The organism is Mycolicibacterium pallens (genome assembly GCF_019456675.1).
GTDB lineage: Bacteria > Actinomycetota > Actinomycetes > Mycobacteriales > Mycobacteriaceae > Mycobacterium > Mycobacterium crocinum.
In genome coordinates this window covers 5,639,233-5,695,971 of sequence record NZ_CP080333.1, presented here as the reverse complement: position 1 = coordinate 5,695,971, position 56,739 = coordinate 5,639,233, and the positions used below count along the sequence as shown (strand labels likewise).

50 protein-coding genes, 1 tRNA gene and 6 pseudogenes (2 of these 57 cut by a window edge) are annotated in these 56,739 nt (G+C 64.5%); 42 read left to right on the top strand and 15 right to left on the bottom strand.

Annotated features, from left to right (window positions below; all coding sequences use genetic code 11):
• The 6 genes from K0O64_RS27890 to K0O64_RS27865 form a co-directional block, all read left to right on the top strand.
• Positions 1-606 carry the end of a sensor histidine kinase gene (locus tag K0O64_RS27890; protein WP_096312518.1) on the top strand. Its footprint begins 897 nt before the window's first position, so 606 of the gene's 1,503 nt are visible here — the last part of the coding sequence; the start codon falls outside the window, past its left edge; its stop codon occupies positions 604-606.
• Positions 603-2,399: a glycosyltransferase family 39 protein gene (locus K0O64_RS27885; RefSeq protein WP_096312517.1), complete on the top strand. Its 1,797-nt coding sequence runs from the start codon at positions 603-605 to the stop codon at positions 2,397-2,399. The genes K0O64_RS27890 and K0O64_RS27885 overlap by 4 nt, the downstream gene beginning before the upstream one ends.
• A gap of 44 nt (positions 2,400-2,443) precedes the next feature.
• On the top strand, positions 2,444-3,688 hold the full coding sequence (locus tag K0O64_RS27880) for a bifunctional glycosyltransferase family 2/GtrA family protein (protein ID WP_096312516.1): 1,245 nt from the start codon (positions 2,444-2,446) through the stop codon (positions 3,686-3,688).
• Complete coding sequence (locus K0O64_RS27875) at positions 3,685-5,595, top strand: ArnT family glycosyltransferase (protein WP_096312515.1); 1,911 nt, start codon at positions 3,685-3,687, stop codon at positions 5,593-5,595. The genes K0O64_RS27880 and K0O64_RS27875 overlap by 4 nt, the downstream gene beginning before the upstream one ends.
• A 319-nt stretch (positions 5,596-5,914) precedes the next feature.
• A complete protein-coding gene (locus K0O64_RS27870; RefSeq protein ID WP_164520156.1) occupies positions 5,915-7,654 on the top strand; it encodes an alkaline phosphatase family protein in 1,740 nt (579 codons plus the stop codon).
• A gap of 29 nt (positions 7,655-7,683) precedes the next feature.
• Complete coding sequence (locus K0O64_RS27865; protein WP_096312513.1) at positions 7,684-9,561, top strand: alkyl/aryl-sulfatase; 1,878 nt, start codon at positions 7,684-7,686, stop codon at positions 9,559-9,561.
• 12 nt (positions 9,562-9,573) lie between these two features.
• Here K0O64_RS27865 and K0O64_RS27860 read toward each other — a convergent pair whose 3' ends face one another.
• The 5 genes from K0O64_RS27860 to K0O64_RS27840 are packed head-to-tail and all read right to left on the bottom strand — an operon-like array spanning position 9,574 to position 14,289.
• Positions 9,574-10,548 carry an NADPH:quinone oxidoreductase family protein gene (locus K0O64_RS27860; RefSeq protein WP_096312512.1) on the bottom strand — a complete coding sequence of 325 codons (975 nt, stop codon included), beginning with the start codon at positions 10,546-10,548 and terminating at the stop codon, positions 9,574-9,576.
• On the bottom strand, positions 10,548-11,171 hold the full coding sequence (locus K0O64_RS27855) for a TetR/AcrR family transcriptional regulator (protein ID WP_071948687.1): 624 nt from the start codon (positions 11,169-11,171) through the stop codon (positions 10,548-10,550). The genes K0O64_RS27860 and K0O64_RS27855 overlap by 1 nt, the downstream gene beginning before the upstream one ends.
• Positions 11,168-12,475, bottom strand: a complete 1,308-nt coding sequence (locus K0O64_RS27850) for an acyl-CoA dehydrogenase family protein (protein WP_096312511.1) — start codon at positions 12,473-12,475, stop codon at positions 11,168-11,170. The genes K0O64_RS27855 and K0O64_RS27850 overlap by 4 nt, the downstream gene beginning before the upstream one ends.
• A 10-nt stretch (positions 12,476-12,485) precedes the next feature.
• A complete protein-coding gene (locus K0O64_RS27845) occupies positions 12,486-13,244 on the bottom strand; it encodes an SDR family NAD(P)-dependent oxidoreductase (RefSeq protein ID WP_071948689.1) in 759 nt (252 codons plus the stop codon).
• Position 13,245: 1 nt separating this feature from the next.
• The gene (locus tag K0O64_RS27840) at positions 13,246-14,289 is read right to left on the bottom strand and encodes a phosphotransferase family protein (RefSeq protein ID WP_071948690.1); all 1,044 of its coding nucleotides are present in this window, start codon (positions 14,287-14,289) and stop codon (positions 13,246-13,248) included.
• 87 nt (positions 14,290-14,376) lie between these two features.
• Between K0O64_RS27840 and K0O64_RS27835 the strand changes: the two genes are divergently transcribed.
• From K0O64_RS27835 to K0O64_RS27820, 4 genes are read left to right on the top strand one after another with little or no spacing between them, the layout of a single operon-like run.
• Positions 14,377-15,528, top strand: a complete 1,152-nt coding sequence (locus K0O64_RS27835) for a CaiB/BaiF CoA transferase family protein (RefSeq protein WP_071948691.1) — start codon at positions 14,377-14,379, stop codon at positions 15,526-15,528.
• A 14-nt stretch (positions 15,529-15,542) separates the two neighbouring features.
• Positions 15,543-16,706: an acyl-CoA dehydrogenase family protein gene (locus K0O64_RS27830; RefSeq protein WP_096312510.1), complete on the top strand. Its 1,164-nt coding sequence runs from the start codon at positions 15,543-15,545 to the stop codon at positions 16,704-16,706.
• 18 nt (positions 16,707-16,724) lie between these two features.
• Positions 16,725-17,330 carry a histidine phosphatase family protein gene (locus tag K0O64_RS27825; RefSeq protein WP_096312509.1) on the top strand — a complete coding sequence of 202 codons (606 nt, stop codon included), beginning with the start codon at positions 16,725-16,727 and terminating at the stop codon, positions 17,328-17,330.
• A 13-nt stretch (positions 17,331-17,343) separates the two neighbouring features.
• Positions 17,344-18,366, top strand: coding sequence for a phosphotransferase family protein (locus K0O64_RS27820; protein WP_096312508.1), 1,023 nt, complete (start codon positions 17,344-17,346; stop codon positions 18,364-18,366).
• Here the strand turns inward: K0O64_RS27820 and K0O64_RS27815 are convergent.
• Entirely contained in the window at positions 18,363-18,737 is a 375-nt protein-coding gene (locus tag K0O64_RS27815; protein ID WP_071948695.1) for a LapA family protein, read from the bottom strand. The genes K0O64_RS27820 and K0O64_RS27815 overlap by 4 nt on opposite strands.
• A 140-nt stretch (positions 18,738-18,877) precedes the next feature.
• On the opposite strand from K0O64_RS27815, the gene K0O64_RS27810 reads away from it, so the two are divergent.
• The 5 genes from K0O64_RS27810 to K0O64_RS27790 are packed head-to-tail and all read left to right on the top strand — an operon-like array spanning position 18,878 to position 22,954.
• Entirely contained in the window at positions 18,878-19,831 is a 954-nt protein-coding gene (locus K0O64_RS27810) for an ABC transporter substrate-binding protein (RefSeq protein WP_071948696.1), read from the top strand.
• Entirely contained in the window at positions 19,832-20,929 is a 1,098-nt protein-coding gene (locus K0O64_RS27805) for an ABC transporter ATP-binding protein (RefSeq protein ID WP_071948697.1), read from the top strand. It begins immediately after the preceding gene.
• Positions 20,926-21,570 (top strand): ABC transporter permease, encoded by a 645-nt coding sequence (locus K0O64_RS27800; RefSeq protein WP_096312507.1) that lies wholly within the window; start codon positions 20,926-20,928, stop codon positions 21,568-21,570. The genes K0O64_RS27805 and K0O64_RS27800 overlap by 4 nt, the downstream gene beginning before the upstream one ends.
• The gene (locus tag K0O64_RS27795) at positions 21,567-22,355 is read left to right on the top strand and encodes an ABC transporter permease (protein ID WP_071948699.1); all 789 of its coding nucleotides are present in this window, start codon (positions 21,567-21,569) and stop codon (positions 22,353-22,355) included. The genes K0O64_RS27800 and K0O64_RS27795 overlap by 4 nt, the downstream gene beginning before the upstream one ends.
• Positions 22,352-22,954 (top strand): putative glycolipid-binding domain-containing protein, encoded by a 603-nt coding sequence (locus tag K0O64_RS27790; RefSeq protein ID WP_071948700.1) that lies wholly within the window; start codon positions 22,352-22,354, stop codon positions 22,952-22,954. Before K0O64_RS27795 ends, K0O64_RS27790 begins: the two co-directional genes overlap by 4 nt.
• Here K0O64_RS27790 and K0O64_RS27785 read toward each other — a convergent pair.
• Positions 22,917-23,861, bottom strand: coding sequence for a prephenate dehydrogenase (locus K0O64_RS27785; protein WP_230986063.1), 945 nt, complete (start codon positions 23,859-23,861; stop codon positions 22,917-22,919). The genes K0O64_RS27790 and K0O64_RS27785 overlap by 38 nt on opposite strands.
• Positions 23,862-23,957: 96 nt before the next feature.
• Between K0O64_RS27785 and K0O64_RS27780 the strand changes: the two genes are divergently transcribed.
• The 9 genes from K0O64_RS27780 to K0O64_RS27740 all read left to right on the top strand — a co-directional run bounded on the left by K0O64_RS27780 (position 23,958) and on the right by K0O64_RS27740 (position 32,112).
• Positions 23,958-24,476 carry a tRNA adenosine deaminase-associated protein gene (locus tag K0O64_RS27780; protein WP_071948702.1) on the top strand — a complete coding sequence of 173 codons (519 nt, stop codon included), beginning with the start codon at positions 23,958-23,960 and terminating at the stop codon, positions 24,474-24,476.
• Complete coding sequence (locus K0O64_RS27775; protein ID WP_071948703.1) at positions 24,473-24,934, top strand: nucleoside deaminase; 462 nt, start codon at positions 24,473-24,475, stop codon at positions 24,932-24,934. Before K0O64_RS27780 ends, K0O64_RS27775 begins: the two co-directional genes overlap by 4 nt.
• Before the next feature lie 28 nt (positions 24,935-24,962).
• Positions 24,963-25,053, top strand: a tRNA-Ser gene (locus K0O64_RS27770).
• 1,302 nt (positions 25,054-26,355) lie between these two features.
• The gene (locus K0O64_RS27765) at positions 26,356-27,099 is read left to right on the top strand and encodes an SDR family NAD(P)-dependent oxidoreductase (protein WP_071948705.1); all 744 of its coding nucleotides are present in this window, start codon (positions 26,356-26,358) and stop codon (positions 27,097-27,099) included.
• A 131-nt stretch (positions 27,100-27,230) separates the two neighbouring features.
• Positions 27,231-28,369 (top strand): IS3 family transposase gene (locus K0O64_RS27760; protein ID WP_096310927.1). Its coding sequence is split into 2 segments (ribosomal slippage): positions 27,231-27,501 and positions 27,501-28,369, totalling 1,140 coding nucleotides; the frame shifts between segments, so codons are not numbered across the junction.
• Positions 28,370-28,681: 312 nt separating this feature from the next.
• Positions 28,682-29,914, top strand: a complete 1,233-nt coding sequence (locus K0O64_RS27755) for an aromatic ring-hydroxylating dioxygenase subunit alpha (protein WP_225933560.1) — start codon at positions 28,682-28,684, stop codon at positions 29,912-29,914.
• Positions 29,911-30,423, top strand: coding sequence for a 3-methyl-2-oxobutanoate hydroxymethyltransferase (locus K0O64_RS27750; protein ID WP_096312503.1), 513 nt, complete (start codon positions 29,911-29,913; stop codon positions 30,421-30,423). The genes K0O64_RS27755 and K0O64_RS27750 overlap by 4 nt, the downstream gene beginning before the upstream one ends.
• A 10-nt stretch (positions 30,424-30,433) precedes the next feature.
• The gene (locus K0O64_RS27745) at positions 30,434-31,255 is read left to right on the top strand and encodes a 3-methyl-2-oxobutanoate hydroxymethyltransferase (RefSeq protein ID WP_096312502.1); all 822 of its coding nucleotides are present in this window, start codon (positions 30,434-30,436) and stop codon (positions 31,253-31,255) included.
• On the top strand, positions 31,252-32,112 hold the full coding sequence (locus tag K0O64_RS27740; protein WP_071948709.1) for an alpha/beta fold hydrolase: 861 nt from the start codon (positions 31,252-31,254) through the stop codon (positions 32,110-32,112). Before K0O64_RS27745 ends, K0O64_RS27740 begins: the two co-directional genes overlap by 4 nt.
• Here the strand turns inward: K0O64_RS27740 and K0O64_RS27735 are convergent.
• Positions 32,098-32,844 (bottom strand): FadR/GntR family transcriptional regulator, encoded by a 747-nt coding sequence (locus K0O64_RS27735; RefSeq protein WP_071948710.1) that lies wholly within the window; start codon positions 32,842-32,844, stop codon positions 32,098-32,100. The two genes, K0O64_RS27740 and K0O64_RS27735, sit on opposite strands and share 15 nt — an antisense overlap.
• 354 nt (positions 32,845-33,198) lie before the next feature.
• On the opposite strand from K0O64_RS27735, the gene K0O64_RS27730 reads away from it, so the two are divergent.
• Positions 33,199-33,522 (top strand): 2Fe-2S iron-sulfur cluster-binding protein, encoded by a 324-nt coding sequence (locus tag K0O64_RS27730; protein WP_071948711.1) that lies wholly within the window; start codon positions 33,199-33,201, stop codon positions 33,520-33,522.
• 44 nt (positions 33,523-33,566) lie between these two features.
• On the top strand, positions 33,567-34,799 hold the full coding sequence (locus K0O64_RS27725) for an NAD(P)/FAD-dependent oxidoreductase (RefSeq protein ID WP_230986062.1): 1,233 nt from the start codon (positions 33,567-33,569) through the stop codon (positions 34,797-34,799).
• Here K0O64_RS27725 and K0O64_RS27720 read toward each other — a convergent pair.
• Positions 34,774-35,697, bottom strand: a complete 924-nt coding sequence (locus K0O64_RS27720) for an ABC transporter substrate-binding protein (protein ID WP_220045875.1) — start codon at positions 35,695-35,697, stop codon at positions 34,774-34,776. The genes K0O64_RS27725 and K0O64_RS27720 overlap by 26 nt on opposite strands.
• Before the next feature lie 163 nt (positions 35,698-35,860).
• On the opposite strand from K0O64_RS27720, the gene K0O64_RS27715 reads away from it, so the two are divergent.
• From K0O64_RS27715 to K0O64_RS27695, 5 genes are all read left to right on the top strand, one after another.
• A complete protein-coding gene (locus tag K0O64_RS27715) occupies positions 35,861-36,985 on the top strand; it encodes a zinc-dependent alcohol dehydrogenase (protein ID WP_071948714.1) in 1,125 nt (374 codons plus the stop codon).
• 2 nt (positions 36,986-36,987) lie between these two features.
• Positions 36,988-37,680 (top strand): 4-carboxy-4-hydroxy-2-oxoadipate aldolase/oxaloacetate decarboxylase, encoded by a 693-nt coding sequence (locus K0O64_RS27710; protein ID WP_071948715.1) that lies wholly within the window; start codon positions 36,988-36,990, stop codon positions 37,678-37,680.
• Positions 37,677-38,741: an amidohydrolase family protein gene (locus K0O64_RS27705; RefSeq protein WP_220045874.1), complete on the top strand. Its 1,065-nt coding sequence runs from the start codon at positions 37,677-37,679 to the stop codon at positions 38,739-38,741. Before K0O64_RS27710 ends, K0O64_RS27705 begins: the two co-directional genes overlap by 4 nt.
• Positions 38,742-38,814: 73 nt before the next feature.
• Positions 38,815-40,026 carry a cytochrome P450 gene (locus tag K0O64_RS27700; protein ID WP_083542804.1) on the top strand — a complete coding sequence of 404 codons (1,212 nt, stop codon included), beginning with the start codon at positions 38,815-38,817 and terminating at the stop codon, positions 40,024-40,026.
• Positions 40,023-41,444 (top strand): aldehyde dehydrogenase family protein, encoded by a 1,422-nt coding sequence (locus K0O64_RS27695; RefSeq protein WP_071948717.1) that lies wholly within the window; start codon positions 40,023-40,025, stop codon positions 41,442-41,444. Before K0O64_RS27700 ends, K0O64_RS27695 begins: the two co-directional genes overlap by 4 nt.
• Positions 41,445-41,615: 171 nt before the next feature.
• On the opposite strand, the pseudogene K0O64_RS27690 reads toward K0O64_RS27695, so the two are convergent.
• A pseudogene (locus K0O64_RS27690) lies at positions 41,616-42,080 on the bottom strand (ATP-binding protein); the annotation flags it as partial.
• A 121-nt stretch (positions 42,081-42,201) separates the two neighbouring features.
• Between K0O64_RS27690 and K0O64_RS27685 the strand changes: the two are divergent.
• From K0O64_RS27685 to K0O64_RS27665, 5 genes and pseudogenes are all read left to right on the top strand, one after another.
• Positions 42,202-43,260, top strand: coding sequence for a site-specific integrase (locus K0O64_RS27685; RefSeq protein WP_225933559.1), 1,059 nt, complete (start codon positions 42,202-42,204; stop codon positions 43,258-43,260).
• A 68-nt stretch (positions 43,261-43,328) separates the two neighbouring features.
• Positions 43,329-44,564 carry an IS256 family transposase gene (locus K0O64_RS27680; RefSeq protein ID WP_071947841.1) on the top strand — a complete coding sequence of 412 codons (1,236 nt, stop codon included), beginning with the start codon at positions 43,329-43,331 and terminating at the stop codon, positions 44,562-44,564.
• A gap of 59 nt (positions 44,565-44,623) precedes the next feature.
• Positions 44,624-44,821 (top strand): annotated as a pseudogene (locus tag K0O64_RS27675) (tyrosine-type recombinase/integrase); the annotation flags it as partial.
• On the top strand, positions 44,818-46,992 hold the full coding sequence (locus tag K0O64_RS27670; protein WP_071947840.1) for a tyrosine-type recombinase/integrase: 2,175 nt from the start codon (positions 44,818-44,820) through the stop codon (positions 46,990-46,992). The pseudogene K0O64_RS27675 and the gene K0O64_RS27670, both read left to right, overlap by 4 nt.
• Positions 46,989-47,432 carry a DUF6262 family protein gene (locus K0O64_RS27665; protein WP_071947839.1) on the top strand — a complete coding sequence of 148 codons (444 nt, stop codon included), beginning with the start codon at positions 46,989-46,991 and terminating at the stop codon, positions 47,430-47,432. Before K0O64_RS27670 ends, K0O64_RS27665 begins: the two co-directional genes overlap by 4 nt.
• Positions 47,433-47,474: 42 nt before the next feature.
• Here the strand turns inward: K0O64_RS27665 and K0O64_RS27660 are convergent.
• A pseudogene (locus K0O64_RS27660) lies at positions 47,475-47,863 on the bottom strand (ATP-binding protein); the annotation flags it as partial.
• Positions 47,860-48,912: pseudogene (locus K0O64_RS27655) on the bottom strand (Mu transposase domain-containing protein); the annotation flags it as partial. The pseudogenes K0O64_RS27660 and K0O64_RS27655, both read right to left, overlap by 4 nt.
• A 143-nt stretch (positions 48,913-49,055) precedes the next feature.
• Between K0O64_RS27655 and istA the strand changes: the two are divergent.
• Both istA and K0O64_RS27645 read left to right on the top strand, forming a co-directional pair.
• Positions 49,056-50,608: pseudogene (istA, locus tag K0O64_RS27650) on the top strand (IS21 family transposase).
• Positions 50,605-51,417, top strand: a complete 813-nt coding sequence (locus K0O64_RS27645) for an ATP-binding protein (protein ID WP_071944021.1) — start codon at positions 50,605-50,607, stop codon at positions 51,415-51,417. The pseudogene istA and the gene K0O64_RS27645 overlap by 4 nt, the downstream one beginning before the upstream one ends.
• Positions 51,418-51,521: 104 nt before the next feature.
• Here the strand turns inward: K0O64_RS27645 and K0O64_RS30000 are convergent.
• The 3 genes and pseudogenes from K0O64_RS30000 to K0O64_RS27635 form a co-directional block, all read right to left on the bottom strand.
• Positions 51,522-51,674, bottom strand: a pseudogene (locus K0O64_RS30000) (IS21 family transposase); the annotation flags it as partial.
• Positions 51,675-52,073: 399 nt separating this feature from the next.
• Positions 52,074-52,577 (bottom strand): hypothetical protein, encoded by a 504-nt coding sequence (locus K0O64_RS27640; protein WP_011777780.1) that lies wholly within the window; start codon positions 52,575-52,577, stop codon positions 52,074-52,076.
• A complete protein-coding gene (locus K0O64_RS27635) occupies positions 52,577-53,377 on the bottom strand; it encodes an IclR family transcriptional regulator (RefSeq protein WP_071948719.1) in 801 nt (266 codons plus the stop codon). The genes K0O64_RS27640 and K0O64_RS27635 overlap by 1 nt, the downstream gene beginning before the upstream one ends.
• A gap of 561 nt (positions 53,378-53,938) precedes the next feature.
• Here K0O64_RS27635 and K0O64_RS27630 point away from each other — a divergent pair.
• The 4 genes in view from K0O64_RS27630 to hcaB are tightly spaced (each overlapping or abutting the next) and all read left to right on the top strand, a layout consistent with a single transcriptional unit that may run on beyond the window.
• On the top strand, positions 53,939-55,390 hold the full coding sequence (locus tag K0O64_RS27630; protein WP_071950245.1) for an aromatic ring-hydroxylating dioxygenase subunit alpha: 1,452 nt from the start codon (positions 53,939-53,941) through the stop codon (positions 55,388-55,390).
• Entirely contained in the window at positions 55,387-55,986 is a 600-nt protein-coding gene (locus tag K0O64_RS27625; protein ID WP_071948720.1) for a 3-phenylpropionate/cinnamic acid dioxygenase subunit beta, read from the top strand. Before K0O64_RS27630 ends, K0O64_RS27625 begins: the two co-directional genes overlap by 4 nt.
• Entirely contained in the window at positions 55,983-56,288 is a 306-nt protein-coding gene (locus tag K0O64_RS27620) for a hypothetical protein (protein ID WP_071948721.1), read from the top strand. Before K0O64_RS27625 ends, K0O64_RS27620 begins: the two co-directional genes overlap by 4 nt.
• A protein-coding gene (hcaB, locus tag K0O64_RS27615) for a 3-(cis-5,6-dihydroxycyclohexa-1,3-dien-1-yl)propanoate dehydrogenase (protein WP_011891556.1) crosses the window boundary here: on the top strand, positions 56,285-56,739 show its 5' portion. 349 nt of this gene lie beyond the right edge of the window; 455 of the gene's 804 nt are visible here — the first part of the coding sequence; it begins with the start codon at positions 56,285-56,287; the stop codon falls past the right edge of the window. Before K0O64_RS27620 ends, hcaB begins: the two co-directional genes overlap by 4 nt.

The window sequence follows — 56,739 nt, the reverse complement described above, 5'->3', positions numbered from 1 at the left end:
ACCGAACTGGCGCAACGTAAACGGGACCAAGTGCCCGATGACGTCGCGCACGCCATGGGCCGGGTGGAGTCCGAGGCCGAACGGATGACCCACCTCGTCGAGGACCTGCTGCTGCTGGCACGCCTGGACTCAGGTCGCCCGTTGGAACGCGAGCCCGTCGACCTGTCGCGGCTGTCGGCCGACGTCGCCAGCGATGCCCACATCGCCGGGCCGGACCACGAGTGGAACCTCGATGTGCCGTCGGATCCGTTGTATGTCACCGGTGACGACGCCCGCCTGCATCAGGTGGTGGCCAACCTGTTGGCCAATGCCCGCACCCACACCCCGCCCGGGACGTCGGTGACGTTGTCGTTGCACGCCGAGCCGGATGCCGCTGTGCTGCGGGTGGTCGACGACGGGCCGGGTATCCCGGCCGGGCTCCAGTCCGAGGTATTCGAGCGCTTCGCGCGCGGGGATACCTCCCGGTCCCGCAAGGGCGGATCCACCGGACTGGGCCTGGCGATCGCCTCGGCCGTCGTGCGGGCCCACGGCGGCAGCATCACGCTGCACAGCGTCCCGGGCCTGACCGAGTTCGCCGTGCGGCTGCCCCGAACGAACGAATCATGATCCGCAGCAAGCACTATGGAGCGCTGGCGCTGCTGTTGGCCGCGACGGCGGTGCTGTACATGTGGAACCTGGGCGCCAGCGGCTGGGCCAACCCGTTCTATTCGGCGGCGGCCCAGGCCGGCGCCGAGAACTGGACGGCCTGGCTGTTCGGGTCCAGTGATGCGGGCAATGCGATCACCGTCGACAAGACACCCGCCGCCCTATGGGTGACGGGTCTGTCGGCGCGAGTGTTCGGTGTCAACTCATGGGCAATCCTGCTGCCCCAGGCGGTGTTCGGTGTCGCGGCGGTCGCGGTGCTCTACGCGGCGGTGCGCCGGGTCAGCGGGCCATGGCCCGGGTTGCTCGCGGGTGCGGTGCTGGCGTTGACCCCGGCGGCGGCGCTGATGTTCCGGTTCAACAATCCCGATGCGCTGCTGGTACTTTCGCTGGTCACCGCCGCCTACGCCACGCTGCGCGCGTTGGACAGTGACGCCGCATGGTGGTGGCTGCCGCTGGCGGGGGTCGCGGTCGGGGTCGGCTTTCTGGCCAAGATGATGCAGGCCTTCCTGGTGTTGCCCGCGCTGGGCGCGGTGTTCCTCATCGCCGCCGACGCGCCGTTGCGGGCGCGGTTCGTCCGGCTGGCGGTGGCGGTGGGTGCGCTGGTGCTCTCCGGCGGTTGGTACCTCCTGCTGGTCGCCTTGTGGCCGGCGACTCTGCGTCCCTATATCGGCGGTTCACAACACAATTCGATCGTCGAACTGGCGCTGGGCTATAACGGCTTGGGCCGCATCACCGGTGAGGAGACCGGCGGGCTGGGCAACATGAACTTCGACGCCGGATGGGCGCGATTGTTCGGCAACGAGATGGGCACGCACATCGCGTGGCTGGTGCCCGCCGCGGTCATCGCGATCGTCGCCGGGCTGGTGCTCACCCGGCGCGCACCGCGTACCGATCTCACCCGAGCCGCGCTGCTGCTGTGGGGCGGCTGGCTGGTGGTCACCGCAGTGGTGTTCAGTTTCGCCAACGGCATCCTGCACCCATACTACACCGTGGCGCTGGCCCCCGCGGTCGCCGGCGGGCTCGCGACCGGTACGGCACTGCTGTGGCGGCATCGCACCGACATTCGCGCCGCGACCACACTGTCGGGGGTGGTGGTCATCACCGGAGTTCTGACGTACCTTCTGCTACACCGTGATTCGCAATGGCTGCCCTGGCTTCGGGTCGCCGTTGTGGTCACCGCGATCGGCTGCGCCCTGCTGCTTCTGGTCGTGGTCCGGCTGCCGCACCGGGTGGGCACGGCCGTGGGTGCGCTGGCAGTGGTCGCCGCACTCGCCGGGCCCGCCGCCTTCTCGATGGCCACCGTCGCCGCGCCGCACAGCGGTGCGATCCCTTCGGTGGGTCCGTCGAGCACGCGGAGCGGGCCGCCGGGAGGAATGTTCGATGCGCCGCGGCCCGGCACGACGCTGACGGCGGCGCTGCGCCAGGACGCCGACCAATTCACGTGGGCCGCTGCTGCTGTCGGATCCAGCAACGCCGCCGGGTATCAGCTCGCGACCGGCTCGCCGGTGATGGCCGTCGGCGGCTTCAACGGCACCGATCCCGCACCGACCCTCGAGCAGTTCCAGGCTTACGTCGCCCAGCGGCGCATCCACTGGTTCATCCGCAGCGACATGCCAGGATTCATGTTCGGCAACCGGACCGGTAGTGACGCCGCCGAACAGATCCAGCACTGGGTGAGCGTCAATTTCACGTCCCGCGACATCGACGGCGTGACGGTCTACGACCTGTCGCAGGGATTCACAGCCGCCGCATAGCAAAGACAAATTGGGCCCTCACCGCGGCCGTCGACCATAAAAGCATGACCATCACCGACCTCCCCGTGGCACGCCGACGCAACGCCGCACTGATCGCCGCAGACCGCGGTGTGCCCGTGCTCGATGTCGTCGTGCCGGTGTACAACGAGCAGGCCGTTCTGGCCGACTCGATCCACCGGCTGCACCGGCACCTGCGGGAGGCGTTCCCGTTCTCGTTCCGCATCACGATCGCCGACAACGCCAGCATCGACGACACCCCCTCGCTCGCCGCCGGGCTGGCCGCCGATCTGCCCGAGGTGCGCACGGTGCGCCTGGAGCAGAAGGGCCGGGGACGGGCGCTGCACGCGGTGTGGTCGACCTCAGATGCGCCGGTGCTGGCCTACATGGACGTTGACCTCTCGACCGACCTGGCTGCGCTGGCGCCGCTGGTGGCACCGCTGGTGTCGGGGCATTCGGATCTGGCGATCGGTACCCGGCTCAGCCGCGGTTCACGGGTCGTGCGCGGCGCCAAGCGGGAGGTGATCTCACGCTGCTACAACCTGATCCTGCGCTCGACGCTGTCTGCCAAGTTCAGTGACGCACAATGCGGGTTCAAGGCGATCCGCTCCGGCGTCGCCGCCGAGCTGCTGCCCTACGTCGAAGACACCGGCTGGTTCTTCGACACCGAGCTGCTGGTTCTGGCCGAACGCAGCGGCCTGCGTATCCACGAAGTGCCCGTCGACTGGATCGACGATCCCGACAGCCGGGTCGACATCGTGGCCACCGCCATCGCCGATCTGAAGGGAATTGCCCGCTTGTTCAAGGGTTTTGGAACCGGGCAGATCCCGGTGCAGGCCATCGGTGCCCAGTTCGGCAACCAGGCCGGCGCACCGAAGTCACTGCTGAACCAAGGTGTGCGGTTCGCGGCGATCGGTATCGCGTCGACGTTGGCCTACCTTCTGCTGTTCCTGCTGCTGCGTCCGATCGGCGCCCAGGGTGCCAACCTGGTTGCGCTCTTGGTGACGGCGATCGCCAACACCGCGGCCAACCGGCGGTTCACGTTCGGGGTTCGCGGTCGCACCGGCGTGGCACGACACCAGTTCGAGGGATTCGTCGTCTTCGGCATCGGGCTGGGGCTGACCAGTGGTGCGCTGGCCCTGCTGCACATGCTGGGTGAGCCGCACCGGGCCGTCGAACTGCTGGTACTGATCGCGGCCAATCTGATGGCCACTGTCGTTCGCTTCGTGCTGTTGCGCGGCTGGGTGTTCCACCCCCGTCGCACCGGCCAGACTGTTGGAGGAAAGTCATGACCATGCTTGCCGAACACACAGAAAGGCCGACGGTCATCGATCCACAGGACGAGCCGCGTGCGCTGCGTCCACGGTGGGTGCGACCGGCACTCGGTCTTCTGCTTGCGGTCACCGCCCTGCTCTACCTGTGGGGCCTGGATGCCGCCGGATGGGCCAACGAGTATTACGCGGCCGCCGTGCAGGCCGGCACACAGAGCTGGAAAGCGTTACTGTTCGGCTCGATCGACGCGGGCAATGCGATCACCGTGGACAAACCGCCGGCCGCACTGTGGGTGATGGCCTTGTCCGGCAGGATCTTTGGATTCAGCACGCTGTCCATGCTGGTGCCCCAGGCGCTCATGGGGGTTGCGTCCGTGGCATTGGTCTACAGCGCTGTACGCCGCGTCAGCGGTTATGGTGCCGGCCTGCTGGCCGGAGCCGTGCTGGCACTGACGCCGGTGGCCGCATTGATGTTCCGGTTCAACAACCCCGACGCACTTCTGGTCTTGCTGATGGTGGTGGCCGCCTACTGCGTGGTCCGCGCGCTGGACGGTAAGTCCACCCGTTGGATAGCGCTGGCCGGTGTCGCCATCGGGTTCGCGTTCCTGACCAAGCTCCTGCAAGCTCTGCTGGTCACCCCCGCCTTCGCGCTGGTGGTGCTGGTCGCGATCCCGGGCAGCGTGTGGCGACGGCTGCGCGACCTGGCGATCGGTCTGATCGCGATGGTGGTGTCCGCCGGCTGGTATTTGGCTCTGGTCAGCCTCTGGCCCAGCGAGTCCCGGCCCTACATCGGGGGATCCACCAACAACAGCCTGCTCCAGCTGGCGCTGGGCTACAACGGCTTGGGGCGGGTGTTCGGCGGTGACGGAAACCCGGGCGGCAGCTCGGGCTCCGGCGGCGGTCCCGGACCGATGGGCGGCTCGATGTTCGGCGGTTCCACCGGCATCACCCGAATGTTCGGCGAGTCGATGGGAACCGAGATCTCCTGGCTGTTGCCTGCCGCGTTGATCGCTCTGGTGGCCGGACTGTGGTTCACCCGACGCGCGCCGCGCACCGACCGGACCAGGGCGGCACTACTGCTGTGGGGCGGCTGGCTGGTGGTCACGGTCGTGGTGTTCAGCTTCATGAAAGGGATCATGCACCCCTACTACACGATCGCGTTGGCGCCGGCGATCGGTGCGGTGATCGGTATCGGTGTGCGAGAACTGTGGCGCGGCAGGGACTTTGCGGCGCCCCGGATCGTCCTCGCAACGATGCTAGTGGTCACCGGGGTGTGGAATTTCATCCTGCTCGATCGCACGCCGGAGTGGATGCCCTGGTTGCGCTGGACCGTTCTGGTCGGCGCGATTCTGGTGTCCGCCGTGCTGGTGGCCGGCGCTCATCGGCTGGGCCGGTGGACCGTCGCGGTCGCCGCGGCAGGCCTGCTGTTCGGGCTCGGCGCGACCGCGGCCTACACGGTGGAGACAGTTGCCGGTAGCCACGGTGGCGGTATCCCGACGTCGGGTCCGGCCCGCGCCGGTGGCGGATTCGGCTTCGGTGGTCCCGGCGGGCCCGGGGGGCAAGAGGTGCTGCCATCGGACAACTCCGAACTCAAGGATCTGCTCCTGCAGGCCGACAACCGTTGGGCCGCAGCCACTGTCGGGTCGCACGTCGCCGGCAGTCTCGAACTCGCGACCGGCACGTCGATCATGTCGATCGGCGGGTTCAGCGGCGGCGACAACTCACCGACTCTGGAGCAGTTCCAGAACTACGTGGCGTCCGGGCAGGTCCACTACTTCATCGTCGGCGGCGGTCCCGGTGGCAACCATCGCGGTGGCCCAGGCGGGGAGTCGGGCACCGGAACACAGATCACGCAGTGGGTGCAGCAGCACTTCACCGCCCAGGACATCGGCGGCACGGAGGTCTACGACCTGAGCGCGCCGAAGTAACCCGTCAATTACGGTCCGCGCAGGGCCCGTACTTCGTACCATCTGGTGTATCGGGTCGGCGGGAGTACGGGTCATGGGCAATGCAGCACATATCGGCAGGGTCGGGGCGTTAGCGGTAGCCCTCGGAATCGGTTCCTGGTTGGCCAGCACGCCCTGTGTGGCGGACGCCCAGCCGTCGAACACCTCGACAACGGGAAGCACAGCATCGGCGGGTAAGCCCAAACCGACGGCGGTGGCCAAGTCGCACCGTGTGACGCCTAGCTTGGCGACGGCTCAGTCGTCTGCCAAAGCCAATAAGCCGCAGCAACTTTCGGCTCCGGTGGCACACGTTCCGACGGCGCACTCGATCGCCACCACGTTGCATTCCCTCCTCGGCGATGGGACGCCGCCGTCGCCGGCCACGATCTCGTCGATGCTGGCCTACATGGGCGACGAGCTACGTCGCATCACCGGTGTCGGCAAGACCGGGGCGGTGACGACCAGTGCGGTGCCCGCCACCGGCCCCAACCTGCTGATGAACCCCGGCGCCGAACTCGGCGATACAGCCGGGTATGGCAACAGTGCGGTCAGCGTGCCCGGGTGGACTGCATCCGGCACTCCAACGGTGGTCAAGTACGGCGAGCTCCGCAACGCGTGGCCGGTGGGTCTGAGCTTCGCCTGGCCGAATCTTCCCGCCATCGTGTCGTTCCCGGGCGTCAACGCCGCGCCACCCAGCGGCGGCAATCAGTTCTTCAGCGGCGGAGATGTCGCCACGTCGGCGCTCACCCAGACGGTCGACCTCAGCGCCTCCAAGACTGAAATCGACACCGGAACGGTGCCGTTCAACCTCAACGGTTACCTGGGCGGGTACCTGTTCGACCCGTCGTTCGCCACGGTGAAAGTCACGTTCCTGGATGAGAACCAGACCTACCTCGGCAGTTCCTCGATCGGTCCGGTGTCCAATCTGGACCGTTGGGGGCAGACCGGATTCCGGCAGCGCACCGCCATCGGGACCGTCCCGGTCGGCACGCGCAGCGCCGTGGTGACCCTGACCATGCACGACCTGAATCCGGTGGTGATCGGTTTCACCGCCAGATTCAACAATGCGTACGCCGACAACCTGTCCTTCAGCATCGGCACCGCCCAGGCGGCGCCGCCCGACCCGACGCCGCCGGTGTCAGATGTCCAGCCGCTCGATCATGTGTTCCTGATCTATATGGAGAACAAGGGCTACAACGACATCGTCGGTAGCCCCAACGCGCCGTATCTCAACAGCTTGATCAATGCGTACGGGCTCGCCAACAACTATTACGCCGTCACCCATCCCAGCATGCCGAACTACTACGCGATCGTCGGCGGCCAGGTCTACGGCAAGACCTACAACTGTGATTCGGTGTGTATCAACGATCCGAACAACCTCACGGTCAACCTCACCGCTCACGGCAAGACGTGGTCCGCCTACGCGCAGGGCATGACGCCGGGACAGCCACTAACGCCGACCGCGAACTATTCGCCGGACCAAACCCCTTATCCCGCCTTCGCCGGAATCGGGGACAACCCGGCCTATGCGGCCGCGCACATGTTCCCGTTGACGCAGTTGGCCACCGACCTCAATACGCCCGGGCAGACAGCCAATTTCGTGTGGGTCGCTGCCGACGAGAACTCCAACGGCGAAGGACCGGTCAACTCGCTGGCGGGGGTGGCGCATTTCGCGTTCTCGCAGATCGATCCGCGCCATCAGTACAACGTTCCGGCGTTGGACGCGTTCCTGCAGGAGAACGTGACAACAATCATCAACTCCGAGGAGTGGAAGAACTCGAAGTCGGCTCTGATCATCACGTTCGACGAGGACAACAACAACATCACGCTGGGCTTCGGTAACGAGGGCAATCACGTCGTCACGGTCGTGATTCCGTCACCGCTGGCGGTCAGCGCGGGCGGAATGCAGGGCGGCGCGTTTGTCGTCACCGATCATTACGACCACTACAGCACTCTGCGCACGATCGAGGATGCGCTCGGTGTGCCCTACATGACCAACAACGACAAGTACGCCCAGCCGCTCAACGGATTCTGGACCTGACTCCGTCGCTCTAGGCAAGGATGTCGGGTATGACACCCAAGCCGCCGTCGGCCGTCATCGAGACCGCCCATGACGAGCACCTGCAGTCCCTGCCGTTCGAGGACACCGCTGATTTCGCCGATGCCGATCGCGGTTTCATCGCCGCGCTGACGCCGTGTGTGGTGAAAGCCGCCGACGGACGGGTGGTGTGGGACAACGACGCCTACGGATTTCTCTCCGGGGACGCGCCGACGTCGGTCCACCCGAGCCTGTGGCGGCAGAGCACGCTGGCCGCCAAACAGGGCCTCTACGAAGTGGTCGAGGGCATCTACCAGGTGCGCGGACTGGACCTGTCCAACATCAGCTTCATCGAGGGCGACACCGGCATCGTGGTGATCGACCCGCTGGTCTCCACCGAAACCGCCGCGGCGGCACTCGGGCTCTATCGCGCGCACCGCGGTGACCGCCCGGTCGTCGCCGTCATCTACACCCACTCCCACGTCGACCACTTCGGCGGTGTCCTCGGGGTGACCACTCAGGCCGAGGTCGACGCAGGCAAGGTCGCGGTGCTGGCGCCCGAGGGTTTCACCGAGCACGCGGTTCAGGAGAACGTCTACGCGGGCACCGCAATGGCGCGTCGGGCCGGCTACATGTACGGCGCCGTCCTTGACCGCGGACCCCAGGGACAGGTCGGCTGCGGGCTGGGGCAGACGCCGTCGACCGGCGAGGTCGCGATCATCGTGCCGACCGTCGACATCACCACCACCGGCGAGACGCACACCATCGACGGCATCGAGATCGAATTCCAGATGGCGCCGGGCACCGAGGCGCCCGCCGAGATGCACTTCTATTTCCCGAAGTTCCGCGCCCTGTGCATGGCGGAGAACGCGACGCACAACCTGCACAACCTGCTGACGCTGCGTGGCGCCCTGGTCCGTGACCCACACGGTTGGTCGGGTTACCTGACCGAGGCCATCGACACGTTCGCCGACCGCACCGACGTGGTGTTCGCCTCGCACCACTGGCCGACGTGGGGGCAGGACAACATCGTCGAATTCCTTTCCCTGCAGCGCGATCTCTACGCCTACCTGCACGACCAGACGCTGCGCCAACTCAACCAGGGTTACACCGGCATCGAGATCGCCGAGAGCTTCCAGATGCCGCCCGCGCTGCACAAAGCGTGGCATGCCCACGGCTACTACGGATCCGTGAGCCACAACGTCAAAGCCGTCTACCAGCGGTACATGGGATGGTTCGACGGCAACCCGGCACGGTTGTGGGCGCATCCACCGGAGGCGATCGGACCGCGCTACGTCGAAGCGATGGGCGGCGCCGACCGGGTGGTCGAGCTGGCGCGCGCCGCCGCGAAATCGGGTGACTATCGTTGGGCGGCAACCCTTCTCGATCATGTAATATTCACCGACGAGAATCATGCCGCTGCTCGGGAGCTGTATGCGGACACCCTGGAGCAGATGGCGTACGGTGCCGAGTGCGCGACGTGGCGCAACTTCTTCCTGTCCGGCGCCACCGAATTGCGCGACGGCAATTTCGGCACACCCACCGCGGTCTCACCGACGACGCTGCTGGCGCAGCTCACTCCGGAGCAGATGTTCGACGTGCTGGCGATCAGCGTGAACGGTCCGCGGGCCTGGGATCTCGACCTCGCACTGGACATCTCCTTCGGGGACCTCAGCACCAACTACCGGCTCACCCTGCGCAACGGTGTGCTGGTCTACCGCCAGTGCCCGGCGGATGAGTCGACGGCGACGGCAACCATCCGGTTCGCCACCAAGTTACGGCTATTAGCCGTCGCGGGAGGCGATTTCACGTCGCCGGGCCTGGAGATCACCGGCGACGCGGAAGCCCTGCAGAAGCTCCTCGGTGCGCTCGATCAGCCGGATCCGAGCTTCAACATCATCACGCCCTAGATCTTCTCGCCGTCAGGCGACGTCGATGACGACCTTGCCGATCGCCTTCCGGTCGGCGATGTAGCGCAACGCGGTGGCCGCCTGCTCGAGCGGGAATCGGGCACCGATGTACGGGCGCAGCTTGCCCTCGGCGAACAGCTGCGCGATCTCGGCGTCGTCCCGGGCGATCTGGTCCGGATAGTCGGTGGCGAATGTCCGGATCTCCATGCCCTGAACGGTGATTCCCTTGAGCATCACCAGGTTCAGTGGGATTGCCGGGATGGAGCCGGCGGCATAACCCAGCGTAACGAACTTGCCGCCGCGGCCCAGACTGCGCAGCGCGGGCTCGGAGTAGCGTCCGCCGACCGGGTCGAGAACCACCTGCGCACCGCGCTCGCCGGTGATCTCCTTGAGGCGGCTCTTGAGGTCTTCGCTGTCGTAGTCGATGACTTCGGTGGCGCCACGCTGGCGGCACACCTCGAGCTTCTCCGCGCTGGATGCGGCAGCAATCACCTTGGCGCCGAACAGAACTGCGATGTCGACGGCGGCCAGGCCGACCCCGCCGCCTGCGCCCAGTACGACCACCCAGTCGCCGGGCTTGACCGGGGCAACCGTGCGCAGGGTGTAGTAGGCCGTCCGGTTGGTTACGCCGAACGCCGCGGCATCGGCGTAGTCGACACCGTCGGGGATGCGGGCCAGGCCGCGAGCATCCACCACCGCCTGTTCGGCGAAGGCGCCGACGAACGTCGTCGCTGAAACTCGGTCGCCGGGCCGATAGTCGACGCCGTCGCCGACGGAGAGCACCTCACCGGCCATCTCGCTGCCCGGGCTGAACGGCGGCGGCACCTTGATCTGGTACTTGCCGTCGATCAGCAGCACGTCGGGGTAGTTGACCGCGGCGGCGTGCACCTTGACCACGACCTGGCCGGGACCCGCTGTCGGGTCGGGCAATTCGTCCAGCACCAGATCCTCTGGCGTGCCGTATTCGCGGCAGACGACGGCGCGCATCAGCTCGTCCCTTCCGATACGCCAAGACCGCGCAGGCAAAACCCGACGAGGTGGCTGATGTCCTTGCGACCCGGCTGGTCGGTGGAGTCCACATAGCGACGCATCGTGCCGACGGTACACACGAACACCGCGTCGGCATCACGCCGGGGATCGGTACTGCCCAATTGGCGGATCGGCTCGACCAGCAGCTCACGCATCGCGGCCATGGTCTCCTCCTCGCCCATCCGACGCTTGTCGGAGTCCGACATCTGCCCGACGAGGGCGCGGCTCATGCCGATCAGCTCGGGGTCGGCAACCTGGGCCAATGCCCCGCTGATCCACCGGGTGATCTTGCCGACCGGCGTGCTCTCCTTGGCCATCTGATGTTCGAGATACGAGACCACCAGTCCCACACCGCGTTCCATGACGGCCAGCATCAGGTCGTCCTTACCGGCGAAGTACCGGTAGAACGCCTTGTTGGACACCCCGGCCGCGGCGACGATGTCGCTGACTCGCGGCGCGTCGGGGGAGACCCGCTGCATCTCCCGCACGGCGGCGGCCAGGATGCGCTCCACCTCCTCCGTGGCCTCCCGCTGTCGGTCGTCGAGGGCGCGCACCACCGCGGCCGCGGCTCTGCTGGTCACGGCGAAACAGGAAGCGCGGGAATGCGATCGATCAGGTGGCCGTATTTCTCCCGGGCCCGCTCGATCCGGTTGGGCAGGAATTCGCTGGGCCAGACCGGATCGTCCGGCTCGTACCCCTTGAGGATCTGCCGGGCCAGGTTGACCTTGTGTGCCTCGGTCGGCCCGTCGGCCAGGCCCAGCGTGATCCCGCCCATCAGCACACTGGTCAGCGGCATCTGGTCGGTCAGGCCGAGGCCGCCGTGGACCTGGATCGCCCGCATTCCGATGGACTTCAGCACGTTCGCGGTCGCGATCTTGCAGGCCGCGATCGCCTCGCGCGCGGCCCGTTCACCGCCGGTGTCGACCAGCCACGCGGCATGCAACACCATCAACCGGAATTGGGTCAGCTCCACGAACGAGTCGGCGACCATCTCCTGGATCAGCTGCTTGTCGGCCAGCAGACTTCCCTGGGTGAACCGGCTTTTCGCGCGCCGGGCCATGGCGTCGATCGCGCGCTGAGCCACCCCGATGGAGCGCATGGCGTGGTGCAGCCGGCCGCCGGCCAGCCGCGACTGCGCAACTCCGAAGCCCTGACCCTCATCGCCCAGCATCGCCGACGCCGGCACCCGGACATTGTCGTAGTGCACCAGCGAGTGCCCGGGATCGTGAGAGTACGAGCCGACCAGATGGTGCGTCGCCTCGATCTTGACCCCCGGGGTGTCCGCCGGCACCAGGAACGTCGACGCCCCCTTGTGCACGGGCACGTCCGGATCGGTGATCGCGACGACGATGAAAAACGAAGCCACCGACGCATTCGACGACCAGTACTTGCGGCCGTTGATGACCCAGTCGTCACCGTCGCGGACCGCGCGGGTGGTGAACACCCGCGGATCGGACCCACCCTGCGGCTCGGTCATCGAGAACGTGGAGAAGATCTCTCCGGACAGCAGCCCGGTCAGGTACTGCTCCTTCTGCTCCTCGGTGCCGAAGCGGGCGAGGATTTCGGCGTTACCGGTATCGGGTGCTTGTGTGCCGAAGATGATCGACGACCACGTTGCGCGACCGAGGATTTCATTGATCAGCGTGAGTTTGACCGCCCCGAAGCCCTGACCGCCCAGCTCGGGTCCGAGGTGCGGTGCCCACAGGCCCTGGTCGCGTACCTTCTGCTTGAGCGGGTCGACGATCCTGCGACGCTCATCGTTGAGCGGCAGGAACTCACAACTGGGGAAGATCACCTCGAGCGGCTCGATCTCCTCGCGCACGAAGTTCCGGATCCACTCGAGCTTCTCCTCGAATTCCGGCTCGGTGGAAAAGTCCCATGCCATGTTTGACTCCTCAGGGGATGCCGCCGTCGGCCCGAAGGATCGAGCCGGTGGTGAAGCTGGACGCGTCGGACATCAAGAACAGTGCGGCGCCGATGATTTCGGCGGGCTCACCCGCGCGCTGCAAAGCATGGCGGCTGAACGGATTTCCATCGCCGAAATCCCACGCCTTGCTGATATCGGTGAGGAACGGGCCGGGCATCAACGTGTTGACCCGCACCGTCGGCCCGAACGCCGCGGCCAGCCCCTCGGTCATCGCGTTCAGCCCGGCCTTGGAGGCCGCGTACGGAATGAACGACGGATGCGGGCGCAGCGAACCGTGGGTGCTGACATTGATGATCACCCCGCCGCCGTCGGCAACCATGCGTTCACCCACGAGCGCCGAAAGGCGGAAGGGTCCTTTCAGATTCAGATTCATCACCGCGTCGAACAGCTTTTCGCTGACATTGCTGAGCTTGTCGTAGGTGGGCGACATGCCTGCGTTGTTCACCAGCACGTCGAGCTTGCCGAACCGGTCGTAGACGGCCTGTACCAACCCGTCGAGCTCATCCCAGCGTCCGGCGTGGACACCGTAGGGCATTGCGGTGCAGCCGGTTTCGCTCTCGATCTCCTTGGCGGTGGCGACACAGGATTCGAACTTGCGGCTGGCGATGACCACGTCGGCTCCGCAGCGGGCGGCCGCCATCGCCATCTCGCGGCCCAGGCCGCGGCTGCCGCCGGTGATCAGCACCACCCGGCCGGTCAGGTCGAAGAGCGTGTCTGCGTATCCCATATCAGGCCGCCTCACCGGACTGTGCCAACTGGGCGGCGGTCTCGATCAGGCCGGGCACCATTGCCCCGAACGCCTCGACCACCTTGGGGTCGGCCTTGCCGCCGTTGACGGCCGCCGCGTACGTCTTCTCCAGCACGATGCCGAGCTTCCAGTTGGCCAGCACCAGGTAGTAGTGGATGTTCTCGCATCCCAACCCGCTGACCTTTTCGTAATGCGCCAGAAGCTCACTGCGGGTGGGCATGCCGTCCATCGGGAGATAGAAACCGGTCTCCTTCGGGTGTTCCCCGTCGTAACCCAGCAGTGCCCATGCGACGTCGAGCAGCGGATCGCCGATCGTGGTCATCTCCCAGTCGACGATCGCAGCCAGTCGGCCGGGAGCACCGTGGGCGTACATCACGTTCGCGAACTGGTAGTCGCCGTGCATGATTCCCGGCGTGTAATGCGCGGGCCGGTTGTTACGCAACCACTCCGACGCGATGTCCAGACCGGGCAGTTCGCGCACCTTGAACGACGCCAAGAACGACAGCCAGCGATCCACCTGCCGGTCGTGGAAGCCGTCGGGTTTACCGAACCCCTCCAGCCCCTGGGCCTTCCAGTCCACCCGGCCCAGCTTCGCAGCCCCCTCGATCAGCTGGAAGGCCAGGTCACGCCGGGCCTCGAGGTCGGTGTCGAACGGGCTTTCCCAGCCGCCCTCCATCGGGCTCCAGCCGTCGACCTCCTTCATCAGATAGAACGGCTTGCCCAGGACCTCGCCGGTCTCGTCGGCGGCGACCAGCTCGGCGTGCGGCACGTCGGTGCCCTTGAGCGCTCGTTCCAGCCGGATCTCACGCAGCAGCTCACCGAGCCGCCGCTCGTCGGCGCGGGGGCCCGGCATCCGCAGCACCATGCCCTCGCCACCGCGCGTGATCCGGTAGAGCACGTTCTGCGATCCGCCCTTGAGGACCTCGGCGACGGCTTCCTCGCCCTGGCCGGGGGCGTCCTGGGTATCGAGCCATCGGCCGAGTGTCGTGGTGTCCAGGTCCACGGGATTGTCCGTTCTCGTCATGGAACTCCTCACTCTCCGTGCGGAGAATAGCATTCTCCCGACGCGGAGCCACTAGCCTTTGGCGAACGCATAGCGAAAGGGGCGTCGATGGCCGGACCGCTGGAGGGCATCAAGGTTGTCGAGCTCGGCGTCTGGGTCGCCGGGCCGGCTGCTGGGGGAATCCTGGCCGACTGGGGCGCCGACGTCGTCAAGATCGAGCCTCCGACCGGTGACCCCGGTCGGATGTTCGGCCGGATGCTCGGCCTCGACGACGATGAAAACCCACCGTTCGAGATGGACAACCGGTCCAAGCGCAGCATCGTGCTCGACCTCACCACCGACGGGGGGCTGGCAACCGCTCGCCAATTGCTGTCGGCCGCAGACGTTTTCGTGACGAACGTCCGGCCCGACGCTCTTGCCCGGCTCGACCTGGACTACGAGAAGGTGGCAACGCTCAACCCGGGCCTGGTGTACGGGTTGATCACCGGATATGGCGAGACCGGACCGGAAGCCAACCGCCCGGCCTACGACGTCGCCGCGTTCTGGGCCCGCTCCGGGGTGGCCGACCTGCTGACCCGCCCCGGCGACAGCCCACCGTTCCAGCGCGGCGGGATGGGCGACCACATGACCGGGATGACGCTGGCCGCGGCGATCAACGCCGCGCTGGTCGCCCGCGCCCGCACCGGTGAAGGACAGCTGGTGACCACCTCGCTGTACCGCCAGGGCGCCTACACCGTGAGCTTCGACCTCAACACCTTCCTGCAGACCGGCAGGCCCATCGCGATCGGTCAGCGCGAGACGATGTTCAACCCGTGCATGAACAACTACCTCACCGCCGACGGCCGGCGACTCTGGATCGTCGGTCTGGAAGCCGACCGGCACTGGCCCTCGTTGTGCCGTGCGGTGGGGCGTCCGGAGTGGTTGAGCGACAACCGGTTCACCACCGCCAGGGACCGCGCGATCAACTCCCGTGAATTGATCGCGACTCTCGACGAGATCTTCGCGACCAAGACGTTGGCCGAGTGGGCTTCAGTGTTCGACAACGAACCTGACCTGTTCTGGTCGCCGGTGAACTCGATGGAGGACGTGCTCGGTGACGAGCAGTTCCATGCCGCGGGCGGTCTGGTCGACGTCCCCGACGGCGGCCCGATGATCGCCACCCCGGCCGATTTCCACGGCACCCCGTGGGCACCGCGGTCGGCCGCCCCAAAGCTCGGCGACCACACCGACGAGATTCTGGCGGAGTTACAACAAGGCTGAGTAATGTAACGGCCATGGATTTCTCCCTGGTCGCGCTGTCCCGCGAGGACGAGGAGTTTCAGCGTCAGGTGCGCGCGGACCTCGCCGAGCTGGTGACCGACGAGGTGATCGAGCACGATCGGCAGACGGGGGAGAACTTCCACGAGGGTCTGCATCTGGCGCTCGGCGAGCGCGGGTATCTGGCCAAAGACTTCCACGACGAGGCCCACGGCGGGTTCACCGCCGTGCAGCGCAGGATCTGGGAGCTGGAGATCGGCCGGGTGCACGCCCCGTGGTTTCACTGGCCGACCACGATGATGGTGGCCAAGGCGGTCGCCAAGTTCGCCGACCCGGATCTGGTCGCCGAGCTCATGCCGGCCGTCCTTTCAGGGCACCGCAGGCTGTGCCTGGGCTACACCGAGCCCGAGGGCGGCTCCGACGTCGCGACATGCAAGACGCGGGCGGTGCGGGACGGCGACGCGTGGATTATCAACGGCTCCAAGATGTTCACGTCGAACGCGCACAACGCGCAGTACGTCTTCCTGATCACCAACACCGACCCGGATGCGCCCAAACACAAGAGCCTGACGATGTTCCTGGTTCCGCTGGATTCGCCGGGCGTGGAAATCCAGGGGATCCGCACGGTCGACGGGGATCGCACCAACATCACCTACTACAGCGACGTCCGCGTCGACGACAAGTATCGCGTCGGTGCGGTCAACGGCGGCTGGACGGTGCTGCGGGACGCGCTCAACGCCGAGCACGGCACCATCGAGCGCGACACCGAAGGCCTGCAGAAGCTGGCGACGATGACCGAGCACATCCTGCTCACCGCGGAGGCCGTCGACCGGGTGGCCGCCGTGGCACGGGTGGACGACGACGCGGTGGCCTACCGATTGGGCCGCGCGGCGGCCCGCCTGGAGGTGGCGTTGAGCGCACCGGCGATGTCCGGACGGGTCTCGATCGCCCAGACGATGCGCGACATCACGCCGGATTTAATGGACCTCTTGGGCACCGCCGCCAGCCTGCCGGTCGGTACCTCAGGTGCGGCCGACAACGGTGGCGCGGAGTACATCTTCCGATTGGCTTCGCCGGTGGGCATTTACGGCGGAACGCTGGAAGTGTTCCGCAACATGATCGCCCAGCAGATCCTCGGCCTCGGTCGCCCCGCCTACGCGCCGCCGGGCAAGCCGCGGTAGTCCCTTATCGTTGCCCGCATGCAGTTGTTGCTTGTCAGGCATGCGTTGCCCCACCGGACCGAGGCCGGCGAAGGGGCCGATCCCGAACTGTCCGAGGAAGGCTGGCGGCAGGCCGAGCGGCTGCCCGCGGCCCTGGCGCGGTTTCCGATCACCCGGCTGGTCCGCAGCCCGCAGCGCCGAGCGATCCAGACGGGCGAGCCCGTCGCGAAGGCCCTCGACCTGGCCCTCGACGTCGACGAGCGGCTCGCCGAGTACGACCGCGGACTGTCCCACGTGCCGATCGAACAGGTGCGAAAGGAGAAGCCCGAAGAGTGGGCGCGGATGGCGGAGGGCAGGCTGCCCAGCAGCGTCGACGAGGGTGAATTTCGCGGCCGGATTGCCGCGGCGCTGTCCGATATCGTCGGTGCCGCCAAGCATGACGACACGGTCGCCGTGTTCAGCCACGGCGGCGTGATCAACGTGATCCTGCACGAATTACTGGGCACCAAGCGGTTGCTGTCGTTCCCGATCGACTACGTGTCGATCACCCGCCTGCTGTATGCCCGCAACGGCTTCGGGACCGTGGCGGCCGTCAACACCACCGAACATGTTTGGGATCTCTTGCCGCGCAAGCAACGCTATTAGCTATACATAGCTGGTGACTTCTCTGGACGGGCTCGACCTGGCGGCGTTGGACCAGCACCTGCGATCGGCGGGTATCCCGCGCAGCGGCGAGCTGCAGGCGGAGTTCATCTCGGGTGGTCGGTCGAACCTGACCTTTCTGATCTACGACGACGCGTCCAAGTGGGTGCTGCGCCGCCCGCCATTGCACGGCCTCACCCCGTCGGCACACGACATGGCGCGTGAATACCGGGTGGTGGCCGCACTGGCCGGCAGCCCGGTACCGGTCGCACCGGCGGTCACCATGCGGGACGACGACTCCGTCGGGGGTGCGCCGTTCCAAATGGTGGAATATGTGGCGGGCCAAGTGGTTCGCACCCGTGCCGAACTCGACGCGCTCGGCGACGCCGCCGTCGTCAGCGACTGCGTCGACAGCCTCATCCGCGTGCTCGTCGACCTGCACGAGGTCGACCCCGATGCCGTGGGCTTGAGCGATTTCGGCAAGCCGATCGGATACCTCGAACGGCAGGTACGGCGCTGGGGTTCGCAGTGGCAACACGTCCGGTTGCCTGACGACCCGCGCGACGCCGACGTGATGAGGCTGCACACCAAGTTGGCCGAGGCCGTTCCTGCGGAAAGCCGTAACTCGATCGTGCACGGCGACTACCGCATCGACAACACCATCATCGACCCCGACGACCCGACAATCGTTCGGGCGGTGCTGGATTGGGAGATGTCCACTCTCGGTGACCCGCTGGCCGATGTCGCGGTGATGTGCGTGCAACGCGATCCGATGCTGGATCTGATCTCCCGCGAACAGAAGTCCTGGACCGCCCCGCAGATGCCATCGGCTGACGATCTTGCGCAGCGCTATTCGGTGGTCTCGGGAAATTCGTTGGCGCACTGGAACTTTCAGATGGCACTCGGGTATTTCAAATTGGCCATCATCGTGGCCGGAATCGACTTCCGGCGGCGGATGTCGGCGGACGCTACCGACGACGACCAAGCCGGCGAGGCCGTTGCCGTGCTGATCAGCCGTGGCTTGGAAACGTTCGGCTAGATCTGACGGGCCGCTTTCAAATTCTTCTTCGCCGCACGACGGAGCTGGAAGATTCGCGCCGCCCCGGCAAGGACGGTCACCAGGCCGCCGGCCACCGCTGCCATCAAGATCGCGACGCCCAGTGGCAGCGACCAGTGCCAGCCGAAGAAGGCAAACGATGCCGATTCGGTGTTCTGGGCGATGAAGACCAGCAGGATCGTGAGGACCAGCAGTCCGGCGATCACCGAGGACCACAGCGCTGCGGCACGGGTGAACTTGACTTCCTTGACCGCGGCCGGCGTGCTGGTCGTCGAAGGCGCCGGGGCGGGAGGAGGCGGCGGAATCGGCGGCGTGGCCTCGTGCTGCGGCCCTAACGGTTCACTGCTCGTCATCCGGTCATTGTTCCCTGTCGTGCCGTGCGGAAACAATGCCGTGATGACAAAACGCTGACGTTCGCCCTGATGTAAACCTCGGCGCGTGCCGGAAAGTCCGGTTACTGTCGGAAAAAAAGGGGCCGGGTGAAAGGACGCGCATGAATGCGTCGCGGGGCAGGAAGCGACTGTGGTGTGCGGCGATACTGTTCACCCTCGTGCTGCCGGTGGTGGCCGCCTGTGGCAGCGCCAATCCTCTTGGCGGCGGATCGGCGTCGGGTGATCTGAAGAATCTGGTGGTCGGCTCGGCCGACTTCCCGGAGTCGAAAATCATCGCCGAGATCTACGCGCAGGCGTTGGAGGCCAACGGCTTCACGGTCGGCCGGCAGTTCGGCATCGGGAGTCGGGAGACCTACATCCCGGCGGTGCGCGACCACTCGATCGATCTGGTGCCCGAATACACCGGAAACCTGTTGCAGTACTTCGACTCCAAGACCACGGTGACCACACCGGATCAGGTGGAGCTGGCGTTGTTCCGGGTGTTGCCCGGCGACTTGTCGATTCTGACTCCCTCTCCGGCCAACGACACCGACACCGTCGCGGTATCCGAAGCCACCGCACAGAAGTGGAATCTCAAGACCATCGGCGATCTCGCCGCCCATTCCCCTGAGGTCAAGTTCGGTGCCCCGTCGGAATTCCTCAACCGCACCGAGGGGCTGCCGGGACTGAAAGCCAAGTACGGCCTGGACATCCGGCCCGACAACTTCGTCGCGATCAGTGACGGCGGCGGCCCGGCGACGGTACGTGCGCTGACCGACGGCACCGTCACCGCCGCGGACATTTTCAGCACCTCGCCGGCCATTCCGCAGAACAAGCTGGTGGTATTGGAGGACCCCAAGAACAACTTTCTGGCCGCCAACGTCGTGCCGCTGGTCAGTTCGCAGAAGAAGTCCGACGAACTCAAGACGGTGTTGGATGCGGTGTCGGCCAAGCTGAGTACTCAGGCTCTCATCGATCTCAACACCGCCGTATCGGGAAACTCCGGCGTCGACCCCGACGAGGCAGCGCGAAAGTGGATACGTGACAACGGTTTCGACAAACCGATCGGGAAATAGATGATCACCTTCGACCATGTCACCAAGACCTATCCGGATGGAACCGTCGCCGTCGACGACCTGAGCATGGAGGTGCCGACCGGCACACTGACCGTCTTCGTCGGTCCCTCGGGCTGCGGTAAGACCACGTCGATGCGCATGATCAACCGGATGATCGAGCCGAGTTACGGCACGATCACGGTCGACGGCCGCGACATCGCCGGCGTCAACCCAGTCAAGCTGCGACTCGGGATCGGTTACGTCATCCAGAGCGGCGGACTGATGCCGCACCAGCGGGTGGTCGACAACGTGGCGACGGTGCCGGTACTCAAGGGCGAGTCGCGGCGGACCGCGCGCAAGGCCGCCTATACGGTGCTGGAGCGGGTGGGCCTGGATCCCAAACTCGGTGATCGCTATCCCGCGCAGCTGTCCGGCGGCCAGCAGCAGCGCGTCGGCGTCGCCCGTGCGCTGGCCGCCGATCCGCCGGTGCTGTTGATGGACGAACCGTTTTCGGCCGTCGACCCGGTGGTGCGCGATGAGTTGCAAGCCGAAATCCTCCGGCTCCAAGGCGAATTGCAGAAAACCATCGTATTCGTGACCCACGACATCGACGAAGCGATCAAACTGGGTGACCGGGTCGCGGTGTTCGGGCCCGGCGGCACCCTGCAGCAGTACGATGCCCCGGCCCGGTTGTTGTCCAATCCCGCAAACGAATTCGTGTCCGGTTTCATCGGCGCCGACCGCGGCTACCGGGGTCTGCAGTTCTGGCAGGCAGCGGGGTTGCCGCTGCACGACATACAGACTGTCAAGGAAGCCGACATCGATGCGCTGACCCTCGGACCGGGTGACTGGCGGCTGGTGACCCGCGACGACGGCCGACCCTACGCCTGGCTCGACGCGGACGGGGTCGAGCTGCACCGGGGCGGAAGCTCGTTGTACGACAGCACGATTGCGGGTGGCTCGCTGTTCGGCCCGGGCGGCACCCTGCGCCTGGCTCTGGATGCGTCGCTATCCTCACCGGCCGGGCTCGGTGTGGCCGTCGACGACGACGGGCAGGTCGTCGGCGGGGTGAAGGCCGACGACGTGCTCGATGCGTTGGAGGCCCAACGCAAGTCATGAACTACCTGCTGACCCATCTCGACAAAGCGTGGGCGCTGACCGTGATCCATCTTCGGCTCTCGCTGGTTCCGGTGGTCCTCGGTCTGGTGATCGCGGTGCCGCTGGGCGCCTACGTGTGGCGCACCACCGTGTTGCGCCGACTGACCACGGTGACGGCCAGCATCATCTTCACGATTCCGTCGCTGGCGCTGTTCGTGGTGCTGCCCCTGATCATCCCGACCCGAATCCTCGACGAGGCCAACGTCATCGTCGCGCTCACCCTTTACACCACCGCACTGTTGGTGCGGGCGGTGCCCGAAGCCCTTGATGCGGTGCCCGCCCAGGTACGCGACGCCGCCACCGCCGTCGGCTACACCCGCGTGTCGCGGATGCTCAAAGTCGAACTCCCGCTGTCGATTCCGGTTCTCATCGCCGGGTTGCGGGTGGTCGCGGTGACCAACATCTCGATGGTGTCGGTGGGTTCGGTCATCGGAATCGGCGGCCTAGGAACCTGGTTCACCGAGGGCTACCAGTCCGACAAGAGCGACCAGATCGTCGCGGGCATCATCGCGATCTTCCTGCTGGCGATCGTCATCGACGTGCTGATCCTGCTGGCCGGCAAGCTGATCACCCCGTGGGCCCGGGTGAAGGTGGGCTCATGAACTTCCTGCATCAGGCGTTGGCCTACATCTTCACCGGCGCCAACTGGGGTGGTCGGGCCGGTCTCGGGGTTCGCATTCTGGAACACCTGCAGTACACCGCCGTGGCCGTCGTCGTGTCCGCACTCATCGCCATCCCGCTCGGGTTGCTCATCGGACACACCGGGCGCGGCACCTTCCTGGTGGTCACCGGCGTCAACGCCTTGCGGGCGCTGCCCACGCTCGGCGTGCTGCTGCTCGGGGTGTTGCTGTGGGGGTTGGGGCTGCTGCCACCGACCGTCGCGCTCATGCTGCTGGGAATCCCGCCGCTACTGGCCGGGACCTACGCCGGCATCGCCAATGTGGACCCGGCGGTGAAAGATGCCGCCCGGTCGATGGGCATGACCGAGGCGAGGGTTTTGCTGCGCGTCGAAGTGCCCAATGCGCTGCCGCTGATTCTGGGCGGGTTGCGCACCGCGACCCTGCAGGTGGTGGCGACGGCAACGGTTGCCGCCTACGCCAGCCTCGGCGGATTGGGCCGGTATTTGATCGACGGCATCAAGATCCGCCAGTTCTACCTCGCGCTGGTCGGTGCGCTGCTGGTGACGGTGCTGGCGCTGGTGCTCGACGGGTTGCTCGCCCTGGCGGTGTGGGCCTCGGTGCCGGGCACCGGCCGCTTCCGGCGGATGCCGCAACCGCTGCTCGACGACGAGGTGAGTTTCGATGCGCACGTACCCGCATCACAGATGAGCCGCACTTCCCGACCTGGTTACGAACGGGGTGGCCCGTCGCATACGGTAGACGGGTGAGTGCAGCCAACGACGCGACCGAAAGCGCCTGGCCGGCGATCCTGACCTGGCGCGCGCACGATGATTCGCGGATGGAATCGGCCCGGGTCCAGCTATCGGGCAATCGCATCAAGGCCTACGGCCGCATCGTGGCCGCCGCCGCCGCGACCAACCCGGCCTTCAGCGCGTCCTATGACTTGGTGACCGACGAAACCGGCGCGACAAAACGGCTGTCCATGAGCGTCACCCTCGCCGAGCGTGATCGGCAACTGTCGATCGCCCGCGACGAGGAAGGCATGTGGCTCATCACCGATCATCAGGGCCAGTCGAGGGGTGCCTACGAGGGCGCACTCGACGTCGACGTGGTCTTCAGCCCGTTCTTCAACGCGCTGCCGATCCGGCGCACCGGACTGCATCAGCGCGTCGATTCGGTGACTCTGCCAGTGGTGTACGTGAGTTTGCCCGACCTGACCGTGAAGCAGGCGACGATCAGCTACGGCAGTTCCGGCCCCAACAGCGGAGACGGCATCAAGCTGCACTCGCCGGTCGCCGACACCACGATCACCGTCGACTCCGACGGATTCATCGTCGACTACCCAGGACTGGCAGAGCGGATCTGATCACGCCGCCGGCGCGACCGGCGGCCGCGAGTTCCGAGCGCCAGTCCTCCTCACCGATCGCGATGGTGACGATCTGCGGGCGCGAGAAGCTGTCGTAGCGAGCCCGGGCGGCATGGCCGGCCTCGACGAGTTCGGCCACCGAGCCCTTCTCGGCCAGCGATTCCCGAGCCTGGTTCAGCAGTTCGAGCGCGCGATCCAGGGCAGGCAGCAGCTGGTCGGCGTTCGCCTCGCACATGGCCCGCACCAGATCCGGCGCGGTGGCGGCGACGCGAGTGCCATCCCGGAAGGAGCCGGCCGCCAAGGCGAAAGCCAGCGGCACCTCGCCGGCCGTCTCGGCCAGCGCCTCGGCGAGCAGGTGCGGCAGGTGCGAAATGCTGGCCGCCGCCGCGTCGTGCTCGTCGGACTTGGCGGGAACCACGACAGCGTGGCAGTCCAAAGCCAGGTTCATCACCTGCTCCCACACCCGGGCGTCGACGTGCTCGTCGACGGTGAGAACCCATGGCGCACCGACGAACAGGCGCGCATTGCCGGCACTCCAACCCGAGTGGGCGGTGCCGGCCATCGGATGGCCCCCGACATAGCGGTCGAGCAGGCCGGCCTTGCGCACGGCGTCGAGCACAGCGCCCTTGACGCTGATGACATCGGTGAGCGGGCACTCGCCGGCGACATCCTTGATGTGGCCCAGCAACAACGACACCGCGGGCATCGGCACGGCAAGCACGATCAGCGCCTCGCGTTCGGCGGCCCAGTCCAAGGCCTCGGTGAGGTCGGTGCTGGCGGAGAAGCCGTCGAACCGGGCGGCTTGGGCGCCCTCGACGGACCGGTTGTAACCGAATGCTTCACGTCCGGCTGCGACCGCCGCGCGCAACACCGAGCCGCCGATGAGCCCGAGCCCGAGTACACACACGGGTGTCTTTGTCACCTGTCCAGGTTGGCATATCGCCGCGACGGAACAGACGGGTACCTGGTCAAAAGGCCTGATCAGCGACTAGCGTATGCGCCCATGGAGGCACAGCGCGCCCAGAACAGCCCCGGGTCGGAGGCCCCGGACGGCTTCGGGGTGGCCGTCGTCCGCGAGGATGGCAAGTGGCGTTGCTCGGCCATGAGTGCGAAGGTGCTGACCAGCTTGACCGCCGCCGAGACCGAGTTGCGGGAGTTGCGCAGTGCCGGCGCCGTGTTCGGATTGCTGGACATCGACGACGAGTTCTTTCTGATCGTGCGGCCGGCCCCGGCTGGCACTCGATTGCTGTTGTCGGACGCGACTGCGGCGCTGGACTACGACATTGCTGCCGAGGCGCTGGAGACCCTGGACGCCGATATCTCACCGGACGATCTCGAGGACGCCGACCCCTTCGAGGAGGGCGACCTGGGTGTGCTGGCCGACATCGGGCTGCCCGAGCCGGTGCTGAGCGTGATCCTCGACGAGACCGATCTGTATGCCGATGAGCAGCTCGGCCGGATCGCGCGCGAGATGGGGTTCGCCGACGAACTTTCAGCAGTGCTCGACCGTCTCGATCGGTGACGGTCGATTCTGAGCTGATTCGCGCGGCTCTCGATGCTGCCCGTTTGGCCGGGCCAGACGATGTACCGATCGGTGCGGTGGTGTTCGGGCCGGACGGTGGTGAGCTGGCCCGCGCGGCCAACGCCCGTGAGCAGCTCGGCGATCCGACCGCGCACGCCGAGATCCTGGCGTTGCGGGCCGCCGCCCAGGTGTACGGCGACGGCTGGCGATTAGAGGGGACCACGCTCGCGGTGACGGTCGAGCCATGCACGATGTGCGCGGGCGCCCTGGTGATGGCGCGGGTATCGCGGGTGGTGTTCGGTGCGTGGGAGCCGAAAACTGGTGCGGCAGGATCACTTTGGGATGTGGTGCGGGACCGGCGGCTGACGCATCGTCCGGAGGTCCGCGGGGGAGTGCTGGCCGAGGAGTGCGCGGCGTTACTCGAGGGCTTTTTTGCTCGTCAGCGCGATTTGGGTTAGCCAGGCCGCGGGACGTAAGCTCTTCGGCGGTGGCGTGTCCGAGCGGCCTAAGGAGCACGCCTCGAAAGCGTGTGACGGGTAACCCCCGTCCGAGGGTTCAAATCCCTCCGCCACCGCCATCCAGTGCCAGCCTGTCATCGCAGGTTGCGCACGGTATTCCGGTTCACACCACCCGATCGGGCGCGAACTGGTACGCCTCGACTATCAAGTCGGTGCTTGAAAGCCAAGATGCGATCGCTCAGTCCGTAGAAGCCTAAGCACACGTGGCCGGCATGTGCTCCGTACAGCGCCGGCGAGGAATGCACGGCAACGGTCGCCTTCTGGAACGGTATCCTGCCTCAAGCGGAGGCGGTAGGTCAGACGGATTGTCCTTTTTCACAACGTCTTTCGGTGACAATTCGCTGGTTCGCGGCTTCTCGTGCTCGCGTCCTGCTGCATTTTTCGGCGTACATACGGCCTCCAGGCTCGACGCAGCATCGCCGAGGTCGGAGTCGAACAGGTCCGCGCATACATCGAGGATCACCTCTCCGCTGCGGTGGCCCAGCATGCGCTGTGAGGCAGAAACGTTGGCTCCGCCTGACACCGCAACGAGGCACAAGTGTGCCGCGATGCGGTGACCCGACGACGAGCGGCTGCGGTGCGGGTTAAACCGTGCCGACCCCGCGGCGGTGGGCAGTACCTGCTCAACGAGAGTCGACATGCCGATGCCGATTTTCACGGGGGCCGATCGAGGTAAGCCTCCGTGTCGTTGGTGCTGAGCATCATGATGACAAGGTGTCGATGTCATACCTGCATTGCCAGTCCCTGATCGAGGGATCCATGAATTCGTCGATGCTTGGTGGATACTTCAGTGTGTCGTGCATTGGGCGCGTTGACATTTGAGCCTGATCAAACGCGGCACCCGAGTGCTTGCGGGTTCGGCCAGAGTTGGCCTCTATTGACCAGGGAGATACCCACTGCTACCTTAACAGAGTTGAGTTCTGCTTACCGGAAACACTTCGGTAGTTTAAATGAATGGCCCTGATCAAGTTCTATGCAGACCGGCAACGGCGCCAGGGATAAGCAAACTGCCGTCGCTGCGCCGGATGTGTTGATTTGAATGAGGCTGCGATCGTTCTCGTGCTTCGCGACGAGAACGAGAACTCCGAGCGTCAGCACGTCGACGAGTCTGCGCGAAGCTTGAAGGTTGCAGCGCCTCGGCTCGAGAAGATGTCCGCGGCTGACCACTAATACGCATCGGAACCCTCGGGGAGACATAGGAAGTGAAGAAGAAGGGACTTGCGTGCAGCAGGGCATCAGTGGTGAGGAAGACAGGGCCTTGCTCGGAGAAGCGGTTGTTCTGCGTGACGGCCGCTACGCGTCTAGCCTGACGGACCTCACCAGTGCCGACCCGTCCCGCCATTCGCCTCTGATCCGCTGCTGTGGCTGACCGAGACCCGTTCGCCATCGCCGGCAACGTCATCGTGGTAACCGGCGGGGCCAGTGGCATAGGCGATGAGGTGGTTGCGGATCTGGTGGACGCTGGCGCCAACGTGGTGGTGGCCGACCTCGCGCCACCGCCTGGCCGGCCGACGGTGATCTATCACCATGTCGACGTCACCTACGAAGACGCGCTGGCAGACCTGGTCAAAGACACCGTGGGGCGTTTCGGCCAGGTAGACGGCTTGGTCAATTGCGCTGCGATGTATAAGACGCTTGGCGCCAAGAAGACCTTGGAAGAGTTGACCGTCCACGAATGGGACGATGTCCTACGCATCAATGTGCGGGGTACGTGGCAAGCGATGAAAGCGATTCTGCCGGCGGTGCCGCCGCAGGGTGGTCGCATTGTGAACGTTTCCTCGACGACCGCGCGGACGGGAACGCTCGGTTTTCCGCACTACATCGCCTCCAAGGCTGCGGTCGAGGGTCTTACCCGCGCTGCGGCCCGAGAACTGGGCGCGCGCGGAATCACAGTCAACGCAGTTGCTCCGGGCCTTGTGGATGACGATGCCACAAACGAACTCAACGATCCCGACTACGTCGCGCAGGCGGTCAACCGCCGGTCGATCAAGCGGACGCTCCTACCAGCGGATGTCGCGTCCGTGGTGCGGTTCCTCTGCAGCGGCGGCAGCGGGTTCATCACCGGTCAAGTTCTGATCGTTGATGGCGGAGGAGTTTTTGTGTGAGTCTCGCCCATCCCTTGACGTCTTGACGACATGAGTCGCGTCGATCCTCTCTGAGGTGAGCCCGTCGTAGTGGTCCAGTCGTTGTGGGACTCTGTTGCCCGAGTGCTCGGGCAGGAAGAATCGACGACGGCATGGCATCGAACAAGCGCCGGCGGCATACGCCGGATCAGATCATCCGCAAGCTGGCCGAGGGCAACAAGCTGCTCGCGTCGGGTCAGGAGCTGGCTGAGGTGTGCCGGCATCTGGAGGTCGCGGAATCGACGTGGCATCGCTGGGTGGCCCAGTACGGCGGCATGAAGGCCAACGACGCCAAGCGGCTCAAGGAACTCGAGGCCGAGAACGCCCGCCTGAAGAAGCTGGTCGCCAACCAGGCCCTCGACATCGACATGCTCAAGGAGATCTCGGCGGGAAACTTCTGACCCCGAACCGCAAACGCAACGCTGTGACAGCGCTGCGTGAGCGGTTCGGGGTGTCCGAACGGCGTGCCTGTGCGGTCGTCGGGTTGCACCGTTCCACGATGCGCCTGACCCCGGCATCGGTCACCACCGAAGAGACCGAGCTGCGGGCCTGGCTGCGCCGGTTCTCCACCGACCGGCCGCGCTGGGGGTGGCGCCGGGCGGCGAAGATGGCGCGCCGTGCTGGCTGGAAGGTCAACAACAAACGAATTCGCAGGCTGTGGCGCGAGGAGGGCCTGCGGGTGCCGCAACGGCGCCGCAAGAAGCGCCTGACCGGGGTCGGTGTTGTCGTGGGCGCGATGTCCCCGATCCGTCCGAATGTGATCTGGGCGATGGACTTTCAGTTTGATACCACCGCTGACGGGCGCACGATCAAACTGCTCAACGTCATCGACGAGTTCACCCGCGAAGCCCTCGAAATCGAGGTCGATCGATCCATCGATGCCGATGGCGTGGTCGCTGTGCTGGACCGTCTGGCCCTCATGCATGGGGCCCCGCACTACGTGCGGTTCGACAACGGTCCCGAGTTCGTCGCGCACGCCGTGGCCGATTGGTGCCGATTCAACAGTGCCGGTTCACTTTTCATCGATCCCGGATCACCGTGGCAGAACGCTTTCATCGAATCGTTCAACGGGCGCCTGCGCGATGAACTGCTCAACGCATGGCGCTTCGACTCGCTGCTCGAGGCCAGGGTGATCATCGAGGACTGGCGCCGTGATTACAACGCTAACCGACCCCACACCGCCCACGGCGAACTCACCCCGAACGAGTTTGCCCTACAGTGGGCCACGACCCATCAACCCCAAGTTGCATAGCGACTGGACCACCAAACGGGTCCCCCTCATCTCCACGGCGCAAGTCTGCGTTTACCCACACCGCTGACGGCAGAGTCCGGTCTGCGTGTCCGTGTCAGTCCTTGCGGGGACGACCCGTGCAACGACGTGCGACTCCGATAACGCGTATGACATGTTGCGTGGCGGCTGGTTGCTCCTTAAGGGCTAATGGTATTACAATTAGGTCGATGCAAATGTGCGCCACCGCCTGATGGTGGGAGAGGATTAGCTGAGTTAACATTGCTACGCGCAGAGATCAACGAACTCTTGACGAGAACCGGGCCGGGAACGCCGATGGGTGAGTTGTTCCGCCAGTACTGGATTCCAGCCTTGCTTGCCGAGGAGCTGCCGGAGGATGATTGCCCACCGGTACGCGTGAAGCTGCTGAACGAGCGAATGATCGCTTTTCGAGACAGCTACGGAAACTTTGGTTTGATCGATGAGTTCTGCGCGCACCGTGGCGCATCACTGTGGTTTGGCCGTAACGAAGAGGGCGGTCTGCGATGTCCCTACCATGGCTGGAAGTACGACGTCACGGGACAAGCCGTCGAGGTGCCGTCCGAGCCTGAGGGGTCTACGTTCTGCGCGCACGTCAAACTCGCGTCCTACCCGCTGATCAAGATCGGGGACGTGCTGTGGACCTACATGGGTGACCCCGCGAACCAGCCGCCGCTACCGGAGTTCGAATTTGCTCTCGTGCCGGCCGATCAGACGTTCACGTCCAAACGATGGCAGGAATGCAACTGGCTGCAAGCCTTCGAGGGCGGCATCGATTCCAGTCATGTGTCGTTCCTGCACTCCGGGGGGCTGAAGTCCGACCCGCTGTTCAAAGGCAGCAAGGGTAACGAGTACAACATGGCGGACCTCAAGCCGTTCTTCGAGGTCGCGGAATCCGAGGGTGGTTTGTTCGTTGGCGCCCGCCGCAACGCAGACGCCGACAACTACTACTGGCGCATCACGCCGTGGGTGATGCCGTGCTTCACAATGGTGCCGCCACGAGGGGATCATCCCGTCCACGGTCACTTTTGGATTCCCATCGACGATGAGAACTGTTGGGCGTACTCATTTGACTACCACCCTGTAAGACCGTTGACTTCGCACGAAGTACAGGCGATGAAGGACGGGCACGGGGTGCATAGTGCAAACATCCCTGGGACGTACCGCCCGCAGGCGAACAAGGACAACGACTATCTGATGGATCGTGCGGCGCAGAAGCGCGGTGACACATACTCTGGAGTGCGGGGTATCGCGATCCAAGACTCGTCGCTGCAGGAGAGTATGGGGCCGATTGCCGATCGGACCAAGGAGAGGTTGGTGTCCGCCGACAGCGGAATTATCAAAGCGCGGCAGAAGTTGAAGCGGGCGGCTGAAGCCTTGCGCGACAGGGGTATGACTCCGCCAGGTGTCGACCCTGAACATCATCGTGTTCGCTCTGCCGCCGTCGTGCTCTCGCGTGACGCATCGTTCAGCGAGGTGTGCCGAGAAGATCTCAAGGTGCGCGAAGGCGTGCGGCAGACATCGGTATGACCAGTCCACTCCAGCCGATTCTCGAGAGTAGTTGTGCACGTGCGACATCTGCCGCCGAGATGCGATACCGGATTAACCGTCCGATCGCCGAGCGGAAGGGCGTGCGCGTCATTGCGCTCGACGACGGCGCGCGAGCGATCATCGAGTGGCTTTCACCTCAGCCTCGGGGACATACACGCTTCCTGTCAGTAGCCGAACTAGAAGCGGATGCGGGGGAACGGGGTTCGGTTTCGCTGCGCGACACCGACGGCACTGTCTCCAGCCTCACGGATGAACTCGCCGAAGCCGATGTCGTCGTCATCGTCGCCACCACCGATGCGGATGCCGCTGCCACGAGCATCATCGGTGCGGCGAGCACGCTTCGCGCAATCATGACCGCGGCTGTCGTCGTCGGAGAAGGTGCGGCGGCGAGTCAGACGGTAGCCGTGCTGCGACCTCATGCGCGCTCGCTCGTCGTCAGCGTTCATGAAGAGGACGTTTCAGATCTGCTTACAGCGCTGCGAGCTTGAAGGATCCGCCGTGGGCACTCAGGTGAGACTCGCTGACCTGCAGAATATGAAGCTGCTTGGGCAGAAGATCGTCGGCGTGGTGGCATGGGATTACCAGATGGCACGGATAGTCGATTGTGCCGGCGTCGACTTGGTGTCGGTGGGTGACACCGTGGGAATCAACCTGTGGGGTCAGCCGAATCCGCTAGAAATCACCATGGATCAGATGGTCGTGGTGTGTCAGGCAGTGCGCCGCGGTGTTCGGCGCGCCTTGCTGTCCTGTGATTTCCCGTTCGGTCCGCTGCAGGAGGGGCGAAGAAGTGCTGTGCGCGCGGCAATCCGTCTCGCCAAGGAAGCCGGCGTCGACATGGTGAAACTCGACGGTGCAGCCGACCAGCTAGATGCCGTGACCGCAGTGACGCGTGCAGGGATTCCCGTGTTCGCTCAGTTCGGGATCACACCGCAGAATTCGCTCAAGTACGGTGTCACGTATAGCTCCATGCCGAGCGCCGAGGATGCGGTTCCAGACGAACTTCTCGATGAGATGGTGCGCGAGGCCCGTCGTCTCGCTGATGCGGGCGCGGTGTTGCTGAACTTCACGAATTCGGGACCCGTCGTTGGAGCGGCAGTGGCCGAGGCAGTGCCCATCCCGGTGCTCGGTGGATTCGGAGGCGGCCCGTGGCTGGATGGCCGAATCCGGATGGCCACGGCCGCTATCGGTTACGGCGCCGATGGTCTCGACAGCCCACCGGATACCTATGCCAACGTCGCCCAGATCGCATTCGACGCCATCACGGCGTATGCAGATGACGTGCGGGCTGCTCGCCAGATCAAGGGTGGTCTGCGACGTTGAGCACTTCTTCAGCGACGATCGATGGCATTGAAACCCGTTACGCGGTAGAGGGTTCCGGCCCACCGCTACTGATGTTCTCACCTGGCGGCTTCGGCGCCTCCATGGAGGCGTGGGAGAAGCACGGTCTCTATCGTCGAACGCGGATGCTGTCACAGTTGCAGGGGCAGTTTCAATGCATCACATTCGACAAGCGTGAGGCCGGCAAGTCTGGCGGGCGGGTCGAGCGTATCTCATGGGCTGATTACGTAAGACAGGGTGTCGGCCTGTTGGACCACCTCGGTCTCGCCCGTGCACACGTCATGGGTGCCTGCGTTGGCTGTTCGATCGCGGCGTGCATGGCGAGCACTCATCGCGAGCGCGTTGCGGGGATGGTGCTGTATTCGCCGGCTGGCGGCGTACGGTACCGACGAAAGCAGCTCGAACGGTTCCGCACCCACCTTGCCTATGCCGCGGAGCATGGTCTGGCCGGTGTTGTCGACCTTGCGGCCACGACCAACGACGACTTCTCCACAGACGCAAGACTGGGTCCGTGGGTCAGCGTTTTGCGCTCCGACCCTGAGTTCGGCGCAGAATACCGCGATCTCGACAGCCTCCGGTACCAGATCACTGTCGCGGCGATGGCGGCTCTGTTGTTCGACCGTGACACCGTGCCTGGTCCTGAGCCCGATGACCTACTGGTATCGGAGGTGCCAGCGCTCATCGTGCCGGGTGAAGATGCATCGCATACGCAGGCGGCTGCGCGTTATCTACAGGAGTGCCTTCCCGTTAACGAGTATTGGGACGTTTCGGTCACAGCCCAGACCGCCGAAACTGCACCGGCGCGGGTGATGGGCTTCCTGGAGTCAGTCGCCCTTTGAGACGTGCCTTGCCGTTCGGCCGATATGGGTAAGCATCAAGGACGTCGCTTTGTCGACATCGCGCTTCTTGATCGCCGCCACAAACTGGCGATGCTCTCGGATGCCTCGGATACCCATCTCCGGGTGTGACTGCTGGACGTGGCGCATCGAGAGCAAGGTGGGTCCGTGAAAGGATTCGGCCAGCATCGCGATTGCCTTGTTATGGGTGGCCTGCGCGACGCGTGTATGGAACTCCGCCGACAATTCCATCGGATAGAAGCCTTCTTTCAAAGCCGCATCGCCCCGGTCGCAGATCTCTGTCAGTTCGTCGATGTCCTGTTCTGTCGCACGCTCGCACACGAGCGGGATTATTCCGATCTCGAAGACCTGCCGCGCTTCGGTCACCTCCTTATCGGTCAGGCCCGATAAGCTGAGTAGATCCTCGATACCTTCACCCACACGTTTGCTCGTCGGCGCCGTCACGAACGCGCCGCCGCGGGCGCCGACCTTGATGCGCACCATCCCATTGGCCTCCAGGCCACGCAGTGCTTCGCGCACCGTAACCCGGCTCACCCCGAACTTCTCACCGAGTTCACGTTCGGCAGGCAGGCGGTCGCCGGGCCGCAGCTGACCTTCCCGAATCAACACACGAATCTGATCGACGATCATCTCCGAGGCCCGGCCTGGGTTGACCCGGCTGAACATCGGATCAGCCATCGGTGGGGTCGCCGAGGCACTCTTGAACGAAGCCATGGACCAATGATAAGGCCAAGAGCCCCGGCCGGTAGAGCCCCCGTCCGCGCCTTGAGCACCTGCGTTGCGTAAAGTCTCAGAGGTAGATGCCTGCTCGTTTTAACGGCGCCAGCTTATTGTCGAGGTCGTAACCTAGCGGCGCTGCGGTCGGTATGCCCAGGCCACGTACCTGCGCGAACGTCATCTATTCCACGAGCGTACGAAGCAGTCACAATCAATTGCCGTGTGCGACAACTAATGTGACCGGCTGACTCGTGCGATCCATTCCTATAGCGGAGTTCCAATATCAAACCCGGCATGGTGATCCCACGTTAAGGTACAATGGTTAGTCCTTAAAACCGTCTGGAGTACTACATGCCGAAGGTTGTCTTTATCGGTCTTGACGGCGCGCAGCGCGTGGTGGAGGTGGATGCCGGCGACTCGGTCATGGCCGCCGCGGTACGCAATGGCGTCCCCGGCATCGTGGGCGAGTGCGGCGGAAACTGCAGCTGCGCCACCTGCCACGTCTATATCGATGCTGAGTTCGCCGCCGAAGTCGGTGGGCCTGGGGAAATGGAAGATGACCTGCTCGAACTCGGTGCTGCCGCTGAGCGGCGTGAGACCAGCCGATTGTCTTGTCAGATCACGATGATCGAGTCGCTCGACGGCCTGATCGTTCACGTCCCCGAGGAGCAGTGAGGGTGAGCGCAGGGACGTTAATCGTCGGTGCGAGTCAAGCGGGAATGCAGCTGGCCCTTTCGCTTCGCGATGCAGGAGAACGCGGACCAATAACATTGGTTGGTGACGAACCGTACGCGCCTTACCAACGGCCCCCGTTGTCGAAGTGCTACTTGCAGGGCGACATCAGCTTCGAACAGCTGCTACTCCGCGCCCAGGAGTATCTGGCGAACCGCGACATTTCGGTACTCACGGGTGAGCTTGTCGATTGGGTGCAACTCGAGGGGGAGGGGCCGTCAGGAGTCGCGCTCACGGCGTCAGGCGAAACGCTGTCGTTCGACAAGTTGGCGTTGACCGTTGGCGCCAGTCCACGACGACTGGCCGTGCCGGGTGCCAATCTCGACGGGGTGGTGTACCTCCGCACAGCGGATGACGCCGCGAAGCTGCGCCAGCTCCAGCACGAAGCAGAATCCGTCGTCGTGGTCGGCGGCGGGTTCATCGGACTCGAAGCCGCGGCGGTCGCGCGCAAACAAGGTAAGACGGTCACCCTGGTTGAGGCCACCGATCGGTTGATGGGCCGAGCCGTTGCACCCGTGGTTTCCGACTTTTACCTCGATGCGCACGCGCGTCGCGGTGTCACCACACGTCTGAACGCGGAGGTAGTGGCACTGACCGGCCGGGATACCCGCGTGCAATGGGTGGAATTGTCCGACGGCAGCAGTCTTCCCGCCGATCTTGTGATCATCGGCATCGGAGTGGTGCCACGAACCGAACTCGCGCACCAACTGGATCTTGTTTGTGACGGTGGGATTGTCGTCGACCGCTTCGCACGTACCAGTAATCCGAATGTCGTCTCGGCGGGCGATTGCACGGTCCAACCCGATTGGCGTACGGGCAGCGGCAAAGTGCGCCTGGAGTCGGTTCAAAACGCCATAAATCAGGCCAAAGCGGCTGCCTCGACATTGGCGGGCGGTGTGGAGTCGGAGCTGCCGGTGCCGTGGTTCTGGTCCGATCAGTTCGATCTCAAGCTTCAGATCGCCGGCCTGTGGACGGGACACGACTACTACGTGGTTCGCGGCTTTCCTCAACGTGAGTCATTCTCCGTGCTCTATTACCATGACGACGATTTGATGGCGGTCGACTCCGTCAACGCGCCGAGTGACTACATGGCGGTACGTAAGGCGCTCACCCAAGGATCCACAATCCGGGCAGAGGATGCTTGCGATGTCTCGGTCTCGCTCCGCGAACTGATCCGTCCCTTATCTGGGGATATTAGACGAAGACGTCATCGATTTTGATCGGTCGGGTCAATATGTGTTGCTCCAGTGCGAATTTCAACAGTTGCTCGAGTATCGGCCGGTTGAGCTCGACACCATATGGCAGCGGATCCGCGCCCGTCGTCTTCATCACGGCTGCGTACATCCGATCGGCTAGGTCGGCCACCTGTCCGCTGGCGAGCTGAGCGACATACCGCTCCTTGGCTTCGCTGAAAGCTGTGTACACCGCAGCGGCAGCGTCCGGGTAGCGCTGCAGCACTTCGTCCTTGAGGACGATGAGGTGGTTGATGGGGTAGAACGCACGATCACGCAATGCGCTGATTGCGGCCCCGCGGGGGTCGCGGATCAACGGTGCCACATCAGGATGGTCGACGTCGACTCCGATGACCGCGTCGATTTCGCCTGCGATCAACATATCGGCCAGGTCTGCGCCGGGGCCGACGGAGACCACGTTGGGCGGTGGGACGTAAGACTCCACGTGTTCGTCGCCCGATAACAGCCACGTCACGCGATCGAGGTCGACGTCGTATTCGGAGGCGAGAATGCCGCGGGCCCACACACCGGTGGTAACGGTGTACCCCCGATTGACCCCGACCCGCCGACCTTCGAGGTCCTTCGGGTGCCGGATCGTCGAGTGGCGGTTGTACTGGATGGCCCCGTGGTGGAACCCCCGCACGAGGAAGATCGGTAAGGCGGTGAAGGCGACACCGTGTTCGCGTGCCGTCAGGTACGTCGTAAGCGCCATCTCGCTGACGTCGAACTCTAGGTGCCGAACCATTCGGCGGAACCCCTTGACCAATGAGGGTATCTCCTGGAACTGCAGCTGAAAACCTGCGGGAGATACCAAGCCCTCCTTGAGTGCCTGGTTGGCCCCTTGAGAGCGCGTCAGCGTGGTCAGCACGCGGCGGCTGTCGGGCATGGGTCTCCGGTTCTGGTGGGGCGGGCCGCGCTTGGTGAATTGGCATGACCATTGTGCCATAGCCGCTGCGGGCCCTGAGACGTCATGGGTGACCCTGGTAAGCGGTACTTCCCAATGGTAAATTGGCATTACCATTGGGCCAAAGTCGATTGCGAGGGATGAGTTGGTCGATCGCGTACTGGCTGCTGTACGCACGGCGCCGAACACGACCGAGTTGCGGGAGTTGCCTTGGCCCGAACTGTCCGATGATTCCGCGCTTCTGAAAGTCGAGGTCGCAGGGATCTGCGGCACGGATGTCAAGATGTACTCCAAACCGCCGTTCGACGAACCGGTGATCATGGGGCACGAGAACGTCGGCACCATTGCCGCGGTCGGGGAGAAATTCACCCGGTTGCATGGCGTGGGTGAAGGCGATCGAATCTTCGTCGAGCATTACGTTGGTTGCTACAAATGTGAATGGTGCCGTATCGGCGAATACCGACACTGCGAGGCAACCGACTGGCGCACTAACGCCGACGCGCGCAGGTACGGTTACACCTCAGCCAACAACCCCGGAACGCTGTGGGGTGGCTTCTCGGAATACATGTACTTGCCCTGGAATGCTGTGGTACACAAGGTGCCCGACAGTGTCGATGCTGAACTGGCCGGTCTCGTAACTCCCTTGTCGAACGGCATCGAGTGGGCACTGATCGCCGCAGGTGTTGGTTACGCCGACACTGTCCTGATTCAAGGACCGGGCCAGCAGGGACTGTCGCAAGTCGTGGCTTGCAAGCAAGCCGGCGCGTCCCAGATCATCGTTACGGGCGCAACGCGGGACAAAGCTCGCCTGGACCTCGCGCTGCAACTCGGCGCGGACGAAGTGATCGACATCGACGCCGAAGCTCCTTACGACCGGATCATGGATCTGACTGACGGCCGTGGCGTCGACTTCGTGCTCGACTGCACTTCGCGGGCTGGTGTTGCACCGGTTTTGCTTGGCATCGACGCCTTGAAACGCCGTGAGGGCACGTTGCTGATTCAGGGTGAACTCTCCGCGTTCCCCGATTTCCCGGTGAAGAAGCTCACCGAGAAGGCCATCACTATCAAGAGCGCACGCGGCCATAGTTACCGCGCGTGTGAGCTCGCGCTCGAACAGCTTGCGTCGCGCAGGTTCCCGCTGGAGCGGCTGTCTACGCACAAATTCCCGCTCAATCAGGTGGACAGGGCTATCAGAGCACTGGCCGGCGACACGGAGGACGCCGACGTCATCCATATTTCGCTGATGCCTTGGCTGGGGAAGGAGCCCTGACCGTGTCCGTCGTCGTTCGCAATCCACCTCGCGCCCATCCCGCGGTGCGGGAGGAACTTGCCCAGTTCGGCGTTGCGACCATCCATGAAGCGCAGGGCCGCACCGGGCTGCTCGCTGCGTACATGACGCCGATCTACACCGGCGCACGGGTCTGCGGATCGGCGGTGACTGTCAGTGTGCCGCCAGATGACAACTGGATGATCCATGTGGCGGTGGAGCAATGTCAGGCAGGTGATGTCCTGGTGGTCGCTCCCGAAGAGCCCTCGGAGTGTGGGTATTTCGGTGAATTGCTGGCCACGGCACTCGCGGCGCGTGGTGTGGGCGGTCTGGTGATCGACGCCGGATGCCGGGACGTCACCGAACTCGCCGCCATGAAGTTCCCGGTCTGGTCGAAATGTGTCTCAGCACAGGGCACGGTCAAGAAACGTCTTGGCTCGGTCAATATTGGGATCACCTGTGCCGGCGCCTGGGTCGAACCGGGTGACATCGTGGTCGGCGATGACGACGGGGTCGTCGTCGTCCCCCGCGCGGAGGCCGCTGCCGTCGCAGCGGCATCCAAGCTGCGCGAGACCAAGGAAGCTGAGAACCAGAAGCGTTACATGCGTGGTGAACTGAGCCTCGATGTCAACAACATGCGTGCCGACCTTGTCCGCGCGGGGCTGCGCTACGTCGACTACAAGGATGCCGTGCGGTGATCATCGACATCCATGGTCACTACACCACCGCGCCACCAGCGCATCAGGCGTTTCGCGACCAACAGCTCGCGGCGTTGGAGGACCCGAGCGCGCCCGCACCGGCAGCGCCGAGGATCGGTGACGACGAGCTCCGAGAGAGCGTCGAGAACAACCAGCTGCGCGTGCTTCGCGAGCGGGGTGGTGATTTAATGCTTTTATCCCCGAGAGCTTCCGGGATGGAGCACCATGTAGCGGACCAGGCCACTGCCACCGCGTGGGCCCGCGCGTCCAACGACCTGGTCCACCGTGTGGCCCAGCTGTATCCCGACGCTTTCGCGCCAGTGGCTCAGCTGCCGCAGACACCTAGTGGAGATCTGCGTCCCGTGGTCGACGAGCTACGACGTTGCTTGGATGAACTCGGTTTCGTCGCGTGCAACGTCAACCCGGACCCAACGGCCGGGTACTGGACCACGCCCCCGATGACGGACGAATACTGGTACCCGCTGTACGAGGCCATGATCGACTTGGAAGTGCCTGCGATGCTTCATGTCTCTACCTCGTGTAATCCAAACTTCCACACTCTGGGCGCGCACTATCTCAATGCTGACACGAGCGTCTTCATGCAGTTCGTACAGTCCGACTTGTTCCAGCGGTACCCAAAGTTGACCTTTGTGATCCCGCATGGAGGCGGCGCCGTCCCGTACCACTGGGGCCGTTACCGCGGCTTGGCCGCTCGGCTGGGCAGGCCAGACCCAAGCGAACTCCTGCGAAATGTATTCTTCGACACCTGCGTCTATCACCAGGCCGGAATCGACCTGCTGCACCGAGTGATCGGTCCGGCGAACCTGCTCTTCGCATCCGAAATGCTCGGCGCGGTTCGTGGAGCCGACCCGGACACCGGAGTCGCATGGGACGACACGCTGGTCTACATCAACAAGCTCGGTCTGGGCGAGGAAGATCACCACGCGGTGGTCCAGGGGAATGCGCGCCGGGTGTATCCCCGGCTGGACCGGTATTTGGCCAGTAGGAAACCCGCCGGCAACGAATCCGCCGCCGTCGACGTCGACGTCCGTTTCGGATGAGGTGGCAAGTGTCACGTAGAAGTCTCGCAGCGCAAGCGGGCACAACCAACGAATAGAGGGAGGCCGAGACTCGGTGAGCACGATCCCAGAGTTCGACGTCGACATCTTTTCCGACGAGGTGTTGCGGGATCCGTTCCCCACGTACGCCCGCATGCGGGAGCTGGGGCCGGTCGTCCGTCTGACCGTGAATGGCGTGCTCGCGGTGGCGCGGTATGCCGAAGTGCGTGCAGTTTTGATGGACCACACGCGATTCATATCCGGCAAAGGTGTCGGCTTCAACAATCAGTTCAACGAGGTCCGTAAACACAGCGTCATCGCGTCTGACTCGCCACGCCACGACATGCTGCGCGGTGTTCTTCAGGATCGGCTCGGGCCCCGTTCGATTCGCAATGTGGAGAGGGTCATTCGACCCAGAGCTCAATCGCTCGTCGACGAGATGACCAGAAGAGGATCCTTCGACGCGGTGATCGACTTCGGTCAGGTCTTTCCCGTCGAGGTTGTCGGAGAGCTGATCGGGCTCCCCGTTGATGCTCGATCGGAGTTGCTGCGCTGGGCCAACGGTGCCTTCAACGCCTTTGGACCGCCGGGCGATCGCACGTCGGCGGGCCTGGCCGACATCGCCGAGCAGTTCGAGTACATCCGCACCGTCGCAACGAGGGACCAACTGGCGCCGGGCAGCATGGGGGCCGCGGTATACGAAGCGGCCGACGCCGGGATCATCCCCGAGGAGTACTGCCTGCACCTACTTTCGGCGTATCTCACGGCGGGGATGGACACGACCGTCAACGCGCTCGGGGCGATGGTATGGCTGCTCGGTTCACATCCCGAGCAGTGGCAGGAGCTTCGCAGGTTGCCCCACCGGGTCAACGCTGTGGTGAATGAGGTGTTGAGGATCGAAGCACCTGCGCAGCTCTTCTCCCGTGTCGCAGCGGTGGACGCCGACGTGAGCGGGATCGAGATCGCCGCGGGCGAGCGGGTAGCTGTCATCTATGGCAGCGCCAATCGCGATGAGCGCCAGTATCCCGACCCAGACAAATTCGACATTCACCGAAACGCCGCGGGCCATCTGACCTTTGGAACCGGTCTTCATGCCTGCGCGGGCCAGGTGTTGGCCCGGATCGAGCTCCAGGCAGTGTTGGAATCGATGATCGAGCGCGTCGAGACGCTCACAGTTGGAGAGCCCACCCGCAAGCTAAACAACGTGTTGCGTGGATTCTCGCATATTCCTGCAACTTTCACGCCCGCTCCGGTCAAGGATCCAGTCCTTTCCGGAGAAACGGCGTGATCGGCAGGCGCCACAGCCATATCTATGTCGATGGTGTCTGGCGGAAGGCCGATTCCGATGCCATCATCGACCTCACCGATCCGGCCACCGAGGATTGGGTCGGCAGCGTCCCCGACGGGAACAGCGCGGACGTAGCGTCGGCGGCGATCGCGGCACGCGCCGCGCTGCCGGCGTGGGCCGAAGCGCCGCCCAACGATCGTGCAACCCTGATCGCCGCGCTGGCCGACGGTTTCGATGAACGGCGCGAGGAGATCGCGCGCCTCGTCACGGCCCAGAATGGAGCCGTCATCTCGAGGTCGCGTCGTACCAATGGCACTCGTCCCATAGCTCTCTACCGCCGCTATGCCGAGGAAGCCGGATCCTTCGAGCCCGAAGTCGCCAGTGCCGACGGGAAAGGCATTGTCAGACGTGAACCGGTAGGCGTCGTCGGGATCATCATCCCGTGGAATGCGCCACAGTCCTTACTTGCCCACAAGCTGGCTCCGGCTCTAGCCGCAGGGTGCACGGTCGTTGTGAAACCTGCGCAGGAAACATCTTTGGACTCATTGCTCATCGGGGAGCTCGCTGCTGCAGTCGGCTTTCCTCCCGGTGTGATCAACGTCGTCACCGGTGGCCGCCTTACCGGGGCCGCAGTGGTAGACGATCCGAACATAGACATGGTGTCCTTCACCGGTTCCACGGGTGCCGGTCGCGCAATCGCCTCGCGTGCAGGCCATCTCTTGAAGCCGGTCATAGCGGAGTTGGGCGGAAAGTCGGCGGCCGTGCTGCTCGACGATGCAGACCTCGAGCTCTTCTCCGACAACTTGGTCACCACCTGCCTGCCGAATACGGGTCAGGTCTGCTACTCATGCACGCGTGTCATCGCACCTCGCACACGCTTCGGGGATGTGCTCGACGTCGTCACATCATCCTTGGCCAGTGCGCAGGTAGGTGACCCGCTGGATCCAAAGACAGTCTTCGGTCCGCTTGTCAGCGCGGCGCAGCGCGCACGTGTCGAGGACTACATCGACTCGGCTCGTGCCGAAGGAGCTCGGGTGATCCTCGGAGGTGGCCGTCCGTCCAACCCGACCGGTTTCTATGTCGAGCCCACGGTGATCGTCGACGTCGACCGTACGATGCGCGTGTTCCGCGAAGAGATATTCGGACCCGTGCTGGTCGTAGTTCCTCATGGCGGAGATGAGGACGCAACTCACGTGGCCAATGATTCGTCCTATGGGCTAGGCGGCGCGGTGTTCAGTCGTGACGTCGAGCGTGCGACGGCGGTGGCGCGCAATATGCAGACCGCCCGCATTTCGATCAACGCGCGGGACCACGGTGTCTCCGACCCAGCCGATGGATACAAAGACAGCGGAGTCGGCGGCTCGCTCGATATTTCCTCCCACCTTCGACTCAAGTCCATTGCGCGAGTGGTGAACTGAGATGGCCCTCGTTTACTTCCTCACTTCTACTCGTACTAATTTGTCTGGCGTCCAAAACAGTTCGGTGCGGATGCTGCGTCGATCCCACCGAACGACGGGCGTACGCGGATGATCACGCTCATCGAAATTCCCCAGGTGTGCTCGTTGAAATTCCTCACCTGTGAGCAGCGGTCAGTGTAGTGGTTGGCGGGTGCCGGTGGTTGCTCGGCGGAGGGTTTCTGCGGCGGCGTGGTGGTCGCGCAGGCGGTAGGACTCGCCGTCGAGGTTGATGACCACCGAGCGATGTAGTAGGCGGTCGAGCATGGCGGCGGCCACGGTGGTGTCGCCGAGGATCTCGCCCCAGGAGCCGACGCCGCGGTTGGTCGTGATCACGATGCTGGTCTTCAAATACCGTTGGGAGACAACCTGAAACAACGCCGAGGCAGCCTCGGCTGGCAACGGCAAATAGCCCAGTTCATCAATCACCAAAAGTGTTGGGCCCGCGTAGAACCGCATGGTGGTGGCCCATCGTCCCTCGATGGCAGCGCGGTGGCAGCGAGCAGCCAGGTCGGCCGCGGTGGTGAAGTAGGTGCGATACCCGGCATGGGCTGCGGCCCTTGCCAATTCGACCGACAGGTGCGTCTTACCGGTGACCGGTGTTATCAACGGGTAGCAACACGCTCGAATCTATGTATGTAACAAGGGGGTTGATGCTGGGCAAGTCATCGTTGTTGCCGGTTTATCGGCGGGTGTTCTTCGACGTGAAGGAACGGCAACGATGGCGTATCCGGTGGCAGTGTCTCCTGCGGGAGGGCAGCGGACCTGGACTGTGCTCGGCGAGGACTTCGCAACAGTCGGTCCGGTTGAGGAGTGGATAGAGGCCCACCGGCACCTGTGGTCGCCGAACACCGTGCGCGGGTATGCGACGTCGTTGGCGCAGTGGTGGACCTTCCTGGAGCAACGCGGGCAGACCGATGCCTGGCGTGATGTCGGTGTCCCCGCATTCACGGCGTTTCTGTCCTGGCAACGCAACGGCCGCACAGTTGAGCACAGGCTGGTCGAGTCGGGCCAGAAACCGAGTGCGGCAACACTGGAAATCCGCTTTGCAGCGTTGATTTCGTTCTACCGCTGGCATCAGGCAGTGTCCGGTGTGGCGGTGGCAGGACGGCTCCTTCGAGGAACACCGCGGCACCGACCGGCCCGCGGCTTGCTTGCGCATCTGGATGCGCGGTCGGCCCCGGCGGCGGAATCGCTGGTGCGCGTGCGCCGCGACCGCCGCCGCGACAGACCACCCTTGCTGCTGCCCGAGCAGATCCAGGCCATCCTGGATGGCTGCGCGGTCTTCGATGCCGAGTCCGGGTCGTGGCGAGGAAACCTGCGGGACCGGTTCGTGTTCGCCCTGCTGGCCGAAACCGGCATGCGACTCGGGGAGGCCCTGGGCCTGCGGATCGGCGAGTTCGTACTCGGCCGCGGCGAGACCGCGTATGTGCAGATTGCGCCCCGCGCCGATAACCCCAACGGGGCACGGGTGAAGATGATGCGACCGCGACGAATCTATGTCGGGGCCGACCTCGAGCGGCTGTTCGCCGACTATCTCACCGACATCGCCTGCCGAGCAGCCGAATCCGGTATCGCTCTGACTGATGTGTCGCCGTTACTGGTGAATGTTTTCCGACCACCGATGTTGGCCGCATTGCGAGAGACGACGGTCCGAGAGAAAGTGGCCACGCTGCGTCGGCGCTGCATCGGGCCACCCGGGTGGACGCCGGGTTGCGTCCAGCAGAGTGGTGTACGAGTCGGACCTGATCAGCGGTACCGGCGTGTCGTAGCCGAGTGATTGAAGGTCATCGCGTGATTCTTCGAGAGACCGTCCAAAGTCACTCGAGCAAAGAAGGAATCGACGCGATGACCGCTGCCCACAATATCGACCTGCCGGCCGTGCTGGCCGAACGACTCACCACTGCTCATCCCGACGTGCTGCGTGAACTGCTGGCCACGTTCATCCACACCCTGATGGGCGCGGAAGCCGACGCCCTGTGCGGCGCCGGTTACGGCGAGCGCAGCACCGAACGGACCAACTCCCGCAACGGCTACCGGCACCGCCAGTTCGACACCCGTGCAGGGTCTTTGGACCTTGCGATCCCCAAGCTGCGGCAGGGCTCCTACTTTCCGGACTGGCTGCTGGAACGCCGCAAACGAGCCGAGCGGGCCCTGACAACGGTGGTGGCGACCTGCTACCTGCTCGGTGTCTCCACTCGGCGAATGGACAAACTGGTCGAGACCCTGGGCATTACCAGCCTGTCGAAGTCGCAGGTCTCGGTGATGGCTAAGGAACTCGACACCGCGGTGGAGGCATTCCGGAGCCGACCGCTGGATGCCGGTCCGTACACATTCGTCGCTGCTGACGCCCTGGTGCTGAAGGTCCGCGAGGGCGGCAGGGTGGTCAACGTGCACGCCCTGATCGCGGTCGGGGTCAACTCCGAGGGCTACCGCGAGATCCTGGGTATCGACGTGTCCACCGCCGAGGACGGTGCCGGGTGGCTGACGTTCTGGCGGTCGTTGACCGCCCGGGGTCTGTCCGGGGTCAAGCTGGTCACCGGTGACGCGCACGCCGGTCTGGTGGCCGCGATCGGTGCCACGCTGCCCGGCGCGGCCTGGCAGCGCTGCAGAACGCACTACACGACCAATCTGATGGCCATCACCCCGAAGTCGTCGTGGCCGTGGGTGCGCACCCTGCTGCACTCGGTGTTCGATCAACCCGACGCGGAATCAGTTGCAGCGCAATATGACCGGATCATTGACGCGCTGGCCGACAAGCTGCCCAAGGTGGCCGACCACCTGGAAGCGGCCCGGTCTGACCTGCTGGCGTTCACCGCGTTCCCTAAGCAGATCTGGCGCCAGATCTGGTCGAATAACCCCCAGGAACGGCTCAACAAGGAGATCCGTCGGCGAACCGATGTCGTGGGCATTTTTCCCGACCGCGACGCCCTGATCCGCCTCGTCGGGGCAGTACTGGCCGAACAGCACGACGAATGGGCTGAGTCCCGGCGTTACCTCGGCCTTGACGTCCTGAGCAAATCACGCACCATCAACGACACCCCGACCGAACAGGAGGCCACCCCCGCGGTACTGACCGCCTGAACCATCACCACGAAGAATCACACGACGGCGTCGTACACCACGCCCCTGGACTTGACCGGACGCCGCACTGGTTCCGTCACACTCATGCCACCGCCTTATTGCTCGCCGGGACGCCGGAATGGGTGGTCTCCCGGCGTCTTGGCCACGCCCATGTGCAGACCACCCTCGACCTCTACGGCTGGGTCCGCGACGACGAAGCCCTGCGAGCAGCAGCCAACTGGGCGTCCTACGCCAGCAGCTGGCGGGTGGCCGAATGATCGACGAGCATGGCCACCTGCGCCTGCGCAGTGCCGCACACCTCGATCCGATCTGGCGGCTCTGGGACGAACTGCCAGCGCAGTGGCGTGGCCCCGTGCTCGGGCCCGGCATCCAGAACTGGGCCTCGATTACCGAGAACGATTGGCCGCATCTGGACCTGAGCGGACTTCCCGACCCGTTCGCCGCGGAACTGGCGTGGATGGCGCACTGGCAGGCCAGTGATGGCACCCGTGTCTCGGTGTTGGCTATGGCGCAGTTGGCCAACATGATTCGGTGGGCCGTCACCGAGGGCCGTGATATCCCCTCATCGATCCGGGCGATGGACTACGACGCCGCGGCGGTGTTGCAGAGCTGGTTCTATCTCAGCAGGGGCAAGCGACTGCCCTCACCCCGAGGCCGAGGCCGGGTGCACGCTCTGTTCGGGTTCGCCCGGCATGCTTTGATCGCCGCCAGCCACGACGGCCCGTGGTGGCAGCTGGACTTCTGGCACCCGCGCTGCGATCCGCGAATCCCACTGACCAATCGTGAACCGGTCGCCAACTACGGCTGCTCACCGGGAGATATCCAGCTTCCGTGGCTGCGGGCCGCGGTGAAGTGGCACCTGGGCACGATGCTCGAATCCGGGGCGCTGCGCTGGACTACGGTCAGCCAGGAACGCATGCGCAGCTTCCGCCGGTTCGACAACTGGCTGACCGCCAGCTTCGACGACCCCACCGAGATACTGGGCGCCCCGACGAGCGCGGTCGAACACGCGGCTGCATTCGCGCGGTGGACCGCCGTGGCCGCCAACCGCGTCACCCGCCAATCCGACACCCGCCACCTCGGAAGAACCGTGCCGATCCGGGGAATCAACGACGACCTGCGAGCGGTGGCCGGCCTTCTGGACTTCATCGCCGCCAATCCCGGGGAGGCTCGCAGCGTTCTCGGTGCTGAGCCCTGGCAACGAGTGAGCGCAGCACACGGCTCCAGCTGGTTCGGCAGGGTCACCCGGATACCGCATCAACGCGGTTTCAACGACGCGAACTACATCGACGATCACGCACTCGCGCAGATCACTGCCGCGCTACCGCTGATCGGATTGCCCCGCACCGAGCAGATGACCATCACCCGCGGCGACGGCACCACGCTGACCGCCAACGGGCTCGACGACCCGCAAGCAATGCGGATGATCCTGCTGCAGATCCTCACCGGCCGGCGAGCCAGCGAAATCCGCACCTGCGACTTCGACTGCCTTTCGGCTGCACCCGCTACCACCACAGCCGCGGACGAAGACCAAACACTGACCAGGTTCCGCTACGCACAAAGCAAGATCGACGTCGCACCCGACACCATCCTCGTTGACCGCGAGGTCACCGAAGTCATTGCCGAACAACACCGTTGGCTCCAAGCACAGCATCCCGACAGCAGCAGGCGGTATCTGTTCGCCCGGCGCCTGGGTAACCGCCGCGGTGACAAACCCTACCCATCGGGCACCTACAACTGGGTGCTGCGCACCCTCAGCGACCTCGTTCAGATCACCGACGCCAAGGGCCAGGTCGTGCGGTTGAGCCACACCCACCGCTTCCGCCACACCCGGCTGACCCGGCTGGCCGAACTCGGGCTGCCGATCCACGTCCTGCAGCGCTACGCCGGGCACGCCACCCCCACCATGACGATGCACTACATCGCCGCCCGCGACGAACACGCCGAGCAGGCATTCCTGGCCACCGCCAAGCTGCGCGCCGACGGCAGCCGCATCCAACTCTCCAGCGACGACCACGACAGTCTGCACCTGTTCCGCCGCGCAGACCGGTTCCTGCCCAACGGGTGGTGCATGCTGCCGCCACTGCAATCCTGCGACAAAGGCAACGCCTGCCTGACCTGCTCGGTTTTCGTCACCGACCACACCCACCACGACGTGCTGCATCGCCAACTCCGCGAAACCACCACCCTGATCGACCGGGCCACAACAGAATTCGAGCAACGACACGGTCATCACATGCCCGACGACAACGTCTGGCTCATCCGCCGCCGAGCTGAACACCACGCGCTTACCCGACTCCTGGCCGCTCTGGACGACGTGCCCGACTCCGCAGCCACCCACGGCGCGACAGCCCAGTGTCATCGAGCCAGCGCTGGACCAGTCCCACTGACTCTCGACCTGACCGCCCACCGCAGGAGCACCCCATGACCGACTCTCGAGAACGCCGCATCACCGCACTCACCGAAGCAGCGAAATTCAAGTCGCAGAACAAAACCCGAGACGCCGAACAGGCCATCCGCCGACTCATCAAACGCGGCGAGGCAATCACTTTCCAAGCCGTGCAACGCGAAGCCGGCGTCTCCCACGCCTTCCTCTACAACCATCCCGAACTTCGCAAACGAATCGAGCATCTGCGCGGCACCCGCCGCAAGGTCCCCGACGACCAGCCCGTCGACACCGACAGCACGCTCGTCAACACGCTGACCGGCCAGATCACTGAACTAAAGAAACAGCACCGCCAGCAACTCAAAGCGCTCCGCGACGCTCTCGAACGAGCACACGGAGAGAACCTCGAGCTACGACGCGAACTGGCCCGCCGCGGCGTCCGCCCCTCACCCAACGTTGCATCAATCGCAACAACGTCCTGAACAGGAAGAACGCGGCATTCTCACTCGCGAACCCGCGATAACCGGTGGGCCGACGAGCAAAATGTTAGTCGCTGACTCGAGGTAGCGGCAGGTGCCCAGCTCATCGATCAGCTTGCGGTCGATCCCGGCGGCGGCATCGACATCGAAGTCGGCCAGAGTCGCCGGGGTGGGCAAGCAGGCGAACCGCAGCCGCCCGGCCAGCCGCCGTGCGGTGCTGGCGTCGACCTCCACGGCCAGCAGCCGTTCCAGGGCGACGGTGAGTGAGAGTCCTTCGGCGCTGGCGTGGTCGAGCACCGCTGGGAGCGCTTCAGCGGCGGCGTGCAGTTTGAGCTCAGCCAAGTGCGAGCGCAGCTGCTGATAGCGGCTGGCGCCGCCGACGGCGACTCCTCGGTGGCGGCGGTGGTTTTCCGGGTGCGTGGGGTCGGGGTCATTGAAGGGTCCTTTTCTGGGCGGCCCGCTCATATGCGGACAAGTCGATGACAGTGGAATCGGTTGATGCGGTGGATCTTTCGATGACGGCAGCATTGACGTCTTTGAGTTGGATCAGTTGTGCGGCAGCGGCTTTGGCCGTCGGACCGGGTGGGATGCGTTCCTTGCGGCGATGCGGGCGTCCCACCGATGCCGTCGCCATCGCGGCGTTGTCCAAGGCGATGACATGCCCGCTGTCACGGACCATGACACCGAGTCCGTCGGCGGCCAGGCGGTGCCGGGCGATCACGATCCCGCTGACCGTGGCGATATCGCAGAACTCGGCACCGACGGGATGGCTGACCACGACCTGGGCAGCGGCCAACTCTGGTGGCACTGAGTAGCGGTTGCCGCGGTAGGACACCAACGCCTGCCGTGATGCCGTGCGGGTCTCGGACACGATCACCGGATACGGTGCCGCCGGCAACGGTGACAGGGGTTCGGTCTTGGCCACGACAGCGACCGAGGATCGGCCGTCGGTGGTGGCGCGCAGGCGGGTGTCGCCACGCACCCGGGCGAACCGGTCCACACTGCCCTGGGCCGCCTCGACGGTCAGGTCGTCGTCCAGGGTGCGCCACCAGCGCTGGGCGGCGGTGTGATTGACCTTCTCCACCACACCCTTGCGGTTACCGCGCCGTGGCGGGCAGATCGCCACCGCAACGCCGTAGTGCTTGGCCACCCCGGCGAACGACGCGCTCACCCGCCCCGAACCCGGGTCACAGACCGTGGCCATCCGGTCGAACCGCCACACCCGCGTCAGCCCGCCCAGTTCGCGGGTCACCCGGTCCAGGGCGGCAACCAGGTGCGGCTGATCCTCTGAAGGCGACAACGCGGCCCGCCACTTGCCTGAATGCGCCAGTGAGCCGACCAGCAGGTGTGCGGTCTTGCCCCACCCCCAAGCCTCGGGTGGATCCGGCAATTCCAGCCAGTCCCACTGAGTTTCATCCCCAGGGGCGTGGGGGATCACCGCATTCGGGCGATCGGTGGCGGTGCGGCAGGTCTGGCAGTCGGGACCACTTCAGAGCTGGTTTTGCCATGAGCATGGGACCACCTGTTTGCCATTGATGGGACCACCTGGCTGGCCGGTTTGCCAGTTATGGGACCACCCCGGCGTGGCGTGGGTTCTTCCGGTTGTTGGGCCGCTGTATTGACCCAATGAGCTACCGGGAGGTATCGGTGATCGAGATCGTGGAAATGCTGCGGCTGTGGCTGCAGGGATTGGGGTTGCGGGAGGTGGCCCGGCTCTCGGGCATCGACCGCAAAACGGTGCGACGCTACGTCGACCGAGCCCGTGCCAGCGGGCTGGACCGTGACGGCGGGCCTGATCAGCTCACCGATGAGTTGATCGGCGCGGTAATTGCCGGGGTGCGTCCGCACCGGCCGGCCGGCAAGAGCCTGGCGTGGGAGACGATCGCTGCAGAGCATGAGCAGATCAAGGGCTGGCTCAAAGACGGATTGACGCTGACCAAGATCCACACGCTGCTGGGGCGCCGCGGTGTGGTGGTGTCGTATCGGACGCTGAATCGTTACGCCACAACGGAATTGGATTTCGGCCGGCGTCAAGCCACGGTGCCGGTGGCCGATTGCGAACCGGGTGCGGAGGTGCAGGTCGACTTCGGTCGCCTCGGGATGCTCACCGACGCCGCCGATGGCCGGCGCCGAGTCGTGCAGGGATTGATCTTCACCGCGGTGTATTCGCGGCACATGTTCGTCTGGCCCACTTACCGCCAGAGTTTGGCCGAGGTGATCGCCGGGTTCGAAGCGGCGTGGGTGTTCTTCGGCGGAGTGTTCGCGGTGGTGATCCCCGACAACATGAAAGCCATCGTCACCACCGCGCACGCGACCGAGCCCCGGCTCAACGACTCCTTCCGTGAGTACGCGCAGGCGCGGGGGTTCGCCGTCGACCCGGCGCGGGTCCGCAGCCCCAAAGACAAGCCGCGGGTGGAACGCATGGTGTCCTACGTGCGGTCGAATTTCTATGCCGGAGAAGCATTCCGGGATCTCGACGACGCCGCAACCGCGCCGAGCTGTGGTGTTCAGACATCGCCGGGCTGCGCATCCACGGCACCACCCGCCTGCGCCCGGCAGAGGTGTTCGCCGCCGATGAGTTGCCCGCACTCAAGCCCGTGCCTGAGACGGTGTTCGACGTTCCAGTCTGGACGCACCCCAAGGTGGCACCCGACCGCCACGTGCAGGTGGCCAAGGCGCTCTACAGCGTGCCCGGAGAGCTGGTCGGCAAGCGCATCGAGGCCCGCGCTGATGCACACACGGTCAAGCTCTACTGGCGCGGTGAGCTGATCAAGGTGCACCCGGTCACGGCCCCGGGCCGCCGACACACCGATCCGGCTGACCTTCCCTCGGAGGTGTCGGTCTATGCCATGCGGGATCTGGATGCCCTGCAGCGCAAAGCTGCCGCCCAGGGCACCCATGTCGGCGTCTACGCCGCCGCCGTGCTCGAACACCCGTTGCCGTGGACCAAGATGCGTCAGGTCTACCGGCTGCTGGGGCTGGTGCGCCGCCACGGCCCCGACGCTGTTGACGACGCGTGCCGGCGCGCCCTGGACGCCGAGGTAATCGATGTCGGGCTGATCGAGCGGATCCTGACCCGCGGGGGCGGTGAACAACTACCCCTGATACCCACACCGCCCGGGGCGGCGTCGCGGTTCGTCCGCGACGGCTCGGATTTCGCGGTGCGCAGGCCCTCATGAGCACCCAACGTCCCGACACCAGCCCGGCGGTCAAACCGATCGAAGTCTCCGCTGAACTCAAAGCCCTGATGCGCCGCCTCAAGCTCGGCCAATTGCTCGACACGCTGCCCGAGCGGTTGGCGCTGGCCCGCACCAACCGGCTGCCCCATCACGACTTCCTGGAATTGTTGTTCGCCGATGAGGTCACCCGCCGTGACCGCGAATCCGCGGCCCGCCGCGCCAAGGCCGCCCACCTCGACCCGGCGATGCAGCTCCAAGCCTGGGACGACTCCGCCGCCGTGGCGTTCGATCAACAGTTGTGGGCCGAGCTGACCTCACTGCGATTCCTCGCCGATGCCTACAACGTGCTCGTCATGGGGCCGGTCGGAGTGGGAAAGACGTTCCTGGCCAACGCCTTAGGGCACATCGCCGTACGCAAACATCACAGCGTGCACACCGAACGGGCCGACAAACTGTTCAAACGCCTACGCGGGGCACGCCTGGACGGCAGCTACGAAGACGAAATGCGCAAACTGCACCGCGTCGATCTACTCATCATCGACGACCTCGCGCTGCACCGCCTGGAGGCCACCGAGACCACCGACTTCTACGAGATCATCGTCGAACGCCACCGCGCCGCATCGACGGTGATCACCAGCAACCGCGAACCACCCGAGATCCTGACCATGATGGCCGACCCGCTGCTGGCCCAATCGGCGATGGACCGACTGCAATCCGCGGCCTACGAACTCGTCGTCGAAGGCGAGTCCTACCGGCAACGCCAGAAACCAGGGACACCAAAGCCGGCCCCTCCGACTTCGTCGGATTGACCGGCAACCACCCCTTCGGCCACTATCAACGCACGGCCTGTAACCGGAACAACCCGGTCCCATGCTCATGGCAAACCAGAGGTCCCATCACCCTGGCAGGCGACACCCGGCCTCGCCCGCAACCCCGGGGTTCGCTTCCCCGACAGATAATCCCGCACCGTCTTGCGGTCCCGACCGGTGTGACGGGCGATCGCCGAGATCGTCCAACCACGTTTACGTAGGGCATGTACTTCCACATCGTCCTCCCATGTGAGCATGAGAAAGCGGGCCTCCTTCGACTGGAGCTGTTGGCGTCAGACACCAGCAGCATCGAGGGAGGCCCGCCCTTCTCGGCGGAGCCACACGGGTGGGGAATTTCGATGAGCGTCAGTGGGGAATTTCAGTGAGCGCGGTCACCCGAAGCCATCCGAACATGGGCCGACGATTACCGAAACCTTCTGGGCGTCACGGAAAAACCTTCTGGGCATCACGAAAAAATAATCGGCGAGTGACCCGAGATGCCGGTTTCACTTTCTTCCACTAGCCGGTGAGTCACGTCAACGAGCTCGATGTGGGTTTCTCACATAAAGCACATCGAACTTCACTATGGAGAAGCGTGTGGCGATCGTGCGCCTCGGCGTCCGTGGTCGTATACCGCGTTCACCGGGCAGTATCGTTTACTCGTCGAACCCTTCATCTGGGATGGCAAACACCGTCCGTGCGTTTTCGTTGAGATTGGCAAATCCATCGATGATCACCCGCTTCACGCGCATCTCGTCGTCAGCGATGCGAATCAGCCACGTACGAAAGGCCGACCCGGTGAATTCTTCGCTGACCAACGCGGGCGCCTTCCAGCGACGAAAATAGAACTCAAGACGGGTCGTCAGCTCCACCACACCCTCATTCACCGGGACGTAGGAAAGTACGTGGCGCAGCTCGAGGCGTTCGTCGAAGATCCCGTCGCGTTGGTTGAGGTACACCTGTAGGCCATCGCGGCCTTTCCACTGGTGACCACCACGAAAACCGATCTGAAAGTCGTCGGTGAGGACCGCGGCGAACATCGGTTCGGATTTCCTTCGCTTCTCCAATCGAAGGAATAAGTCGATGGTCGCAATGAAGCCAGGCAGGTCCGGGGCGCCGCCAGGTACCTTCCTGTCGGCCTCCGTTTCTTCGGATGTCATCAGCCGAGATTGCGGGCTAGCTCGGCGGCGGCGTCTTTTAGGGCACTGCAAGCTTTGCGAACATCGGAGGGCCGGAATCGATAACTCGGCGCTGACGCGTTTAGTGCCAGCCTTATCCCGGAACCACCTTGGGGTACCGCCACGGCAACAGACGCGACGCCTTCCTCACTTTCCTGCCTGCTGATCGCGAACCCGCTTTTCCTGACCTCTGCCAATTGAGTGCGCAGTTCGGTGAGAGTGCGCACGGAATGCTCAGTGAGTGGCTCCAAATGTGGGTCGGGATACAACTGGTCCAGCTCGTCGTCGGATAGGCCGGCGAGTAGGACTTTGCCGGTCGACGTGCAGTGTGCAGGACGCGTGCTACCCAAACGCGAGATCACCCGGACGGCAGAAGGGCTTTCGAGTGCCGCGATGAAGCGAACCAGTCTGCCGTCCAACGTTCCTACGTGCACGGTTTCCTGAAGCGTGTCGACCAGCTGGCGCAGAATCGGGGCGGCCGTGCGTGGTATGTCCATCCTGGAGTGGACAGCGAACGCCACGTTTGTCAGGGACGGTCCGGGCTGGTAGGCCTTGCTGGCCGGATCTTGGCGGACGAACCCACGGTACTGAAGCATTGATAACAGGCGATGCGCGGTCGACGAAGCGACGCGCAGGTACTCACTGGCGTCAGTGAGCCGGATCTCAGAGCGCTCTCCTAGGAGGAGGAGTAGGCGAAGAGCGTTGTCGACAGACTCGATCGGATATTGCGGGGGCTTCCCTGTGCTGTCACGCTCCATGCCCGCGAGTGAGGGTTTCTGCATGACAGAGAGCGTACCGCGGTCAGGTTCGAATGCAGCTCGAAGAATCGCGACGAGTCCGGTGCCGGGGGCGAAAAGTCGCCTTCCTGCGCACAAGCCTGGCCGCCGTCTGTCTGCCTTGGCTCCGGCGGGTAGTTGGGGGCCGCCGACTTGCTTCTTGGCGCACGCGGCGGTGCCTTCGTCGACGAGCAGTTCGCCTGTGGGAGTACAGGATCGCCGCGTTAGTACGTTTTGGCTCATCCCTGTGGTAGCCGCTCGGATCGGACGCTTGTCCCCCGCCCCCCTGTGGTACCGGGTCGCGGTCCTCTTTTACGCGGCCTAGCGCTCACTCGCTGCAAATGCCTTCATCACGGGGATGCTGCCCCCGGCGGGAGCGCCGCATCGTGGACGTTTCCCTAAGAGCATCCGAGAGGGCTGCGCGGCAGTCTCGACTAGTCAACGCCCTCGTTTGACTCCACCGGTAAGGAGACGGCATAATCTCTGCTAGACAGAGTCGCGTTCTACATAACAGTGAAGGCGCCTTGGTCGTGGATCGAGTCCAGTCGCTGAGTCATGGAGTTGAAGATGCAGGATCACGGTGAGGTGTTAGCGGCTGTACGCACTGGCATGATCCCGGCGCACGTGTATAACGACAAGCAGATTTTTTCGCTCGAAAAGGAGCGGCTGTTCAGTCGGGCGTGGTTGTTCGTGGCGCACGAATCGGAGATTCCGCAGCCGGGGGACTACGTGGTCAGACAAGTGTTGCAGGATTCGTTCATCGTCGCTCGTGATTCTGCGGGCGAGGTCCGGGTGATGTTCAATATGTGCCTCCATCGCGGTATGCAGGTTTGTCGGGCGGAGATGGGGAACGCGTCGAATTTCAGATGCCCGTACCACGGGTGGTCTTACCGCAATGACGGCCGCATTATCGGCCTGCCGTTTCACCAAGAGGCCTACGGAGGAGACGCCGGGTTCAACAAGGCGGGGCAGACCCTGTTGCCAGCGCCGAGTGTGGCCAGCTACAACGGGTTGATCTTCCTGTCGATGGATCCTGACGCGGAATCGCTTGAAGAGTATCTGGGTGATTTCAGGTTCTATCTCGATTTCTACACCAAGCAGGGCCCCAACGGCCTTGAGGTGCGGGGTCCGCAGCGTTGGCGGGTAAAAGCGAACTGGAAGATCGCAGCTGAGAATTTCGCCGGGGACATGTACCACACACCTCAGACGCACACGTCGGTGGTGGAGATCGGCTTGTTCCGAGAGCCGAAGGCTAACAAGCGCAAAGACGGCGCCACGTATTGGGCGGGTAGAGGTGGGGGCACCACATACAAGCTGCCCGAGGGGAGTTTCGAGGACCGGATGAGCTATGTGGGCTACCCGGCGGAGATGATCAGTCGAGCCAAGGCCACATGGACCGAGCAGCAGCAACAAGTCGTCGGCACCGACGGGTTCATGATCTCGGCCGCGACGTGCTTTCCCAACATCAGTTTCGTGCACAACTGGCCGAAAGTGGAGGACGGCGAGCACGTCTTGCCGTTCATTTCGATTCGGGTATGGCAGCCCATTAGCGAGAACGAGACTGAGGTGCTGTCGTGGTTTGCGGTGGATTCGGATGCCCCGGCAGACTTTAAGGCGGACTCGTATAAGGCTTATTTGATGTGTTTCGGCTCGACGGGAATGTTCGAGCAAGACGATGTCGAGAACTGGGTGTCGCTGACCAACACGGCGGGGGGTTCCATGGCCCGCCGACTGCGGCTGAACAGCCGGATGGGGCTGCTCGCAGACGATGTACGGGTGGTCGACACCCTTAGCAGCGCTCAATTCCACGGGCCGGGATACGCTCAGCTCGGTTACAACGAGAACAATCAACGGCAATTGTTGAGGCTCTGGGCCGACTACCTGGACATGCCGCCGCTGCGAGTCGACCCGGCTACGGTGCTCACGGACAATCCGCAAGGTATTGAACCAATGGTCCAGACCAACGGCGCGGCCGCCGCCGATATTGACTCGGGGTCCGCTGAGTCGGTGATGCTATGAGCGTTCACGATCACCAGCGCATTGGTCAATCCGCGGCTCCATCGGTGCTCGGGGCGCACGCGGCGCGCGCCCAACGCGTCGGCGACCCGTTACCGTTCGACGATTCTCGCCATCTGGAGGCGCATCGCTTCCTCGTCAACGAGGCGTACCTCCTCGATGCTCAAGACTACGACAGGTGGCTGGGTGTTCTTACCGAGGACATTCACTATTACATGCCGGTGCGGATCACCACCGCCGCGGGAGCCGGATTTGATAGCTCACCGGGAATGGCGCATTTCGACGAGAACAAATACTCACTCAGTCGCCGCGTTGCCCGTTTCGCCACCGAGCATGCCTGGACTGAGGATCCGCCGTCGCGCCTGCGCCACTTCATCACCAACGTGCGCACATTCCTCACCGACGACGCCGACTACCTCGCGGTCGACAGCGCTGAGTTGTTGTTCCGCAGCCGCGGCGACGTCAATGAGTCCACGCTCCTCTCATGCGGTCGTGAAGATCTTCTACGTCGCGATGGCAACGCCCTCAAACTCGCCCGGCGCACAATCTGCGTCGATGAATCAGTGCTTCGAATGCAGAATCTGGCGGTATTCCTATGAGCTCGAATCGACCCGGCGAGGGCGCGCAGTCACCACCACAATCGGGGTGCGAGGAACTGGCTACGCTGCTGGCCGGGGCGACCGGTGATGCACTGAACGTCGCCAACGAGTTCGCAGAGGTCGTCGTGCGCCGAGTGACCACTCGCAATGGAGCTCGGCTGTTGATTCAGGCGCCGAAATCGGCGCAGTGGGTCTCGCTGGATGCTTTGGAGATCGAGGCGCTGACCTGGCAGAATCCGGCCACCTTGGCGGCCATGGTGGGGAACGCAGGTGCTCCGTTGATTCTGGGCGACGAGGTATGACTGGCTGGCTGGCGGGCAAACGCGCGTTAATCGTGGGAGCAGGTTCGGGTATCGGTCGGGCCACGGTCGACGCGTTCCTGAACGAGGATGCCCGGGTGGCCGTGCTCGAGTACGACAGCGGTAAGTGCGCCACGCTGCGCCAGCAGCTGCCCGACGTTCCGGTGATCGAGGGCGATGGGACCACTCGCACCGCCAACGACGAAGCAGTGCAGGTCGCTGTCGACGCCTTCGGCGGACTCGACACATTGGTGAACTGCGTGGGGATTTTCGATTTCTACCGCCGTATTCAGGACATCCCCGCCGAGCGAATCGACCAGGCGTTCGACGAAATGTTTCGCATCAACGTCCTGAGTCATATCCACTCAGTCAAGGCAGCAGTGCCGGCGCTGATGGGCCAGGACGGCGCCTCGATCGTGCTCACCGAGTCCGCGTCATCGTTCTATCCAGGACG

What these genes read in the sequence shown, in the direction of transcription:
- K0O64_RS27885 (WP_096312517.1), top strand. Translation starts at nt 603, where the DNA reads ATGATCCGCAGCAAGCACTATGGAGCGCTGGCGCTGCTGTTGGCCGCG.
- K0O64_RS27880 (WP_096312516.1), top strand. Translation starts at nt 2,444, where the DNA reads ATGACCATCACCGACCTCCCCGTGGCACGCCGACGCAACGCCGCACTG.
- K0O64_RS27875 (WP_096312515.1), top strand. Translation starts at nt 3,685, where the DNA reads ATGACCATGCTTGCCGAACACACAGAAAGGCCGACGGTCATCGATCCA.
- K0O64_RS27865 (WP_096312513.1), top strand. Translation starts at nt 7,684, where the DNA reads ATGACACCCAAGCCGCCGTCGGCCGTCATCGAGACCGCCCATGACGAG.
- K0O64_RS27860 (WP_096312512.1), bottom strand. Translation starts at nt 10,548, where the DNA reads ATGCGCGCCGTCGTCTGCCGCGAATACGGCACGCCAGAGGATCTGGTG.
- K0O64_RS27850 (WP_096312511.1), bottom strand. Translation starts at nt 12,475, where the DNA reads ATGGCATGGGACTTTTCCACCGAGCCGGAATTCGAGGAGAAGCTCGAG.
- K0O64_RS27845 (WP_071948689.1), bottom strand. Translation starts at nt 13,244, where the DNA reads ATGGGATACGCAGACACGCTCTTCGACCTGACCGGCCGGGTGGTGCTG.
- K0O64_RS27840 (WP_071948690.1), bottom strand. Translation starts at nt 14,289, where the DNA reads ATGACGAGAACGGACAATCCCGTGGACCTGGACACCACGACACTCGGC.
- K0O64_RS27835 (WP_071948691.1), top strand. Translation starts at nt 14,377, where the DNA reads ATGGCCGGACCGCTGGAGGGCATCAAGGTTGTCGAGCTCGGCGTCTGG.
- K0O64_RS27830 (WP_096312510.1), top strand. Translation starts at nt 15,543, where the DNA reads ATGGATTTCTCCCTGGTCGCGCTGTCCCGCGAGGACGAGGAGTTTCAG.
- K0O64_RS27825 (WP_096312509.1), top strand. Translation starts at nt 16,725, where the DNA reads ATGCAGTTGTTGCTTGTCAGGCATGCGTTGCCCCACCGGACCGAGGCC.
- K0O64_RS27815 (WP_071948695.1), bottom strand. Translation starts at nt 18,737, where the DNA reads ATGACGAGCAGTGAACCGTTAGGGCCGCAGCACGAGGCCACGCCGCCG.
- K0O64_RS27810 (WP_071948696.1), top strand. Translation starts at nt 18,878, where the DNA reads ATGAATGCGTCGCGGGGCAGGAAGCGACTGTGGTGTGCGGCGATACTG.
- K0O64_RS27805 (WP_071948697.1), top strand. Translation starts at nt 19,832, where the DNA reads ATGATCACCTTCGACCATGTCACCAAGACCTATCCGGATGGAACCGTC.
- K0O64_RS27800 (WP_096312507.1), top strand. Translation starts at nt 20,926, where the DNA reads ATGAACTACCTGCTGACCCATCTCGACAAAGCGTGGGCGCTGACCGTG.
- K0O64_RS27795 (WP_071948699.1), top strand. Translation starts at nt 21,567, where the DNA reads ATGAACTTCCTGCATCAGGCGTTGGCCTACATCTTCACCGGCGCCAAC.
- K0O64_RS27780 (WP_071948702.1), top strand. Translation starts at nt 23,958, where the DNA reads ATGGAGGCACAGCGCGCCCAGAACAGCCCCGGGTCGGAGGCCCCGGAC.
- K0O64_RS27755 (WP_225933560.1), top strand. Translation starts at nt 28,682, where the DNA reads ATGGGTGAGTTGTTCCGCCAGTACTGGATTCCAGCCTTGCTTGCCGAG.
- K0O64_RS27750 (WP_096312503.1), top strand. Translation starts at nt 29,911, where the DNA reads ATGACCAGTCCACTCCAGCCGATTCTCGAGAGTAGTTGTGCACGTGCG.
- K0O64_RS27735 (WP_071948710.1), bottom strand. Translation starts at nt 32,844, where the DNA reads ATGGCTTCGTTCAAGAGTGCCTCGGCGACCCCACCGATGGCTGATCCG.
- K0O64_RS27730 (WP_071948711.1), top strand. Translation starts at nt 33,199, where the DNA reads ATGCCGAAGGTTGTCTTTATCGGTCTTGACGGCGCGCAGCGCGTGGTG.
- K0O64_RS27725 (WP_230986062.1), top strand. Translation starts at nt 33,567, where the DNA reads ATGCAGCTGGCCCTTTCGCTTCGCGATGCAGGAGAACGCGGACCAATA.
- K0O64_RS27720 (WP_220045875.1), bottom strand. Translation starts at nt 35,697, where the DNA reads ATGCCCGACAGCCGCCGCGTGCTGACCACGCTGACGCGCTCTCAAGGG.
- K0O64_RS27685 (WP_225933559.1), top strand. Translation starts at nt 42,202, where the DNA reads ATGGCGTATCCGGTGGCAGTGTCTCCTGCGGGAGGGCAGCGGACCTGG.
- K0O64_RS27680 (WP_071947841.1), top strand. Translation starts at nt 43,329, where the DNA reads ATGACCGCTGCCCACAATATCGACCTGCCGGCCGTGCTGGCCGAACGA.
- K0O64_RS27670 (WP_071947840.1), top strand. Translation starts at nt 44,818, where the DNA reads ATGATCGACGAGCATGGCCACCTGCGCCTGCGCAGTGCCGCACACCTC.
- K0O64_RS27665 (WP_071947839.1), top strand. Translation starts at nt 46,989, where the DNA reads ATGACCGACTCTCGAGAACGCCGCATCACCGCACTCACCGAAGCAGCG.
- K0O64_RS27645 (WP_071944021.1), top strand. Translation starts at nt 50,605, where the DNA reads ATGAGCACCCAACGTCCCGACACCAGCCCGGCGGTCAAACCGATCGAA.
- K0O64_RS27640 (WP_011777780.1), bottom strand. Translation starts at nt 52,577, where the DNA reads ATGACATCCGAAGAAACGGAGGCCGACAGGAAGGTACCTGGCGGCGCC.
- K0O64_RS27635 (WP_071948719.1), bottom strand. Translation starts at nt 53,377, where the DNA reads ATGCAGAAACCCTCACTCGCGGGCATGGAGCGTGACAGCACAGGGAAG.
- K0O64_RS27630 (WP_071950245.1), top strand. Translation starts at nt 53,939, where the DNA reads ATGCAGGATCACGGTGAGGTGTTAGCGGCTGTACGCACTGGCATGATC.
- K0O64_RS27625 (WP_071948720.1), top strand. Translation starts at nt 55,387, where the DNA reads ATGAGCGTTCACGATCACCAGCGCATTGGTCAATCCGCGGCTCCATCG.
- K0O64_RS27620 (WP_071948721.1), top strand. Translation starts at nt 55,983, where the DNA reads ATGAGCTCGAATCGACCCGGCGAGGGCGCGCAGTCACCACCACAATCG.